General features: G+C 43.5%; 56 protein-coding genes (1 of these 56 running past the window's edge). 15 read left to right on the top strand and 41 right to left on the bottom strand.

The genetic code is table 11. The features are described from left to right. The 18 genes from E0F88_RS30730 to E0F88_RS30645 form a co-directional block, all read right to left on the bottom strand. Positions 1–311, bottom strand: partial view of a hypothetical protein gene (locus E0F88_RS30730; RefSeq protein ID WP_082218010.1) — the 5' portion only. It extends 151 nt beyond the left edge of the window; only the first 311 of its 462 coding nucleotides appear in the window; its start codon is at positions 309–311; its stop codon lies off the left edge, out of view. A 174-nt stretch (positions 312–485) separates the two neighbouring features. After that, the gene (locus E0F88_RS35050) at positions 486–830 is read right to left on the bottom strand and encodes a four-helix bundle copper-binding protein (RefSeq protein ID WP_082218009.1); all 345 of its coding nucleotides are present in this window, start codon (positions 828–830) and stop codon (positions 486–488) included. A gap of 30 nt (positions 831–860) precedes the next feature. Continuing rightward, complete coding sequence (locus E0F88_RS30720; protein ID WP_131962165.1) at positions 861–1,484, bottom strand: DUF305 domain-containing protein; 624 nt, start codon at positions 1,482–1,484, stop codon at positions 861–863. A gap of 99 nt (positions 1,485–1,583) precedes the next feature. Then, entirely contained in the window at positions 1,584–1,793 is a 210-nt protein-coding gene (locus E0F88_RS30715; protein WP_131962164.1) for a heavy-metal-associated domain-containing protein, read from the bottom strand. 55 nt (positions 1,794–1,848) lie between these two features. Further along, positions 1,849–4,113, bottom strand: a complete 2,265-nt coding sequence (locus E0F88_RS30710) for a heavy metal translocating P-type ATPase (protein WP_131962163.1) — start codon at positions 4,111–4,113, stop codon at positions 1,849–1,851. A 143-nt stretch (positions 4,114–4,256) separates the two neighbouring features. Beyond that, a complete protein-coding gene (locus tag E0F88_RS33855) occupies positions 4,257–4,427 on the bottom strand; it encodes a hypothetical protein (protein WP_165940195.1) in 171 nt (56 codons plus the stop codon). An 11-nt stretch (positions 4,428–4,438) separates the two neighbouring features. Beyond that, positions 4,439–6,505: a copper-translocating P-type ATPase gene (locus E0F88_RS30705; protein ID WP_131962162.1), complete on the bottom strand. Its 2,067-nt coding sequence runs from the start codon at positions 6,503–6,505 to the stop codon at positions 4,439–4,441. A gap of 150 nt (positions 6,506–6,655) precedes the next feature. After that, a complete protein-coding gene (locus E0F88_RS30700; RefSeq protein ID WP_131962161.1) occupies positions 6,656–9,487 on the bottom strand; it encodes a multicopper oxidase domain-containing protein in 2,832 nt (943 codons plus the stop codon). A 64-nt stretch (positions 9,488–9,551) separates the two neighbouring features. Then, positions 9,552–10,115 (bottom strand): DUF3347 domain-containing protein, encoded by a 564-nt coding sequence (locus E0F88_RS30695; protein WP_165940194.1) that lies wholly within the window; start codon positions 10,113–10,115, stop codon positions 9,552–9,554. A gap of 28 nt (positions 10,116–10,143) precedes the next feature. Then, positions 10,144–11,361: an efflux RND transporter periplasmic adaptor subunit gene (locus E0F88_RS30690; RefSeq protein WP_131962159.1), complete on the bottom strand. Its 1,218-nt coding sequence runs from the start codon at positions 11,359–11,361 to the stop codon at positions 10,144–10,146. Between the two features lie 3 nt (positions 11,362–11,364). Next, positions 11,365–12,687 (bottom strand): heavy metal-binding domain-containing protein, encoded by a 1,323-nt coding sequence (locus E0F88_RS30685; protein WP_131962158.1) that lies wholly within the window; start codon positions 12,685–12,687, stop codon positions 11,365–11,367. Continuing rightward, positions 12,665–13,951: a TolC family protein gene (locus tag E0F88_RS30680; RefSeq protein WP_131962157.1), complete on the bottom strand. Its 1,287-nt coding sequence runs from the start codon at positions 13,949–13,951 to the stop codon at positions 12,665–12,667. Before E0F88_RS30680 ends, E0F88_RS30685 begins: the two co-directional genes overlap by 23 nt. Further along, entirely contained in the window at positions 13,902–15,836 is a 1,935-nt protein-coding gene (locus E0F88_RS34605; RefSeq protein ID WP_131962156.1) for an efflux RND transporter permease subunit, read from the bottom strand. The genes E0F88_RS30680 and E0F88_RS34605 overlap by 50 nt, the downstream gene beginning before the upstream one ends. Continuing rightward, positions 15,833–17,128, bottom strand: coding sequence for an efflux RND transporter permease subunit (locus E0F88_RS34600; protein ID WP_082218070.1), 1,296 nt, complete (start codon positions 17,126–17,128; stop codon positions 15,833–15,835). Before E0F88_RS34600 ends, E0F88_RS34605 begins: the two co-directional genes overlap by 4 nt. Before the next feature lie 41 nt (positions 17,129–17,169). Beyond that, complete coding sequence (locus tag E0F88_RS30665; RefSeq protein WP_131962155.1) at positions 17,170–17,835, bottom strand: DUF2231 domain-containing protein; 666 nt, start codon at positions 17,833–17,835, stop codon at positions 17,170–17,172. A 31-nt stretch (positions 17,836–17,866) separates the two neighbouring features. Continuing rightward, positions 17,867–18,412, bottom strand: coding sequence for a heavy metal-binding domain-containing protein (locus E0F88_RS30655; protein WP_220466403.1), 546 nt, complete (start codon positions 18,410–18,412; stop codon positions 17,867–17,869). 37 nt (positions 18,413–18,449) lie between these two features. Then, positions 18,450–19,517 carry a YncE family protein gene (locus tag E0F88_RS30650; protein ID WP_082218072.1) on the bottom strand — a complete coding sequence of 356 codons (1,068 nt, stop codon included), beginning with the start codon at positions 19,515–19,517 and terminating at the stop codon, positions 18,450–18,452. A 107-nt stretch (positions 19,518–19,624) separates the two neighbouring features. Next, positions 19,625–20,026 (bottom strand): HYC_CC_PP family protein, encoded by a 402-nt coding sequence (locus tag E0F88_RS30645; RefSeq protein WP_082218073.1) that lies wholly within the window; start codon positions 20,024–20,026, stop codon positions 19,625–19,627. 205 nt (positions 20,027–20,231) lie between these two features. Here E0F88_RS30645 and E0F88_RS30640 point away from each other — a divergent pair, with 205 nt between their 5' ends. Together E0F88_RS30640 and E0F88_RS30635 are read left to right on the top strand one after the other, a co-directional pair. Beyond that, positions 20,232–21,323 carry a sialidase family protein gene (locus E0F88_RS30640; protein ID WP_165940193.1) on the top strand — a complete coding sequence of 364 codons (1,092 nt, stop codon included), beginning with the start codon at positions 20,232–20,234 and terminating at the stop codon, positions 21,321–21,323. 71 nt (positions 21,324–21,394) lie between these two features. Then, complete coding sequence (locus E0F88_RS30635) at positions 21,395–21,742, top strand: DUF6799 domain-containing protein (protein ID WP_131962153.1); 348 nt, start codon at positions 21,395–21,397, stop codon at positions 21,740–21,742. A 33-nt stretch (positions 21,743–21,775) separates the two neighbouring features. Here the strand turns inward: E0F88_RS30635 and E0F88_RS30630 are convergent, their stop codons facing one another. From E0F88_RS30630 to istA, 6 genes are all read right to left on the bottom strand, one after another. Continuing rightward, complete coding sequence (locus tag E0F88_RS30630; protein WP_131962152.1) at positions 21,776–23,029, bottom strand: type II restriction enzyme NmeDI-related protein; 1,254 nt, start codon at positions 23,027–23,029, stop codon at positions 21,776–21,778. Positions 23,030–23,241: 212 nt separating this feature from the next. Beyond that, positions 23,242–23,886 (bottom strand): DUF305 domain-containing protein, encoded by a 645-nt coding sequence (locus tag E0F88_RS30625; protein ID WP_131962151.1) that lies wholly within the window; start codon positions 23,884–23,886, stop codon positions 23,242–23,244. Between the two features lie 7 nt (positions 23,887–23,893). After that, positions 23,894–24,517 (bottom strand): DUF305 domain-containing protein, encoded by a 624-nt coding sequence (locus E0F88_RS30620; RefSeq protein ID WP_131962150.1) that lies wholly within the window; start codon positions 24,515–24,517, stop codon positions 23,894–23,896. 361 nt (positions 24,518–24,878) lie between these two features. Continuing rightward, entirely contained in the window at positions 24,879–26,384 is a 1,506-nt protein-coding gene (locus E0F88_RS30615) for a Fic family protein (protein WP_131962149.1), read from the bottom strand. A gap of 143 nt (positions 26,385–26,527) precedes the next feature. After that, entirely contained in the window at positions 26,528–27,274 is a 747-nt protein-coding gene (gene istB / locus E0F88_RS30610; RefSeq protein WP_131962148.1) for an IS21-like element helper ATPase IstB, read from the bottom strand. Between the two features lie 68 nt (positions 27,275–27,342). After that, positions 27,343–28,896, bottom strand: a complete 1,554-nt coding sequence (istA, locus tag E0F88_RS30605) for an IS21 family transposase (protein WP_229213963.1) — start codon at positions 28,894–28,896, stop codon at positions 27,343–27,345. 362 nt (positions 28,897–29,258) lie between these two features. On the opposite strand from istA, the gene E0F88_RS30600 reads away from it, so the two are divergent. Next, positions 29,259–29,945: a recombinase family protein gene (locus E0F88_RS30600; protein ID WP_131962146.1), complete on the top strand. Its 687-nt coding sequence runs from the start codon at positions 29,259–29,261 to the stop codon at positions 29,943–29,945. 653 nt (positions 29,946–30,598) lie between these two features. Here E0F88_RS30600 and E0F88_RS30595 read toward each other — a convergent pair. Further along, positions 30,599–31,255 carry an AbiU2 domain-containing protein gene (locus E0F88_RS30595; protein WP_131962145.1) on the bottom strand — a complete coding sequence of 219 codons (657 nt, stop codon included), beginning with the start codon at positions 31,253–31,255 and terminating at the stop codon, positions 30,599–30,601. Between the two features lie 506 nt (positions 31,256–31,761). Between E0F88_RS30595 and E0F88_RS30590 the strand changes: the two genes are divergently transcribed. The 3 genes from E0F88_RS30590 (at position 31,762) to E0F88_RS30580 (ending at position 33,867) form a co-directional block, all read left to right on the top strand. Further along, complete coding sequence (locus E0F88_RS30590) at positions 31,762–32,424, top strand: AAA family ATPase (protein ID WP_131962144.1); 663 nt, start codon at positions 31,762–31,764, stop codon at positions 32,422–32,424. After that, the gene (locus tag E0F88_RS30585; RefSeq protein ID WP_131962143.1) at positions 32,396–32,671 is read left to right on the top strand and encodes a hypothetical protein; all 276 of its coding nucleotides are present in this window, start codon (positions 32,396–32,398) and stop codon (positions 32,669–32,671) included. The genes E0F88_RS30590 and E0F88_RS30585 overlap by 29 nt, the downstream gene beginning before the upstream one ends. A 65-nt stretch (positions 32,672–32,736) precedes the next feature. Next, a complete protein-coding gene (locus E0F88_RS30580) occupies positions 32,737–33,867 on the top strand; it encodes a hypothetical protein (protein WP_131962142.1) in 1,131 nt (376 codons plus the stop codon). 165 nt (positions 33,868–34,032) lie between these two features. Here the strand turns inward: E0F88_RS30580 and E0F88_RS30575 are convergent, their stop codons facing one another. The 4 genes from E0F88_RS30575 to E0F88_RS30560 all read right to left on the bottom strand — a co-directional run bounded on the left by E0F88_RS30575 (position 34,033) and on the right by E0F88_RS30560 (position 36,935). After that, positions 34,033–34,245 (bottom strand): hypothetical protein, encoded by a 213-nt coding sequence (locus tag E0F88_RS30575; protein ID WP_131962141.1) that lies wholly within the window; start codon positions 34,243–34,245, stop codon positions 34,033–34,035. A gap of 1,079 nt (positions 34,246–35,324) precedes the next feature. Next, positions 35,325–35,807, bottom strand: coding sequence for a hypothetical protein (locus E0F88_RS30570; protein WP_131962140.1), 483 nt, complete (start codon positions 35,805–35,807; stop codon positions 35,325–35,327). Continuing rightward, on the bottom strand, positions 35,807–36,514 hold the full coding sequence (locus E0F88_RS30565) for a P-loop NTPase family protein (protein ID WP_131962139.1): 708 nt from the start codon (positions 36,512–36,514) through the stop codon (positions 35,807–35,809). Before E0F88_RS30565 ends, E0F88_RS30570 begins: the two co-directional genes overlap by 1 nt. A 34-nt stretch (positions 36,515–36,548) precedes the next feature. Further along, positions 36,549–36,935, bottom strand: a complete 387-nt coding sequence (locus E0F88_RS30560; protein WP_131962138.1) for a hypothetical protein — start codon at positions 36,933–36,935, stop codon at positions 36,549–36,551. Positions 36,936–37,200: 265 nt separating this feature from the next. Between E0F88_RS30560 and E0F88_RS30555 the strand changes: the two genes are divergently transcribed. From E0F88_RS30555 to E0F88_RS33850, 4 genes are all read left to right on the top strand, one after another. Then, the gene (locus E0F88_RS30555; RefSeq protein ID WP_131962137.1) at positions 37,201–37,539 is read left to right on the top strand and encodes a plasmid mobilization protein; all 339 of its coding nucleotides are present in this window, start codon (positions 37,201–37,203) and stop codon (positions 37,537–37,539) included. Then, positions 37,536–38,360 carry a relaxase/mobilization nuclease domain-containing protein gene (locus E0F88_RS30550; RefSeq protein WP_131962136.1) on the top strand — a complete coding sequence of 275 codons (825 nt, stop codon included), beginning with the start codon at positions 37,536–37,538 and terminating at the stop codon, positions 38,358–38,360. Before E0F88_RS30555 ends, E0F88_RS30550 begins: the two co-directional genes overlap by 4 nt. Before the next feature lie 120 nt (positions 38,361–38,480). Continuing rightward, positions 38,481–40,187, top strand: coding sequence for a type IV secretory system conjugative DNA transfer family protein (locus E0F88_RS30545; RefSeq protein WP_131962135.1), 1,707 nt, complete (start codon positions 38,481–38,483; stop codon positions 40,185–40,187). 505 nt (positions 40,188–40,692) lie between these two features. Next, positions 40,693–40,845 (top strand): hypothetical protein, encoded by a 153-nt coding sequence (locus tag E0F88_RS33850; RefSeq protein WP_165940192.1) that lies wholly within the window; start codon positions 40,693–40,695, stop codon positions 40,843–40,845. Positions 40,846–41,111: 266 nt separating this feature from the next. Here the strand turns inward: E0F88_RS33850 and E0F88_RS30540 are convergent, their stop codons facing one another. Next, positions 41,112–44,198, bottom strand: a complete 3,087-nt coding sequence (locus E0F88_RS30540; protein ID WP_131962134.1) for a Tn3 family transposase — start codon at positions 44,196–44,198, stop codon at positions 41,112–41,114. Between the two features lie 200 nt (positions 44,199–44,398). Between E0F88_RS30540 and E0F88_RS30535 the strand changes: the two genes are divergently transcribed. Then, positions 44,399–45,007, top strand: a complete 609-nt coding sequence (locus tag E0F88_RS30535) for a recombinase family protein (RefSeq protein WP_131962133.1) — start codon at positions 44,399–44,401, stop codon at positions 45,005–45,007. Between the two features lie 290 nt (positions 45,008–45,297). Here E0F88_RS30535 and E0F88_RS30530 read toward each other — a convergent pair whose 3' ends face one another. The 10 genes from E0F88_RS30530 to E0F88_RS30485 are packed head-to-tail and all read right to left on the bottom strand — an operon-like array spanning position 45,298 to position 51,606. Next, a complete protein-coding gene (locus tag E0F88_RS30530; RefSeq protein ID WP_131962132.1) occupies positions 45,298–45,639 on the bottom strand; it encodes a hypothetical protein in 342 nt (113 codons plus the stop codon). A gap of 19 nt (positions 45,640–45,658) precedes the next feature. Continuing rightward, positions 45,659–46,036 (bottom strand): glycine cleavage system protein GcvH, encoded by a 378-nt coding sequence (gene gcvH / locus E0F88_RS30525; RefSeq protein WP_131962131.1) that lies wholly within the window; start codon positions 46,034–46,036, stop codon positions 45,659–45,661. Between the two features lie 11 nt (positions 46,037–46,047). Beyond that, entirely contained in the window at positions 46,048–46,797 is a 750-nt protein-coding gene (locus E0F88_RS30520; RefSeq protein ID WP_131962130.1) for a metallophosphoesterase family protein, read from the bottom strand. Continuing rightward, a complete protein-coding gene (locus E0F88_RS30515) occupies positions 46,794–47,570 on the bottom strand; it encodes a metallophosphoesterase family protein (protein ID WP_131962129.1) in 777 nt (258 codons plus the stop codon). The genes E0F88_RS30520 and E0F88_RS30515 overlap by 4 nt, the downstream gene beginning before the upstream one ends. Then, complete coding sequence (locus E0F88_RS30510; RefSeq protein ID WP_131962128.1) at positions 47,567–48,625, bottom strand: ArsO family NAD(P)H-dependent flavin-containing monooxygenase; 1,059 nt, start codon at positions 48,623–48,625, stop codon at positions 47,567–47,569. Before E0F88_RS30510 ends, E0F88_RS30515 begins: the two co-directional genes overlap by 4 nt. A 7-nt stretch (positions 48,626–48,632) precedes the next feature. Continuing rightward, positions 48,633–49,706 carry an ACR3 family arsenite efflux transporter gene (arsB, locus tag E0F88_RS30505; RefSeq protein ID WP_131962127.1) on the bottom strand — a complete coding sequence of 358 codons (1,074 nt, stop codon included), beginning with the start codon at positions 49,704–49,706 and terminating at the stop codon, positions 48,633–48,635. A 2-nt stretch (positions 49,707–49,708) separates the two neighbouring features. Further along, positions 49,709–50,128 carry an arsenate reductase ArsC gene (locus tag E0F88_RS30500; protein WP_131962126.1) on the bottom strand — a complete coding sequence of 140 codons (420 nt, stop codon included), beginning with the start codon at positions 50,126–50,128 and terminating at the stop codon, positions 49,709–49,711. Between the two features lie 5 nt (positions 50,129–50,133). Then, positions 50,134–50,631, bottom strand: a complete 498-nt coding sequence (locus tag E0F88_RS30495; protein WP_131962125.1) for a GNAT family N-acetyltransferase — start codon at positions 50,629–50,631, stop codon at positions 50,134–50,136. 18 nt (positions 50,632–50,649) lie between these two features. Further along, positions 50,650–51,228: a DUF6428 family protein gene (locus E0F88_RS30490; RefSeq protein WP_131962124.1), complete on the bottom strand. Its 579-nt coding sequence runs from the start codon at positions 51,226–51,228 to the stop codon at positions 50,650–50,652. 48 nt (positions 51,229–51,276) lie between these two features. Further along, entirely contained in the window at positions 51,277–51,606 is a 330-nt protein-coding gene (locus E0F88_RS30485) for an ArsR/SmtB family transcription factor (RefSeq protein WP_131962123.1), read from the bottom strand. Between the two features lie 119 nt (positions 51,607–51,725). On the opposite strand from E0F88_RS30485, the gene E0F88_RS30480 reads away from it, so the two are divergent. Next, on the top strand, positions 51,726–52,436 hold the full coding sequence (locus E0F88_RS30480; RefSeq protein ID WP_131962122.1) for an arsenate-mycothiol transferase ArsC: 711 nt from the start codon (positions 51,726–51,728) through the stop codon (positions 52,434–52,436). 142 nt (positions 52,437–52,578) lie between these two features. Here the strand turns inward: E0F88_RS30480 and E0F88_RS30475 are convergent, their stop codons facing one another. Then, positions 52,579–54,021: an MBL fold metallo-hydrolase gene (locus E0F88_RS30475; protein WP_131962121.1), complete on the bottom strand. Its 1,443-nt coding sequence runs from the start codon at positions 54,019–54,021 to the stop codon at positions 52,579–52,581. A 147-nt stretch (positions 54,022–54,168) separates the two neighbouring features. On the opposite strand from E0F88_RS30475, the gene E0F88_RS30470 reads away from it, so the two are divergent. From E0F88_RS30470 to E0F88_RS30460, 3 genes are read left to right on the top strand one after another with little or no spacing between them, the layout of a single operon-like run. Further along, entirely contained in the window at positions 54,169–54,834 is a 666-nt protein-coding gene (locus tag E0F88_RS30470) for an ArsR/SmtB family transcription factor (protein ID WP_131962120.1), read from the top strand. A gap of 10 nt (positions 54,835–54,844) precedes the next feature. Further along, positions 54,845–55,963: an MBL fold metallo-hydrolase gene (locus tag E0F88_RS30465; protein WP_131962119.1), complete on the top strand. Its 1,119-nt coding sequence runs from the start codon at positions 54,845–54,847 to the stop codon at positions 55,961–55,963. An 11-nt stretch (positions 55,964–55,974) separates the two neighbouring features. Then, on the top strand, positions 55,975–57,243 hold the full coding sequence (locus E0F88_RS30460) for an MFS transporter (RefSeq protein WP_131962118.1): 1,269 nt from the start codon (positions 55,975–55,977) through the stop codon (positions 57,241–57,243). Positions 57,244–57,671: the final 428 nt, after the last annotated feature.

The raw sequence follows: 57,671 nt of genomic DNA, 5'->3' as shown, positions 1-57,671 counted from the left end.
GTTAAGCTGTCAATGGCCCCGCTTTTTACATGATAAAGGTAAGTGCCGTTTTTTGCGGCTTTGCCCGAGGTTTTTCCTGTTATGGCATCGATTGCATTCCCGGCATCGTCGATGTGGGCGATTTTTACTCCTGCTGCATCTTTGATTATCCCATCACTGGTAACCCAGCCAATGTGTTTTCCTTTTGCATCAGTAATCTTTCCAGTTGCATCAATAGAAGGTACTGGCATTTTGTAATTTTGTGCATAAGAGCCATTTCCAGCTAAAAAAAGAAGAAATGCTAAAAAAAGAATAAATTGTTGCGTTTTCATTTGATTATCAGATATTTACGATTTCAACAAATCTACCTCAAAATACAGTATATAAACATGACAAGGATCAGTTTTTAATATGATCGGAATCCAACCAAATTGCCGTATCATCCAAAATAAAAACGGATAACCATTACTGATTATCCGTTATACTTTTTCGATAAAATATCTTCCTTACACCGGTGTGGCCATCTCCTCACACGCTTCAGCGCACCGTCGGCAAGCTTCTGCACATTGCCGGCAGTGATCCATACCCATTTCAGCGTGCTTTTCGCATTCTTCGGCACATGCTTTACAAACGTCTGCACAAACCCTGCATAGGTGTGCACTGAAACTACTTCCCAAACTCATTACTTCTGCCGCGCTGCGGCAAATAGCAGCACATTCCAGATCAAGCTGGATACATTTGGCCATATGGGCTACATGTTCTTCTTTTAAGCACTCTGTTGCACAGTGGCTGCAAGCTACTGCACATGCCACACAGGCATCAATACAGTCTTTGAATTGTTGATGTGCCATAAGGTATTTTTTTTATTTTTATATGAAAAATTATTTACTTCTGTTCGCTAGTAAAAATGCCTGGAACGCTGCAATTTCCTTGTTTTGTTCCTCAATAATCATCGTTGATAAGGTTTTCAGCTGAGCACTTTTACCCATTAATAATTGCATTTGAGCCATTTCCGTGGCACTTTGATGATGCCCAATCATTAATGTGGCAAAATCCTGGTCTATGCTGCCATTGATGATCTGAAGATCTGACTGTTTTTCCATACGCTCCATTCCTTCCATCATTTTCATATGGAACTCCATATTCATTGTTGTAGGCGTAGCGCTGGCAAGAAATGAGTCTAGGGTAGCAATCTCCTTTTGCTGAGCATCAATTATGGCTTGCGCCATAGCTTTCATTTCACTGTTGCTTCCAGATTTTAACTCTAATTCAGCCATCTCTATTGCACCCATATGATGCATTTTCATCATAGTAGCATAGTCAATGTCGGGATCCTGGGTTACTTTCATCGTTTCCATTTCGGCCATCATATCATGCATCACCGTCATCATCTGGTTTTGATCGTGCGCCTGAATTGTGATTTTATCATCGTCATTATCGTCAGAACATGCTGTGGCCAAAGCCATTACTACCGCAAGTCCTAACATTTTGAAGATTGTCTTCATGGGTTGTCGTTTAATAAAAGAATAATTTGCCTGATAATCAGACAAATTATCTTAAAAAACTATGCCATTAGCACAATGATGGCACCCTAAAAAAGAACCCTAATTAACCTTCTCGATGGCAAAGCCCGCCCCTTTTACTGCGGAGATGATATTGTCCTCATTTCCGTCGACAGTTACCGTTAAAATCTTTTCTGGATTATTAATATCCACTTCCCAGTTACCCGTCCCTGCGCTTTCGTTTAAGCCAGGTGTAACTTGTGCCACACATCCACCGCATTTAATATTGGTTTTAAATTTTAGAGTTTCCATTGATTTGTTTATTTAAAATTATGTGTAATTCTACGCTCAAACTTGTTTATTGATACTAAATCTTTGCTGTTTTTAACCTCAAACTATTGCTTACAACCGAAACAGAGCTCAGCGCCATTGCTGCTCCTGCAATCATTGGGTCTAGTAAAAACCCGTTAACGGGGTATAACAGCCCTGCTGCAAGAGGTATACCGATCAGGTTGTAGATAAAAGCCCAGAAAAGGTTTTGCTTTATAGTTTTGACTGTTTTAGCAGAAAGCTTTAATGCTTTGGGTACCATGTTCAAATCAGAAGTGATTAACGTCATTTTTGCTACGTCCATAGCAATCTCTGATCCTTTACCCATCGCAATGCTAACATCTGCCTGCGCCAAGGCATGACTATCATTGATCCCGTCGCCAACCATAGCTACAATTTTTCCTTCTGCTTGCAGCTGTTTTACGAATTCTGCTTTCTGCGAAGGCATCACATCTGCTTTATAGTGTTTCAAACCTACTTGCTCTGCTACCGCAGCTGCGGTTTGTTTATTGTCACCGGTGAGCATATAAACCTGGATACCCCGGTTTTTTAGCGTTTCAATGGCCTGGCGGGAAGTAAGTTTGATTTTATCGGCTATGGCAATGATTGCCATAACGTGTCGGGAGTCTGCGAAGAAAATCACTGTTTTGGCCTGCTGCTGCCATCCTTCTGCTTCAAGGGAAAGCTGATTGTTTATGCTGATATTATTCAGCTCCATCAGTTTGTGGTTGCCGATAAAGTATTGGTTTCCCTGATAAGATGAGCTTACTCCCAAACCGGTTATACTTTCAAATTTATCCAGACGCAGAGCCTTGGCATTTTCATCTTTGAGACTTGCTACCACCGCTTCTGCCAACGGGTGCTCAGATTGAGCTTCCATAGCATGCAGGATTTGCTTGTATAAACTTGGATCACCACTGTTTGCAGTCCAGGAAATGTCCGTTACAACGGGTTTACCCTCAGTAATCGTACCTGTTTTATCCAGGATAACCGCATTTACTTTATGGCCTAATTCAAGGCTTTCAGCATCTTTAATCAGGATGTTATTTTCTGCGCCTTTCCCAATACCTACCATGATTGCGGTAGGGGTGGCAAGCCCGAGTGCGCAAGGGCAAGCGATGACCAGCACCGTTACAGAAGTGAGTAGTGCGTGTGTAAAAGCGTTTTCTGATCCAACCAGCATCCAGATCAAAAATGTCAGCGCAGCGATACCGATCACGACTGGCACGAAAATACCGGCAATCTTGTCCACAAGCTTTTGAACAGGCGCTTTACTTCCCTGGGCTTCTTGCACCATCTTGATGATCTGGGCAAGGATCGTATCACCTCCTACTTTTTGGGCTTTAAATTGAAAGCTACCCTTCTGATTGATTGTCCCGGCAAAGACTTGTTCTCCCTGACTTTTTTCTATAGGCACAGGCTCCCCGCTAATCATGCTCTCATCCACAAATGATCTTCCATCTGTTACAAGGCCATCAACCGGGATTTTTTCACCAGGTCTGACTAATAAGATATCATTGACTTTTACTGCCGATATCGGTATTTCCTGCTCTATACCATTGACGATAGCCCTAACAGTTTTAGGCTGCAGGCCGATTAACTTTTTGATTGCAGATGAAGTATTGGACTTGGCTTTTTCTTCCAACAATTTTCCCAAAGAAATAAATGCAATGACCACAGCTGCCGCCTCATAGTATACGTGAGCATGCAAACCTCTGTTATGCCAGAACTCAGGATAGATGGTGTTAAATGCACTAAACACAAATGCAATCCCGGTACTTAAAGCAACGAGCGTATCCATGTTCGCTTTACCATATTTAGCCTGTTTAAAGGCATTAATAAAAAAGCTGCGTCCTAGGTAAAATACAATGGGCGCTGACAATGCCATCATGATCCAATTCCCGTAAGGCATTGTGTCCATGAAAAACATTCCAATTATGACAATTGGGAAAGAAAGGAGGGCAGCCCAGAATGTACGTTTTTTTAACTCCTTATAGTGCCTGAGCTGAGCATCTTGCTGCTCTTGCTGCGGATCCTCGGAATCAACAATCAAATCATAGCCCACAGAACGGATTAGGCTTTGCAAGTCAACGGGTTTAACCGTTTCACCGTCATACTCAGCCCAAGCTGTCTGATTTGCATAGTTCACGCCTGCGTCCTGGACTCCCTTGGCAGATTTAAGCATGCTTTCCACACTTACCGCGCATGCTGCGCAGGTCATTCCCAGAACTGGAAAGGTTTTCTTTATATATTTATTTGAAGCTTTTTTAATGCTTGATTTATCGAAAATAAGTGCCTCCATTGTCTTAATTTATTTATACAAAATTAAGCTGGAGCACATAAGATTTTATTACACAATTAGCTATGAGATGTACATAGTTTTGTGAATTCAACTTCATCAGAAGACGTTTAGTGCAGCCAACTTACTGAGAAATGCTGCTGATCTTACCTTGACCGCTTTGCTTTAGTGCGACCGGCTGTGTAGGATGACCTTGGCATTTTATTTCGATGTCTTTCCAGCCGCTCATTTAAATCAAGCCAGTCCCTGTGCAGGTAAACAGGCCGGAAAGATTCCAGCCTGTTCTTAACAAACTCATCAAATTGTTGATTTGTCATAACCATAGCATTTAATTTACCCTAAGTAGCTTTGCATTAATGGCAACCACGATCGTGGATGCACTCATCAGGACTGCTCCCATCGCAGGGCTTAACATAAAAGAGGGATATAGCACACCGGCAGCCAACGGGATTGCTATGACGTTATAACCGATTGCCCAAGCCAGGTTTTGTACCATTTTTCTGTAAGTAGCCCTGCCGAAGGTGATCATTTGTACTACATCCATCGGGTCGCTGTTTACCAGGATAATATCGGCGGTTTCAGCTGCCACATCCGTCCCTGAACCAACAGCAATGCCAACATCTGCCTGCGCGAGTGCAGGAGCATCATTAACCCCATCACCGGTCATGGCAACAATCTCACCTTTATTTTGAAACTCTTTTACCTTGTCTTGCTTTTCATGGGGCAGCACATTTGCCAGGTATCCATCCATATTCAGCTTCGCGCTGACTGCTTCCGCAATTTTCTCATTGTCCCCTGTAAGAAGAAAGGTTTTAATGTTCATCTTTTTCAGTTCAGCGATAGCCTGGGCTGCATTTTCGCGGATGCTATCGGCGAAGGTGATCAAGCCAACCAGTTTGCCATCAACAAGTATGAAGTTCACCGTGTCGGTCGCCTGATCAACCTGGTCGGGAATAGTGGGCACCGGCTTGTTTTCCTGCTTGAAATAATTAGGTCCGGCTGCTACCACTTTCTTGCCATCTACGGTACCGTTCACACCAATGCCTTGCATATAATTGAAATCGGTTGATACCCAGAGCTGCAAGCCTTTTTCGTTTAGCTTGCGCATGACCCCATGAGCAATATGATGTTCGGAGTTTTGCTGAATTGCCGCCGCATACTGCAAAATCTGATCTGTTGATAACTGCTCGTCAATTGGTATGATCTGTTGTATTTCATGGGAGCCTTTGGTCAATGTGCCTGTTTTATCGAAAATGATCGTGGTAAGGTTACGGGCATTTTCAAAAGCGGTACGGTTGCGTATCAAAAGACCATGCGTTGCAGATAGGGTAGTCGAAATGGCTATAACCAATGGGATGGCAACCCCTAACGCATGCGGGCAGGATGTGACCATGACCGTAACCATTCTTTCCAAGGCAAATGCTAAACTCTGCCCACTTGTATACCAGACAATAAAAGTGACTACGCCAACGGTAATGGAAACGAGCGTTAACCACCCGGCCACTTTATCAGCCAGGTTCTGTGTATTTGATTTTGCGCCCTGAGCGGTCTTGACCATGTTGATCACCTTTTGCAGATAAGTCTCATTGCCTGCACCGGTAACATGGACTTTCAAAACACCATCGCCGTTGATTGCTCCGCCAATTACTTTATCGTCTTTCTGCTTTTGGACGGGCACGCTCTCCCCGGTGAGCATGCTTTCGTTCACATAAGAACTACCTTCCAGGATCAATCCATCGGCCGGAACCTTTTCGCCGGGTTTGACAAGTAATATATCACCGCTGCGAAGATCTTTTAATGGGATGTCAGTTACCTGATGATTTTTTTCAACATGGACCATTGAAGGAAGCAAAGCAACCAGCGATTCTAAGGCCTGCGAAGCTGCCATCTGCGATTTCATTTCCAGCCAATGCCCGATCAGCATGATATCAATCAGAGTAGCGAGCTCCCAAAAAAAGTCCATCCCTTCCAGTCCAAAAACCACGGCTACACTATACACATACGCAGTAGTAATCGCAACCGCCACCAGGGTCATCATACCCAGGGTTTTGCTTTTTAGCTCCCTGACAAGGCCCGTAAGAAACGGCCAGCCCCCGTAAAAGTATATAATCGTACTTAGTGCTAAAAGCACATATTGATCACCTGCAAACGTCCAGCTAAATCCTGCCCACTGCTGGATCATATGCGATAGCAAAAGGATCGGCACTGTGATGGCCAGACAAATCCAGAAGCGCTTTAAAAAATCTTCGGTGTGATGTCCTGCATGCTTGTCATGGTCACTATGCTCATCAGCTTGCGCAGTGGGTGCGTGGTGCTCATGGGAAGATCCAGTCATAGAAGGCATGGTTTCCGCTGCCTTTTTGGGATGATGCTCGTGGTGGTGGTGATTTTCCATTGATTTGATTTTGTTTAAAAACTGGAACCTTGAACGGATTTAGAGCGGGCAGCCGCAGTAACATCTCTGGTCTGCCCGTTAACCTTGTTATCGCTGCCAGGATTCCAACGTAAAGGAAAATCCGGGCACATTGTTAAGAAAATCACCGTATTAGAACCTTACTAATAAACCCCCACCCAGTTTGTACCTGGAATCATAGCCCCCTGATAAGGAAATGTATTTACCAAGCATATATTCCAGGTCCAGATGGTATTCTTTATCTGTGTTAATACGCCAGTTAAAAAAAAGTTTGGGCAGTAGCCATTCTTCTCCTTCCAGTGCAAACCTTACACGGCCTTTTGAGTTTACACGCAGATCAGCATCGATGAAAAATGGGAGGGTATACCGGACTCCGATCACAGGCAAGTCAAAATCCTGCTCAAACGTTTTCTCCCCGTTGAATATATTGTAGTACCGCTGTTTCACAGCACCAAAGCCAATATAGGGGCGCAGCCAGTCTCCGATGTACCTCTCATAACTGATATTGGCCTCATATTGCGACCCATAGTTATAATTCCCTTCAAAGCGGATAGCACTACTTCTATTAATAAAATTAGCCTTGGCTTCGGCCATATGTGATTTGGCTGCAATGCTGCCGTAAAAAAACCACATCTTGTCCTCCTTCAATAAATTTTTAAGAGGGTATCTAGACAGGGAAGTATCACGGCTACTTCCTTCATATGTTACGACGCGGGCCATTCCACTCATCATATGATAAAGTATGTGGCAATGAAAAAACCAATCTTTTTCTTCCGTTGCATCGAACTCTATCGTAATGCTTGTCATTGGAGGAACATCCAGGGTATGTTTTAAGGGAGAGAAATCACCATTCTTATTGAGTACCCTAAAATAATGACCGTGCAAGTGCATAGGGTGGTTCATCATCGTGGTATTTTCGAGCTCAAACCTGACGACTTCTCCTTTTTTAATACTAATCTTATCCGCTTGGGAAAGTACTTGGTTATTTATAGACCACACATAACGGAACATACTCCCAGTCAGCTTTAAATGCACAGTCCTAACAGGCTTTGAGCTGTCAAAGGTTGTTTTCTGTTTCGCGCTCAATAAATCATAATTGAATGTAGTCAGCGAGTCGGTTTTACCCATCTGCATCCCATCCATCTGCATCCCATCCATGTTCATTTTGCTATGGTCCATTTTGTCCATGTCCATACTTTCGTGCCCTTTTTCAGGTTTTTCGGCAGGCTGCTTCTTTTGGGATGGTTCCATGTTCATTTTGTCCATGTCCATACTTTCGTGCCCTTTTTCAGGTTTGTCAGCAGGCTGCTTTTTTTGGGATGGTTCCATGTTCATTTTGCTATGGTCCATTTTGCTCATGTCCATGCCTTCATGCCCTTTTTCAGGTTTGGCGGTGGGCTGCTGTTTCTCGTCGGGCTCCATTTTCATTTTGCTATGGTCCATTTTGTCCATGTCCATACCTTCATGTCCTTTTTCAGGTTTGGCAGCGGGCTGCTTTTTCTCGGCAGGCTCCATTTTCATTTTGCTATGGTCCATTTTGTCCATGTCCATACCTTCATGCCCTTTTTTAGGTTTGGCAGCGGGCTGCTGTTTCTCGGCGGGCTCCATTTTCATTTTGCTATGGTCCATTTTGTCCATGTCCATACCTTCATGTCCTTTTTCAGGTTTGGCAGCAGGCTGCTTTTTCTCGGCGGGCTCCATTTTCATTTTGCTATGGTCCATTTTGTCCATGTCCATACCTTCGTGTCCTTTTTCAGGTTTGGCAGCGGGCTGCTTTTTATCGGCAGGCTCCATTTTCATTTTGCTATGATCCATTTCACCCATTCCCGAATGGTTCATTCTATTAGGAAAGTTAACAGCCATACTCATCATCATCTCATCCATATTCCAAACGTTAGGCCTGGGAATGGGTGCGGCAGATAGTGTATCCCCTTTCCCAAGATATAAAGAAGCAAATCCGGAGACATCCTGAGCTGTTGCCCTAAACTCCATGGTTTTATTTTTTGGTACAGTTAACAGAAAATCATAAGTTTCAGCAATTCCCATCAGCAACCGATCTATTTTAATTGGTTTTACGTCGATCCCATCAGATGAAATCAATTCCAGCTTCCCCGCCCCGCCATGCAGATAAAAATAGGTTGAAGCTGAACCGTTAATGACACGTAACCGGACTTTATCGCCCGGTTTTAAATCCGGAATACTTTCTTTGCGTTTTCCATTTGCCAGAAATGCTGCGTAATAAACATCAGACAGGTCCATGGGCGGCATACGTTTCCAGCCATTCTTGAGCCTGTTGCCCAATCCTTTGTGCTGTATTAACTTATCAAGGCTCTGGGCATACCCTTTTTTAATAGAATACCACTCACTAGCCGGATCATTCCTTTTCAACGCATTCAGCACACGCCTGGGGTTCTCATCTGTCCAGTCTGATAACAAAAGCACAAACTCCTTGTCTACTTCATAAACCTTCTTTTTAGGCTGGATCACGATTGAACCATACAATCCGCTTTGCTCCTGGAGCATGGTATGGGAATGATACCAAAAGGTCCCGCTTTGAATAAGCGGGAAGGTAAATGTGTACTGTCCGCCTGGCTCGACGGGAGCTGTTGTCAAATAAGGTACACCATCCTCCTTGTTGGGCAAAAGAAGGCCATGCCAATGGATTGAAGTTTCATGGCGCATCAGATTATGGACATGGATGACGGCGGTGTCACCCTCTGTAAAATTTAAGGTCGGTGCAGGGATCTGACCATTCATAGCAAGTGCCGAGACCTTTCTTTTACCACTGATGTTGGCTAATGTGTCATTTACATATAGGTGGTATTCGACCTTGCCCCCTTTTGAGTTTTCTAAAAACGGTTTTTTAGCAGGTGTTGGTACGGTTGATACACCGCCGTGTTGGTGCTGCGCGAAAACTTCTCCAACGGGCAGAAATAATAGTAGTAGTATAGTGGCTAGTTTCATCAGAAGTGTTTTAAATGTTGTTGAAATTGGTTCAGGGCATGCCCTGAACCAGTACGTATCACTGTTAATTTATTGTCTCCTTTACCTCTCCGCAGGAAATCATTTTATCCCCCATGTATGGATTTTTAATCTCTTTTTGGGCAGACAGCCAATATCCACCCTTATCCTTGTTTGCCATTGGACAAAAATCAACATACAGTTCGCCGCTGTTCAACCCGGCTTTTTTAACAAGGGGTATAAACTCATCACTTAGTTCAGAATATAATGTCCGCTGGGATTCAATGTCTTTGGCCTCTATAATTCGAGAAGCCGTTTTAGCAGCCTGAGATCCTTGTGGAACCTGACCTAGACCGGCTTCTATGGCACTGGCGGCAATTTTTGCTTCTGCTGTATCTGAATTGATTAAGGCCGTGGTCAAATGGATATAATGCTGGTAAACTGCATTAAGCTTATCATCTTTTAATACGACCTTACCTGTTTCTTTGCCGCCCATATCCATGCCTTCATGGTGCTCATGGGCCGTTGAATCCTGATGGGAACTGGTGTTGTCTTCTTCATTTTTGCTGCCGCAGGCCGAAAGAAATACTATCATTGCCACCGGCAGGGCCCATTTGGTTACTTTTTTCATCTTACTAAAATTTATGGTTAAAAATTGGTTATTCATGTTGATGCAGCGCCATGGGATCAGACCCCTTTTTTAATACATATTCACTATATAAAAGATAAGCACCTGTGACAACCACTTTCTCGTCTTTGGCAATGCCCTCCTTGATTTCGACCAGGTCAGCATTTTGGATTCCGGTAGAGACCATTCGCGCCAGAAATGTACCAGGCTTCGTTTCAATCCATACATGCGCGCCTTTTGCGTCACGGATCACTGCATCGACAGGTAAAGTCATAGCATTAATCGTTCCGGTAACCGGTAATATCAAATTAGCTTGTAATCCTGGCTGCCACCGGCTGCCTGGATTTGGAACCGTTCCGCGGACCTGCATCAGCTGGCTGCCACTCTGAATTGCCGGAACAATGAAGTCGATGCGCATTGGCTGGGGTTTATCTTCCCAGCCTGTAACTTGCACCTGTACCTTTTGCCCTGTTCGGATGCTGGCCGCTTCTGCCGGATAAATATCGGCTTCAACCCATAAAGAAGAGTAGTCTTCAAGGCGTAGTATCGCGCTCCCCTCGTTTACATATTGACCTTCTGTTACCGAAAGCTCAGATACTGTGCCGCTGATCGGTGCCCGGTAAGTAATGTATGGCTCCTGCTTCTGGCTTACTGTTAAGCTTTGTATATCTTCTTCACTTTGATCATATAAACGTAGTTTTTGACGGGCGGCCTTTTCGATGGCTTCAAATCGGGTGTCAGAAGGAAACTGTTTTATCTGGGCATATGCTAACAAATATTCCTGCTGCAATGCGGAAAGCTGTTCAGAGTATATTTTATAAAGCGCCTGTCCTTTCCTTACTGGTACACCGGTTTCTTTGATATATAACACCTGAATACGCCCTGCCACACGGCTGGATACAACAGCAGTTTGGTCAGGGTTCACAGCAAGCCGGCCATTGAGCCTTTTGGAATTCGACAAAAGGCCGCTGCCCATTGCCATGGTAGTAATGTTGGCCAATGCTATTTGACTTTCACCTAGTGTGATAGAGGCATCCTTACTACTTTTATCAAAGATGACCAAGTCCATACCACATATAGGACAACTACCCGGTTTGTCCTGAACTATTTGTGGATGCATAGGACAGGTATAAGTCTTCTGCCCGGCTTCTGCGGCCTTTTTCTTTTTATCATCTTGACAAGCAATCAGAAGCATCCCAGGCGTAAAAGATGCCAAAGTGGCGAGCCTCAAAAACGTGATTCTTTTCATATTTTAATTTTCAACAAGACTGTTATCCTTAATAAAGCTCTCACTGTCTATCAAATACGACGCATTGGATGCTACTTTCCAATCCTGGATATCAGATAGTATTTGCACCATCCCATCTACAACCGCCCCGGCTTTAACTTTCATGGGTACCAGCACTTTACCCTGCCGCTTAAATACAATAGATTTGCTGCCGGTCTGCCAGACCGCCTTTTTATCCAGCCATAGCCCATTTTGAAAAACAATGGGAATGTTCGCTGTCAGCAGTTGGCCTGGCGTCAGGTTTTTTCCCGGAAGATAAACCCTGGCCAAGGTGAAACTCTCGCCGCTTCGAAGGACTGGTTGGATCAGGCCAATCTGGCCACTGGCCATAGTTTCTTTGTCATTGCCCGCATAAAAGAGCAGCTTTTGTCCTGATTTGATGCGGGAAGATATAGCTGATGATAACGCGAATTCAGCAATCAGGCCTTGGGAGGTATAAATAGTAAACAGGGTTTGTCCGGCTGTAACATATTGCCCGGCACGCAAAAGGACGGGCGAAACCGCTGCCGATGGCCTAGTAGGAGCTGCTGATGCAGCGGAACTGCCAGCCATCCCATCCATTGCCGCGCCATCACTGCCGGAAGGTGCCGGCATAGGCGCGCTTGCCGCAGGCAAGCTGGCAGATTGTTCCAGGATGTATCCATTGGCAGGACTATATACGGGTACCTTATAGAGGATATTTCCTGACTTGATGATGTCTTCAATTTGGCCCGGCGCTACTCCCAGCAGTAGCAGGCGCTGTTTTGCTTTCGATAGTAAATCCCGGCTGCCTTCATCGTTACTAAGCATTAAAAGTTCCCTTTGAGCTGATGCCAAATCTGGTGAATAAACCTCCATCACCAACTGTCCTTTCCTGACAGGCTGGTAGTTATATTTGATCAGCAGCTTTTCAATACGGCCACCCACTCTGGATGAAAGTGAGACCTGGCTTCGGCTGTCATAAGTTACAACCCCTTGTGCCTGCGCTGAAAAAATCCGCATGCCGCTTTCGGCATTGGTCAGTGGGATGTCGGCAATCACCTGGGCATTCACCGGCTTTAACAATGCATTGAAGCTGGTATCAACGATCAGCTCATTATTTGCTTCTTTTGCTACCAGGTCCATGCCACAGATTGGGCACTTGCCTGGTTTGCTGCTAATTACCTGCGGATGCATCGGGCAGGTATACTGCTCTGATTGCCCATGAGCAGTATGCCCATCTTTTGGGGTTTTACTGTCACAGGCACTTAAAAAAACGGTAGCCAGTAACAGCACTATTAGCTGGCTAACGATATAGTTCTTTTTCATAATCCACAATCATTTCATAGAGTTTCAATTTCTCGTCCAGCACATTCATTTGCATCATCGTCAAAGCTTCCCAGGCATCTATTACAACAGGCAGCTGGGCTTTGTTCTCCTGATAATTGGCAAAGTAAGCGTCCATTGCTTTTTGCAGGGCCGGGATTATTTTTTCCTGCATGGTGCTGACCCTGGTCTGCATGGACTCGATCTCTGACTGCATCCCATAGAGCATGCCCTGGGTTTCCACCAGCATCGCAGAACGTTCCTTTTGCATTCCCTGGATGTTCAGCTGCATGCCCTTGATATCGGATTTGTACATTTTAGATGACCAAGGGGCAATAGGGATGCTAAGCATCCCCATCACGCTGTAAGCATTAGGCATCATTGCGTCGAGTGGGTACATATGGTCAAAGCGGATTTTAAAATCCGGTTTTTTCTGCTGTTTCATGCTTTCGATATTGAGCTGCATGGAGCGGATACTTTCATTCATTTTAAAAACATCCATTCGTACGTCAGCCAGCGTAGCGGTATCGTAGTACATGGCTGGCTGAAAGGAAGGGATGTATGTAGTGTCAATTTCAAAGTCCTGGTTACCCACTACATTCATCAGGCTATTAAGCCATCCCTTCGCCTTCCCGATAGCGCCTTCCTGCATACGGATCATATTCTGGTTTTCCAGGATTTTCGATTCAGCCCGGTAAACCCCTCCAAGTTGTGACTGGTTATAGGGATACCTGACTTCTTCGATCTTCTTCATCATAACCATGATTTTCTCATTCTCTTCAAGCACGCTTATACGCTGGCGGGCAATGAGCCAGTTGAAATAAAGTCGTTTCGCCTGTGCTTTATAGGTATTAAGGGTAATATCACGGTTGGCCCTTTCCACATTGCCCTGGGAAGCAATGTATTTTCTTTTCGCACTGAGCTTTGCCAGATTAGGTATATCCTGCTCGATCTGCAGCATCAGGTTGCCTTTGTCGCGGGATTCCATAATCATTTGATTGGGGTAAGGGGTCATGAAAGTTCCCAAACCTACCATAGGCGGCATCCAGGCCGTAGCTGCATCACCACTATGTTTGTAACTGTCCGCTTTAAGCCCATAGGACTGCAGCATCAGGTTGTTGTTATCTATTCGTTGTAAAATAGTATCCAGTGTAAACACCGGCTTCTGTGCCCAACTTGTGAGCGGCAGCAAAAACAGCACCAACCATTTTACATGTTTAATGCTGTGTATCATGGATTTGTAGTTTTCCGTATTTACGTAGCTCATACTCCTTTGTCATTAAAAAAATTAGTGGTGTTACCAACAGGATATGCGTAGATGATGTAAGCACGCCTCCGATCATCGGTAGTACAATAGGCTGCATCACATCCGTTCCTACGCCATTGGCCCAAAGTACAGGCACCAACCCAAACAGCGAAACGCACACGGTCATTAGCTTGGGCCGCAAACGTTTTACCGCCCCATGGATTACGTACTCGCGCAGGTCATCTCCGGTAATTGATTCAGCAGAATTCCCCTTTTTAGTGACCAGCTGCTGCATGGCATCATTCAGATAGATGACCATGACGATACCGGTTTCTACGGCAATACCAAACAAAGCAATAAAACCCACAGCCACTGCGACCGAGAGGTTAACACCCCAGAAATAGATCATATACGCCCCACCGATTAAAGCAAAGGGTACAGTAATCAGGCTTAAAAATGCTTCGCGCAGGGAATGAAAAGCGAAATACAGTGAAAAGAAAATAATCAGCAGCACGACCGGAGCAATCCACAAAAGCGTCTGCTTACCGCGTATCAGGTTTTCATACTGTCCGCTCCATTCCAGGTAATAACCCGGTGGAAGCACGCCATTTGATTTACTGATCTTTTCGATGGCTTCCTGGACGGTTCCGCCCAGATCACGGCCGCGAACATTGAACAATACTGCGCCACGCAGCATGGCGTTTTCGGAGGCTATCATCGGAGGACCGTTTTCAAATACCACATCAGCCACCGCTGATAGGGGTACTTCACCCATAGATGCAGACATCAATGGTAACCTCTTGATGGTTTCTACGCTGTTTCGGTAATTCTGGGCAAGCCTGACGCTGATTGAAAACCGCTTTCTGCCCTCAATGGTGTTTCCTATCGGTGCCCCCCCCAATGCAAATTCTACGGCTTGGTTTACATCATCGACATTAAGCCCATAACGGCTTAAATCTTCTCTTCTTGGGTTGATAGACAAATACTTTCCACCTGTCACGGGTTCTACATACAGGTCACTTATACCTGCCGTGCCTTCGAGCGTTTTTTTAACCCTTTCAGACACATTGGCGATGGTATCCAGATTCTGGCCATACACTTTAACACCTACATCAGTACGGATCCCGGTCGAAAGCATGTTGATCCGGTTGACGATCGGCTGGGTCCAGCCGTTGATTACGCCCGGAATCTGAAGTTTAGCATCAAGCTCGGTAATAATATCCTTCTTTGTAACCCCTTCGCGCCACTCGGACTTTGGTTTCAATTTGATGATCGTCTCAATCATGCTGATCGGAGAGTTGTCGGTAGCAGTACTTGCCCTTCCAGCTTTTCCCAATACCTTATCAACCTCAGGAACTGATTTAATAATTTTGTCCTGTACCTGCAGGATCCGTTTTGCTTCTGAATTCGATATGTCCGGCAGCGTTACAGGCATGAAAAGGATGCTTTGCTCATCCAGTGGTGGCATGAACTCAGACCCAAGACTGGTCAGTAATGGTATAGTGACCAAAAGCGCAATAATGTTGACGGCCAATGTAGTCTTGCGCCATTTTAAAACCCCCCTGATGACGGGCTCATAAACACGTTCGAGAACTCTGTTAACTGGATTGGCGTGATCGGGCCGGAACTTACCTTTCATGATAAAGGATATCAACACCGGGGCCAGCGTAATGACAAGCAACGCGTCCACGATCAAAATGAAAGTTTTCGTATAGGCCAAAGGGTGAAACAGCTTACCTTCCTGTCCCGTGAGCATAAATACAGGAAGAAAAGATGTAATAATAATGACTGTCGCAAAGAACACCCCCCGGGATACCTGTTTGCTTGATTTTTCAATAATGGCCAGGCGTTCGGATTCTGTAATCCAATCGGGCTGCTTATCTTTTCTTTTCTTAAACCATTTCATAATGATGTCGTTTTCTGCTGTTCCTGCCACTCTTCATACCGCTGAGAAAGATGCTTATAGGCATTTTCACTCATAATAATGCCGTTGTCGACGATTACGCCGATAGCAAGGGCGATACCGGTTAAGGACATAATGTTGGATGAGATACTAAAGGCATTCAGTAAAATGAAGCTAGCGGCAAGGGTAATGGGAATCTGGATGATAATACTTAATGCACTGCGCCAGTGAAAAAGAAAGATGATCACTACCAGTGAGACCACGATCATTTCTTCAATTAATGTGTGCTTGATAGAATCAACGGACTCCTGGATCAGCTCCCCCCGGTCGTAGACGATATCGAATTTAACGCCCTTGGGAAACCCCTTGGCAGCTTCGCTCATTTTTGCCTTTACTTTTTCAATAACAGCAGCCGCATTTTCACCATAGCGCATGACCACAATACCGCCAACCCGTTCACCTTCCCCATCCTGATCAAAAATACCAAGCCGGGTTTCGCCTGTCATCTGCACGGAAGCTATATCTGAAACTCTGATGGGGATACTGGCCTGGTTTTTGACCGGTATATTCTCAATTTCTTCAATGGATTGAAGATAGCCCGACGTCTTGATAATATAGCCAATGTCACTTAACTCGAATTTTCTTCCGCCTGATTCATTATTATTCAAACGGATTGCACTCATTACTTCTGGTACCGATAAGCGGTAGTAAAGCAGCTTATTTGGATCTACGGTAATTTGATACTGTTTTTGAAAACCACCAAAAGAGGCGATTTCACTGACCCCTTCAACATTCTGCAAAGCAAACTTGATATACCAGTCCTGCAAAGCCCTTTGTTCCCCCAAGTCCATTTCGGGTGCATCCAGTGTATACCAGAGTATATGTCCGACCCCTGTTCCGTCAGGGCCAAGTTGTGGGCTGACGCCGGTGGGCAATGAGCGGGATACAGTACTTAATCTTTCAAGAACCCGCTCACGCGCCCAATATACGTCCACGTCATCATTAAAAATAACGTAAATGAAACTCATCCCAAACATGGAAGTGCCCCGTACATATTTGATTTTGGGAAGCCCCTGAAGATTGGTAACCAAAGGGTAAGTAATCTGGTCTTCAATTAACTGGGGGCCCCGGCCCATCCACTCGGTAAAAACAATTACCTGGTTTTCGGATAAATCCGGAATGGCATCAATAGGGTTCTTCTTAATGGCAAACGCGCCCCATACGAGCAGTGCTGCCGATAAGACCAGTACAATGAACCGGTTCTGTAATGACCATTCTATAATACGATGTACCATACTTAATTCTGTAACCTCCCCTTAGCAGGTCTTAATATTTATTAATGATGATGTTGTTCCAGTAAATAACCTTTTGCCCCAACGCCATGCTTATGGATCAGTTCAGCACCATGATGCCCTGTATAGGCAACAAAGAATGCAGCCGCACTCATGACGATAGCCATGGAAGCGTTAATCCAAACATTTCTTTTCAGGAAAAACAGATTGACTGACTGTACCAGCAGGGCTAGCCCTGACAGCCACTGTGTATAAGATGCATACTTCTCATGCTCTTCGAGTATAGCTTGAATAGCTGGTGCCAGCTGCGCGGTATGCGCATGAAACCAGGTCGATGACGCGTAAGCGCCAATAAAACCAAACAGTAAAAGTGCCCAGGCCACCGTTGTAATCTCTTTTTTATAAAAGAACAGACCTACCCATTGGAGAAGGGCTGCAATGATTAATAGGACAATTGGAAAGTGTACGACCAGGGGGTGTAGTGTGGGGAACTCACTAAGACCATGCTGATGATCGCCATCAGGGCTCATAGCCGCTTGCATGGCTGTACTATCATGCCCGCCATGCTGGTGCTGGCTAGCAGGCGCAACCGCCTGGGCCGAGTCCATCTTAGCTTTACCGTGCTTTTTCCCGTTATGGGCAAATAGAGATGAACCTGTCAGCAGTAACATGCATGTCAGCAAAAAGAATACCTTGCTTATTGATTTCATTGGGATAATCTGTTAAAGTGAATTATTTGACCTATTTTTTGACCAGTTTCATATGACATTTTGAGCAGCTATCCCCTTCTTTTCCGGTGATCTCCGGGTGCATCGGGCATACATAGGCAGCTGCCGAGACAGGTTTCTTTTGCATGTTGGCATCCAGGCCATTTTCAAAACAATGCAGCCCGCAGGCCATACCCTTGTAACTGGAATGGACATCCCCGATCTTCTTACCAGATGCGTCGTAAATTTCACAGGTTTCACCTTTGTCTTTCACAGTCAGGTATATTTCACCATTTGCATTGTAATAGGTCTTACCATCTTTACCCATCCGCCCCATTTTCTTATTGGTATGGGCATCAATCAGGCTGCCCTCTCCATCGACGAATGCTATTTTGTGGCCTTTGTGGTCCTTCACAATATTTTCCTTCGTAACCGAGCCAATGGTAGTCCCTGCTGCATCAGTGATCATGCCATCTTTGGCAATGTTGAAGGGCTGTTTATAATTGGCTTGTGCGAATAGGACCGTAGGGATCATCAATATGATCAAGAGCAATATGTTCTTAACGTGAATGGTTTTCATGATTCAGGTAAATATTAAGGGTAAATAAATGTTACAGTCATTGTTTGAGTACGATGCCGTTTGGCTTCTTACCGACGAGAATGTCTTTGATTTTAGTGTGATTAGAGGTATTAATAACCGATACACTTTGCGCCATTTGATTGGTTACATAGGCAGTACTGCCATCTGTTGTGAAGCCAACTGCGTGTGCGCCCGCTGCCGCTTCGAAGACATTCCCATGCATCCAGTCTTGCATGGCATCATCCCAGGTCCAATAGTGTACTTTACCGTTTTCCGGATCAGTTACCCACAACTCTTTTTTGGTAGGGTTGTGTGCAACGCTGCCAGGCATAAATCCAAGTGCGATGGTCTGGACTACTTTATCAGAGGCAACATTGATAACACTTACTGACTTACCATCTTCATTGTCCACGTACATCTTTCCATCGTATCCTACCCAGGCGGCAACTGGATTGTCGCCAACATCAATGGTTTTAATGATGGCCTTTGTTGCCGGGTTTATGACCGAGACGTTGTCATCGCCACCATTAGCAACGTAAACCTTAGAGCCATCTGCGGAAAATGTTACTTCGGCGGGCTCCATACCCACAGCGATTGTATTTTTCAAGGTGTAGGTAGCTGCATCATAGACAAGCACTTTACCTGCCATATCCATTTGAGAAGTCCATATCTCTTTGCCATCAGGAGAATAAACTGCGTTGTGATTCATGACAGGCACTTCCAAATCTTTTAAAACTGTACCCTTTACAGCATCCAAGACAAGAACTTTTCCTTTCATTCCGGCCATTGCTCCCGCATGCCCTTCACTTAAATCCATTCCCGGAACTGCAACAGTTAACCTATGCTCTCCCAAACTCTGGAGATGGTAGATGTGATGTGGCCACATAATCATCTCTGCTGAACCAGTCATCAGATCCAAAGTCTCTGATACTGTTTGATCTGATAACCGGATCACAGAAACCGTTGCATCTTCTCCATTAACCACATAAGCAGCAGGATAGTCGATATTTTTTTCCATGGGCATATCTTCCATGACATGTTTACGGCAAGCGGAAAATGAAGTAATGGCAAGCAGCAGAAATGCGCCATAGCTAATGCGTAGCATAGACTTTGTATTTTAATAATTGAAAGAAAGATTGATCAGTGCTGATAGGAGTATAGCACAAATAGCCCGACAAATACATTTGCCTGGCATAGAAGGGATACGAAATTTTAAATCAGGTAACTACAGTGCAGAATATAAACCGGGACTGGTTTACTTCGGGGAGGAGCATTACTTTGATTGCTCGTCTCTAAAATATTCGGATAAGAGGGTGCTGAGAAATCATATGTTACCCCTTCATTTAACACTGCCACAGAAAGCAGTGGATTACTGAAAGTATTTTCTGTCAGTTTGCGGGAATCGTCTGTCTTTACTTTCTTGAACTCGTCTTTACAACACCCGTTTTTTGTGGATTTGTTTTTATCCATCCCACAATTTTCACAGTGGCCCTGGTCTGCCTTTGTAACTTCCCAGTTGACCACTTCCCCCATACAGTAGTGCAGGTGTAAGGTAACACCGGTTGCAGTACCCAGGTAAAGAAAGGTCAGGAAAAGTACAGTAAGCTTTTTCATGATGGACTTAAAACGCAAATATCAGAAAAAAATACCTTACCTACTTATACAATTATGGATCAGACTTACATAATTTTTGGATTGATGAGCAATGGGCATTGTTACGGCAAACAACCATATTAAGTTAGTAAAAATTAAGGTAATGCATCTTACTATTTATATTACAAATGTTGTAAAAAACGGCTCCATTTTCAAATTATCAACCATGAACATATTTTTGGCAAAACTTGGCCTATTGATTGCCCTTCCCATCTTTCTGGCTTTTCAAGCAGATCTGCCCCGGCCTGCGGATGCTGAATATAATTTAGGTACGGGTAGCCAACCTGAGATCGCTATTGATGAAAATGGAACGGTCCGGATTGTATATGGGGTCAAAAATGGTGATCACAAGGACTTGTATTTTGTATCCTCAAATGATGGGGGAAAATCCTTTTCCAAACCTGACCTGCTAGGCAACTTCTCGAAAATGGGCCTGGGTATGGGCCGCGGGCCGCAAATTGTTACAACAGCAGAATATACAGTTGTTACAGTTGGTGACCACAATGGTGATTTGTTTTCGATGCGGCTTACCAATGCAGATAATCAATGGTCTGCCCCTGTGAAGGTTACTGATACGGATTCAACTGCCAAAGAAGCACTCTCTGGCCTAAGTGCAGGTAAAGGTAACGATGTGTATACCGTGTGGCTGGATTCACGGCTGGGAAACAATAATCTATATGGATCGCTTTCCAGAGATGGTGGATTAACTTGGGAGAAAAATCAATTGATCTATCAGGGAGAGCAAAAAGGTATTTGTGACTGCTGTAAGCCTACTGTTTCTTTTGATCAAAGTGGCAGTATGCATGTTATGTTCCGGAATAAGCTCGATGGAGCCCGGAACATGTACCTGATCAGCTCCAAGGATAATGGCAAGCATTTTAGCACAGCCCAGAAACTTGGAACAGGGGACTTTATGATTGATGGCTGTCCTATGGATGGCGGCGACCTGGCGGCTGATGAAAATGGGAAAGTTACCACAGTCTGGAGACGCCAACTGGAAGTCTATATAGCCGAGCCAGAAAAGCCGGAGATAAAATTAGGAGCGGGCCGTACCCCTGTAATTTTGCAAACCGGCAAAGGACCTGCAATTGCGTGGCAAAAGGATGGGGCTATTCAATTTCGCAGCCCTAATGGGCAGAAGACCGTTTCCATAGGGAATGGGCAATATCCCAAGCTTGCCCTGATGGCTGATAAAAAGACCTCACTTTGTGTTTTCGAACGTGATGGACAGATCCTGGTAAAACCCATTGTATTGTAAATTTCACTGTCCAGAATTCAGTGGCATACTTATTGAGCAATATTAATTATAAATTTTAACCACCGAGAACAATGAAAAAGTTACTAGCTTTAATAGCAGCAGTTCTTTTTTCCTTTAGTGTATATGCACAGGATAAAGAAAAGAAAATGGACAAAATGCATGGTTCCATGAAAGATTGTATCATGATGCATGATGGGAAGTTGATGGTCATGAAAGGTGGCGAAATGACTGCTATGACCGAGGATATGACGTTGAAAAACGGAACGATGGTTATGAAAGATGGGACGGTAATGATGAAAGATGGTACCAAAAAGCCGATTAAAGAAGGCGAAGGAATTTATATGGATGGAAAAATGGGCAAGATGGACATGGACATGGACATGAAAAAACACAAGCCCAAAAAATCGGGTACTAGATAAAAACCTGTTTTTTAGTGACTCCCCGTCATATACTTATCCAATAGTATGTGACGGGGCTTTTTTTGCAATCTTGCTCATGATCTGGTGATTGTCACCGAATTTACAAATAGAATCGCAGTGTTTTCTTAGATCAGAAAACAAAATGTATTTAATCAAAACGTTATTGCTTTTGACAGAAGGGCGTGATAATTGAAGGCATACATCTTTTTCACGGTGGTCTGGTACGATTAGAAAAAATGTTTCATTACCATTGGCTATGCTATAAGACAAATCTGTTAACCTTAGGATACCCGAGTAAATAGAAGTGCTTTTTTCAACTTCAAATGCCGCTAGTACATTGCCTGTTCCCTTTGCAAACCAGAGCACATCAATTAGTTTAATAGTATTTCGCGTTTCTGGATCACATTTTATTGTGGGAAAGTTAGCCTGACATAAAAATGAGAATTTATGGCCATCAAAGCTCCTTGATTGATCATTAGTAGCCGGGAAAGCATCGTAACCCAAAGCTTGCCCAATTTTAAGAAGGTGGTACTGCATTTCCGTATGTAAGTTCTCATCCTGGCGTTCTTCCCGAAGCTGAGATTGCCGTTTTTCTATCAGTTTTTCAAGTCTTTGACGTTCTTCGACGGATAAATACCCATCCATACCCAAGATCATTTTCTGGGTACCAATCTCAAATAATAATCCTGAAAATGCTCCTAAGTCTGTTGACAATTCATGACAGTACTCCTTATTTGTGTTAAGTATAACCTGGCGGATTTTGAGGTATTCAGACCACGATCCCAGCTTCTTTTTATCTTTATACAAGTAATTAAACCCGTTAAGGATAGCAGTATTAAAGGGAGGTATCAGTGTAGGATGTAGAAAATACAAAATATTAGCAACAGAAGGGCCTAACCCCTTTATTTTCAATTCGTCTAACTGGATAATCTCTCTAATCAATTGTTCTTCTTTACTTGCATTCAGGCAGTTTTCAAGAAACTGACCAAAAGCCTTTTTATGGGCTTGATTTTCATAAATATCAGGTATCCTTAATTTAGGCTTCCAATAAAAAGGATGCGCAGCGCCTTCAAAAACTTGCTTTTGCTCGGTAATACAGTTCAGTATAAATTCAAGTGAGGATCCTCGAAAATCATTTGGAAATTTGCCTTGTTTGATGTCTGCTACAATTTGTTGTACACCTCGCCGGATGGAACGGAACGCCTTCAAACGCTCTTCATTATTGATAAACCAGGTGAGATATACTGATTCCGGATCAGATTTGTATTGATTAATAATATTGATCATGTTTTAGATCTTTGCTTTCAGCATTGAGGCATATACACATTAAAGGTGCAGCAATAGTAATATAAATGAATAACTTTTCAAGGTAGGCTGCCGACAATGGGCACATTAGAAAATAGAGATCAAACTGTAATCCTATAACAACAAGCCCCTGTCTGCGTCGAAGACAAGGGCTGAAAGTACTAGAATATAGCTCACTGATTGAAGTCAGTAAGTTAGTTATTGTGACCATTCATCCATTTCTGTAATTCACTGATCTCTTTTTGGGAATCTGACATAATTTTTGTGGCTAATGACTTTACTTCGGTAACTTTTCCGTATTTAGTTTCAGCTTTAGCCATATCAATTGCAGCTTTATGATGATCAATCATCATGCTTGCAAAGTCATGATCAACATTGGCAGTCATATTCATGTTTGTCATTTTTAAATCCATTTGATTCAAAATGTTTTTCATCTCATCCGTAAATTGATTGCCCTTCGAAGTCGGGGCGCTTGTAGGATTATTGCCATGGGCAGCATGTTTAGACCCCTTTTCTGCGTTAGTTTTATGTTCGGCAGATATATGCAAACGCAGATTTTGTTGATCTTTAGGCTGCTCTGCAACTATTTTTTTTGCTATTGCATTAATCTTCGGGTCTTTTCCAGATTTTAAGACCACATTAGCAGCATTTATAGCTCCTTGGTGATGCTCTATCATCATGTTTGCAAAATCCTTGTCAACATCAGCAGTCATTTTCATTGACTTCATTTTCTGCATCATCTTACTCATTGATTGATGCAAGTCATCCGCTACAAAAGCAAAAACGTGGTATAATGCTAATGCCACAAATATTGACGTAAAAATGATCTTTGGTTTCATAACATTATTATTGATTTGAAGGACCGTTCTCTTTTAGCCAAGCTGCTAAGTCAGTTATTTCTTTGTTTTGGTCCTTAATCATCATACTGGCCATTTCTTTGATATCTGCGTGATGACCGTGATGTAGAATCGAGGATGCATTGTCTGTTGCAGTCTGGTGGTGCACGATCATTAGTTCTGAAAAGTCAGCATCTGCATCTCCTGTAAGCACCTGTATATCTTTCCAGTTTTTCATTTTTGCCATCACCTCTATCATTTCTGCATCAAAAGCCTGGCCTTCTGCATTTGATTGGGGAGTATGGCTTTTTAACCACTCTGTAAGATCCGTCTTCTCGGCCGTTTGCTTATCTATGATTTGTTGAGCCATTGCTTTAATGTTAGCGTCGTTTCCAATCTCAATTTCCTTGTTTGCCATATCGATTGCCCCTTGGTGATGCATTACCATCATACTTGCAAAATCGTGATCAGCGTCACCTGTCATTTTCATTGCATCCATTTGAGCATTCATACTGTGCATGATTGTCATAAAAGCGTTTGTATCATGATCCTGGACAATGATTCCTTCTGCATCATCCTTACATGAGTAAATAGACAGTGCCGCTAATAGTGCGAAGATTTTTAAAGTTTTCATACAGATTAATTTAGTTTCTCATTTTCAAACAATTTTCATGCCATTGTAGCTTTCACTTAAATCTGAGTCAGACAAACTAAGAAAGCCTTAGTCCTAGTAGGCATCACTTGTAATTTTCTAAGATTGCACCTAGCGGTAGGGTGGGATGTCCACGGGATAATTTAATTTTCTTACACGGTATTGAATACCTGCACGTGAAAACGGGGGGGGGTTCTGCTAGTCCGGTTTTCATTCCCTTGTAGGTTATTTTTCGCTAATTCGGGCTTTTCAGATTACAGGTTAGCGGTTCATGATGACTAATTACAGATATATTGTGACATAGCACGATAAACTGTAAAATGTTCGCGTAGAGATTAAAATCTTAGTGTGGTATGATTATTAATTTTGCGACTTCTGGTTCCTCAAAAGCATTAGATCTGATCAAATGATTTTCTATAATTGTTTGGTCTTCTCCATAGATGTTTGAGCTGAATTCGAAGGTTCTCAAAAGCATGCGAATATAGGCAGTCGGATCATGTTGCCTGGTAAGTTTTCGCAGTGCGCCCATATAGTCCTCACGATAGACGGTAGGAATAATTATCTTCGAAAGCCCTTTCGAAGAAAGTTCAGCATTCATCATTACCCTAGCAATTCTGCCATTTCCGTCAAGAAATGGATGAACTTCGCTAATCATAAACATCATGTAAGCTGCTTTGGCAAAAGGCTCGTCCAGTAGTGAATACCAATCGAACCCTTTTTTTAAGGTACCGGCCACCAATTGCCAGTCTACGAACTCCGTATTACCAGCCCGATTATTTTTGTCCTTAAACTGTCCGGGCTTTTTAGAAAGGCGCGCTCGTAACAATGTGGCGTGCCTGCTTCGCAACAGTTGCAAAAGTTCACTGGGTGAACTGGGAGTTATCGCCATTTCGTGCCGATCTGATACGATTTGATAAGTGCCCAGTATATCATGAGAGTCTTCAGCGCGTTCAGGCAACGGCGTTTCAGTCTGGATAATCTGTTGTGCCTCATTAACAGCAAACTCTGTCCCTTCAATATAGTTTGAGAAATAGCTCTCAAAAAAGGCAAAATTTCTATATGCTTTTAATGAAAGGTTTTTATCAGCATAAGCAGGGAAGGTCCGGCCACTCAAAGCTGCGTACAGTATTTCGAATAAGGTAATTCTTTCAGGGTCAAAGGGATCTCCTAATGACCGTGCTATGGCGATGGGGGAATGAAGACTTTTAGAATCACCTGTAGTCAAAAGCGTCCCTATCAAATGGTTAAGTTTGATAAATTCTTTTTCCATCCCCAAGGCTGGTGCCAAGTCCCTGGCGTTATCTCGAATAACATTGACAGCACCTTCCCCCCTGGATCTAATAATTAAATCAAGCCTTTCTTCAATTTCCGAGATTGAAAGGGTTTTTGAAAGATCATTTCTAGTTCGGGTTTCCTGCATATTTTCTAGAAATGCCCGTGCTTCCTGCGAAGCATATAAATTTTCAAAAAATACGTTATCACTTTCTTGCCGGGGAGGGCCTTGCTGAAAATGGATTGTAAGACCAGGTAATCGATTCTTACGTGTGTAAGTGTATGTAACAAATATATGCTCACCATCAGCCGGAACAAATTCCAATGCGCTACGATGACTTAGAATTCCACCTGGAAATTGATTGGATAGTATTCTGAACCAATTTCTTTTTATAATAACTTCGGGCTGCTCTTCTAGATTTGACGTATAAATGCGAGGAGCTATTTTACGGATAACTCCCTTCTTCTCCAAAGCGCTGATCTTAGCAGATTCTGTCTTGTTTGAAGATCCGAACAGTATTTCTTGTAATCTTATCATTTTGGAATTCTTTCCATTAACAAGTGCAATATAGAGCATTGACAGGAAATTTTTCTATTAATTTGACTTATTGGCAGAAAATTTTCCATTAGTTGAGTATGGCGTTGAAAGTGAGCCACCTTCGGAGCTTCAAACTGAGCCACTTTGTAGAGATATAATTAGTAGCGTTACAAAATTAAAAACTAAACTTGGTTTTGTTGCATAGTCATTCGAACTCTCATGGACTGCCCCTTCAATTCTATACGATTGGCATGCTGTAAGATTCGATCCATTATGGCATCACCCAGCGTTGATTCCGCCAAGTAATCATACCATTTGTTGATCGGTAACTGCGAAGTAATAATAGTCGCAGATTTAGCGTGCCTGTCTTCTATGATCTGCATGATGGCCATTTTGGCATGGTTATCCAAAGGTTGTAATCCCCAGTCGTCAAGAATCAATAAATGCATTCTTTCAAGCCTGGCTAATTCCTTCGCATAAGAACCATCGGCTTTGGCAAGATGAAGTTTCTGCAATAGTTTGGGTAAAGAATAATAGGCCACCCGTAAACCCATTTGACAGGCCTGGTACCCTAAAGCCGTGGCGATAAAACTTTTTCCACAGCCCGTAGCGCCCGTTATCAGGACATTTTCACTTCGGGTAATAAAACTTGTATCAGCCAGGCGGAGCATTAGATTCTTATCCAGATTTCTTTCGGGTTGGTATTCAATCTCTTCCACGGCAGATTGGTACCTGAACTTGGCTTGCTTGATGGCGGTTTGCATCTTTCGATGTTGTCTGTGCTCCTGTTCGGCATGGATTAGATGCGCGACCAATTGATCACTGGTGAGCTGTTTGTCGGCCGGTAAGCTGATGATCGTTTCAAAAGCCTGAGCCATCCCTGAAAGGGATAATTGACGCATCTGGTCAAGGGTTGCCTGGTTGTTCATTTTTTTTATTTGTTTGATTATTAATTATTTACACGGATTAATGTTGAGTAATCGTTTTTTTTGTCCGTTTACTGGTAAGATTCAGCCCCTCTGATATTATCATGAAGCGGAATAATGGGACGCGGAGCGCCATCCGGATCAGTAACAGTGATTTCTTCATCTATTAACTGAATGCGATCCAGTTCACGATCCAGAATGGATTTGATCAGCGTAACCGAGATATGTTTATAGTACAGAGCTCTTTCGCAAGCATCTTCCAAACGCTGAGCGGAGTAACGTTTAGCAAGGCCTAACACGCCAACACAGGAACGATAAGCCTGTTCCGGATAAATTCTGAGCCGTAGGATCTCATCAATAGCCAGCCGGGTATTAGGTCCAATTTTATTAGCCTGCTCTTCAAAAAAAATGGGTGACCAACTATTGATCCATTGATGACTGGGGTGCAAATGCTCCTTTAAAGTGGTATAACGGCCTTTGGTAATCAGTCTTTCGTGACATGCAACCCGCTGATGGTTGTGGTAGATCTCGACTGATTCATTCGTATAAATCAATTTTACCTGTTTGCCGGTCAACCGGTATGGGACAGAATAATAGTGTTTATCTTCCTTCAGCGTCGCGTGCCCGTTGGGGTGGACTTTGGATAAAGAGAACTTTTTTAGTTGATAATGCTGTGAAGGTAGCGGCATTAAAGCACTCTGTTCAAGTTCAATAAAACGCTCACGGCGCGAACTTTCTTTTCCCTTTTGTTGAGCATCATTATGAATCTCCAACAAATCCCGAACAGCAGCATTGATTTCTTCCAGGGAATGGAAAATACGGTTACGTAACGGTGCATAAATACGTCCATAGAGGATATTGACTGCGTTCTCCGCCAAGGCTTTATCTTTTGGTTTTCGGCTGCGGGCAGGAAAAATGCACGTACCATAATGAGAGGCAAAATCGGCAAGAGTCTGGTTAATCTCAGGTTCGTAACGATCTGCTTTGGTAACGGCCGCTTTTAGATTATCCGGGACAATAGCCTGGGGAACACCACCGTAATACGCAAGTGCATTACTCAGAGCTAGGATAAAATCCTCTTTTCTTTGACTCATTACACACTGAGCGTAAGTAAGTTGAGAGCAAGGCAGTATGGCCACAAAAAATTCCACTGGTATCAGCTGGCCTGTTTCGATGTCAGTCAGATAAAGTTTATCACCTGCAAAATCCACAAAGAGTTTATCGCCCGCCTTGTGTTCAAGATGCATCGTAACTTTTTGAGAAGCTTGCCACAGGCGAAAATGATAGCAGAAGTGACGATACCCAAGCCCCGCCGGATGCTTTAAACAATATTCTGTCCACAATGTCATCCGGCTTACACCTACCCGGGCAAGTTCCTTGGGGTAGTCAGGAAACAGAGCATAAAGTTCACGGTGGGATGCCGGAACTTCTATTGATGGCGGATTAAGCAACTGATTCAGTTGCTCTTCTGTCCAGGATGAAAAGCTCGACAGGTCCGGATTGTGGCTCGATAACTGTTTCAGGTAGCTATCAAGTGTATTGCGAGAGATCCCCAGGATCCTGGCAATAAAGCGGTTGCTCTTTTTAGAAGCCCGCAGTTCAATGATACGTTTGACTTGGAACATTTGGATTCGCTGGTTGGCCATCGTTTATCTGGCAACGACCGCTATGTTTCAGGTCAGTACCACACAAACTTCAGCAATTACAGCTACCCAATTACACCTCTCAAAAGTGGCTCAGTTTGCTCCTCCGGGAGTGGCTCAGTTTACTCCTCCGAGGGGGGCTCAAGTTGCGCCTCTTTTCTCAATTAGTTGCTTATTTATGTTTGTGAGGTTATTACACCTCTCCCCTACTAGGCTAACCCCCGCTTGTCTTTCTGATTATTACTAAGCAAGATTTGCATTTCGTGTTTATAATTAACTTTGTCCACATACATACGTCCGTATGCATGTGGACAAAATGCTAATAAACTCTTACTTTTAACCACATGAAAAGAGCCGTTGCCTATTTTCGAGTATCAACAGATCGCCAAGGAAAGAGCGGCTTAGGCCTGGAAGCGCAACATGAAGCAGTGCACCTGTTCGCACAACATCAGGGTTACCAAGTCACAGCAGAATTTACTGAAATCGAGAGCGGGAAGAAAAATGAGCGGCCAGAGCTAATGGCTGCCTTATTGTTGTGCAAAAAAGAGAAAGCAATGCTGATCATAGCGAAGCTGGACCGGCTAGGCCGGAATGTGGCCTTCATTGCAAACTTAATGGAGAGCAAGGTTGAGTTTCTGGCAGTTGATAACCCACATGCAAATCCCCTGATGGTGCATTTGCTAGCCGCTTTTGCTGAGCACGAGCGGAAGCAGATTAGCACTCGGACGAAAGAGGCATTGCAGGCTGCAAAACGCCGCGGTGTGCTGTTGGGTAAACACGGCCGGGAAATCGAGAGCAAAAAGAATTCGAAGGCTGCTGATCAGTTTGCGGAAACGATGCAGCCGATCATTAATGAGCTGAAAGCAGATGGCTTTATAACTGTTCGAGGAATCTCCGACGAGCTGAACCGGCGAGGTGTTAAGACGTTTCGGAACGATGGTGAGCAATGGCACCGAACCACAGTACATCGCTTGCTTAAACGTCTTTATCTTGGAAATATTAGTCGTATCCAAAGTCAGCCAACGGCGTAAATGGGAGACGTTGATTTGTGAGATGACAATTTGAGAAATTAGAATTTTTTAAAGTGCAAAATGCTCTTCACAAAATAAGGTTCCCCTACCCCATTATGGTTTAGATCCGTCGCTCCGACCCGAGGTTTTGAGACTATTTTTGAAATGTTACTTCAATTGTAAGGTCACCGGAAATTGGTTTGTTATATGGTTGATATTTATGAATAAGGAATCTCCTGAAAGACCCGATATGTACGTTAACGGAGAATTTGTTATTGGAAGCAAAAAAAGAGACCCATGTTTTGAGAATGCCGTATCTGACGAAATCCTGACTAGTGCTGTATCTGACAAAGTTTCGCTAAAAGCTATGCTAGCCGTAGTAGCTGACTTTCCGTTAGGAATTACAACCATTGTATCGCTATTAACATTAATGACTTTCACATACTGCGTAATAACAGGTTCTGCTGGTCGATGACTATCACAAGAAAGTAATAGAAAAGCAGGTGCAGTAAGCACTGACGCCCTGAGGCAACTCCGATGTAGCTTGGATAGGTTAATATCAAGTAAATTAGGCATAATATGCAATATTTAGAGTTTGTAACCGGCAATATAAAAACGTAGATCGATCACCAAAATTTCATCCTCGAAAAGCATAGGATTTGCGACATAGAATACTATTGATTGGGCGGTATTTTCCCTCTAATAAGGTAGATTATGTCGCGTAAAAGTCCATCATGTGGTTTTGCGAATTCTGGCCTTAGTCTTGCCCACACACTACTATATCGGGCTAGATGCCTCAATTCGGACGGTTCGCGATCCATTAGTGTTTCGAACAATAATGTCTTTCCGAATGCATGATGATTAATAATGTTATAAATTTCTTGTAATTCTGCCAGCACTCCCCATGCGTCAGTATAAGTTAATGTTGCCTGTTCTAATTCTCGATCAACATCTCTATGCGCGATGAACTTGTCGCGCAACCCTTTGAGTGTAGGTACAATTCTGTCTTCAATAGCTTGAAGCGAAAATAGAATATTTGTTACTTGCGATTTGGAGTTAACATTATGCCAGTTTGTATTTGGATCATTCAACAAATCAGTGGCTAATGTTCTTAAATGGTGGTGTTCTTTTTTATGTAGAACCATACAAAGTTGAAGAACATAAAGCTGGAAGAAATACACGTTGGTTCTACCCAAGAGCTCTGTCGTAAATACTTCCCTGTAAATTTGAACATTCTTGCCCGAATAACTCAGAATATCAGTTTTTAGCTGCTCACAGCGACAAAGAATCTGAGCAATTTCTTCAAATCGTTTGATTTTAGTATCAGTCATAAAAAATTTGAGCTGACTTATCGAATGGCGTGCCAATTCATTATACACGTAAAAATAGCAAAAGCCAGTTAATTTCATGTAACAAGTTCTTCCTGGCGGTTTTCATAAAGATTTTGAGATCAGTAGAAGCTGCTGTCCCCTCCCCTGCTTAGTTCAAATCCTTGTATACTTGAATATGCAATCCTGTGCTGTTTTACATGTTATAAATTGCACTTGAAACAGCACTTGAAACAGCACTTGAAACAGCACTAGAAAAAGCACTTAAAATTTGTCATGATGTGATTAATATCATCGCTTTTGGGCTAAGCTATGATTTGGAAATGTTAAATAACATGGTAATGTTGATTACGCTTGTTACATTCTGATACTTTGAGCAAAGTCTAATCGATTGAATTGTACATACATTAACAGTGTTGAAAACAGCACCAAAAGTAACACCGAATATAGTATTTGTTTTTGTGTAAGAGTTTGTATTAATTGCAGCATCATTTTTAACACAAGAACTAGTGGTAATATCATTCAACTCAATTAAGGGTGGGGTAGGCAAGAGTACCCTGGCTACGACGATGGCTGGATGGCTGGCTAGCCAAGGGAAGGATGTGCTGCTTGTAGATGGCGACGATCAGGAAACGTCTTCAGATTTTACCGCATGGCGAGAGCAGACACTTGGCAATACAGGATACACGCTTGTCAATATGACCGGTGCAAATCTCCGGAAACAAGTTGAAGCCATGAAGCCAAAATATGATCATATCATAATTGACACGGGTGGAAGAGACACCACTAGTCAAAGGGCAGCACTATCTGTGGCTGACGTATCAATGATACCGTTTGTACCGCGCAGTTTTGATCTATGGACAATTACTAAGGTAACGGATCTTATAGACGAAATTCAATCGATTCGGGCTGAGCCATTGATCGCTTACACGTTCCTGAGCCGTGCTGATATTCGTAGTGCTGATAACCGAGATGTTGCAGAAGCGCTCTCTCAGATTTCTCAACTCACTTATTTGCCTTATCCGATCAGCAACCGTAAAGCGATCAGCAACGCCGCTGGATTGGGGCTTACACCGTTTGAGGGTGAAAACATCGACCCTAAAGCAACCAAAGAAATAGAGGATTTATTTAACCGTGTATTAAATGGCAACCACGTTACCGCCACCGCGTAAACCAAAAGTGACCGAAGCCGACATTGAGGCAGTCATTAACAAAGGAGGGAGTACTATTAAAGAAACTGATCCTGCTGATCCGGAAAAGGCAAAGCACATCAATGTGCGCCTTACTGGCCAAATCATTAGTGAGATCGATAGTCGCCGATTGAAGCGTCCCCGTAGGCCTGGGTCGCCTAAGCCAGGGATCAGTATCCATGATTGGATTGTTGAGGCCGTTTTGGAAAAGCTAAATAGTGAGAAGTAGCACTAAAAACAGTGCTGCTTTTAGTATTTCAAATAGTGCTGTAAGTAGTGCCTTAAACTTTGTATATGGAGGAAAAAGAAACCCAAGCTAATGTCAGCAGTGATATTAGTTCAAAAAACGACTTCTTTCTAAGTCGAATCGACAGAAGTGTTGCTGATAATCTTCATGACATAAGAAAATCGTTTGGTGAGGACGCTGGAATAGTAAAGGATTTTATCGTATTCATTAGCAAAAACTTGAAGAAGGATCTTTTTGGGTACACTAAATTTACGCTGAAAGATTTCTGTAAAGAGTCTGGCCGAAACAGACAGGACTTAGCCAGGAAACATCCGTACTTTATTGCCAATCCCAAGGCAGTTATTCCAGAGTATTTTGGGCATGAATTTGTTTCTGTCTTTGACTATGCGCTTTTTAACATGCTTCAAAAGAATATAATTTTTGCGAAGTCATACGCGGTCAATACAAAAAATGAGGTAATCCAGCTTAAGAATTTTCCGATCCTTAAGGATATCAAGCTGAATCTGAACCGGCAATCAAACACCATAAAAATTTATGAGATCAGAATCTCTGATGAATGGCTAGATGGCTTTATTAGCCGATACTATACCATTGAAACAAATGGTTATCCCAAAATTGGTAAGGGTAGGGGAGGAGATGGCCGGAAAAGCTTGTATCTAATCCTTCAGAGGACTAGGCATCAACTACTAAGCCAAAAAGAGACCACAGCTCGATTTTCAGTGGATTATCTAGCTGATTTGGCAGAGTTAGAGGTAGAGCAAAACAGATTCAGGAAAAAGTCATTAAAGAGAATACTAGATTTTTTTCAAGAAAAGGGAGACTTTCCTTTTTCCTACAGGTTCGTAAAAGGTGATCCATCTAAACCTTACCAAGAAGAATACTGGGTTGAACTAGACTTTTCAAGTTCAGTAAACATTCCATCTTTGACAGAACGGCGAGGGGATCATCTATTCTTCAATTCCTTGATCATAGAACTAAGAAATATTTTTAATTCCAAGCATTCAAAAGTAGCAATAAAGGACGAAACGGATGTCTTTCAGCGCTGGTTAACTAACGCTGACGCGGATACGGACATTAAAATAGACATACTGATCTCTGCATATTATAAAGCTTATAATCAGCAACTTACCAAAGTACAGGCTAAACAATACATTAGAGATGGCTTTCTTAGTAGGTAGTGCTGTCGAGTATTGCCTCAATTCAAGTGGATTAATATCAACCTTGTTCCAGAATTTAAAACTGCTTTCTGTCGAGTATTGCCTCACATCATCCTACAAGCTGTTTGAGTTTGACCCTTGTAGACCCTTAAATTATTTACCAGGGGGTTGAGAGCTAGAAATTCATTAGACATTGTTAATGCTGTCGAGTATTGGCTCAGAAGCCTGCATGAAGGTAAATATGACACCTTGAGAAGCCACTTCGCTGTCGAGTATTGCCACAAATCTGTCGAGTGTTGTCACATCGCTGTCGAATATCGCCACATTGCTGTCAAGTATCGTCTCATTGCTGTCGAATATTGCCTCATAAATAAGCATTGCTGTCGTTCCTTGCCTCATTGCTGTCGGGTATTGCCACGTGTGCCTCCTTGCTGTCAAGCTTTGCCACGGTAAAAACGGCGTCTATAAGTACCAAACATCGATTGCTGTCGAACTTTGCCACTATATATATAGCTTTATTATAAAGACTTATAAATAGGAAAAAATTAAAAATCGGTATTCGTTCCTTCGTCACTCATCTCATATTTTATTTCCAAACGCACAAATTCGGCCTGCGTCGCTACGCGCACGCTAAAAAGGTCTTTTGGGGTGTTGTATTTGGTTACAGTCCTTTTGTTGTTTTTAGGCAAAACAAAAATTGCGAAATGACTTGAAATAATAATCTTCTAAAAGAGCGGGGGTAAACTAAGTTTTTAGTTATATTGTTTTTTATTTTAGTGTGCCTTTATGTCAGTCTTTTTAAAACTTAGTAAATAGGTGTTCCACGACAAGTATTAAGTCAATAACTAATTCTGGACGTTAATATTCCGATGCGTGCAGACAACAATTGAATAACTCACTTGCTGACAGTACTGTGATATCATCAGAATCAGCCTGAACTTCTCCGTTAGTTGATAATAAATAAATGTACTTAGCAATCCCTCGAAGGCGTTCACCAAGCCTCATATTCCCTTGTTTTACTTGGGCAACATCTGTTTTGTGATGTTATTCAATGTTTATAATGAATTAATATCCTATGGTTTGCTGGTTTGCATGAACTGGAATTATGCAATACCCCTTAATCTTGGGTTAAATTAAAGTTAGAACGAAAAGTACCGCGGGTTTCGCGTAGCTAAATTGCCGGGCTTATATCAGCTGTATTCAAATCTCAGCGCCATGTTTAAAGATGTTATAAATATTCTGCCGTTAAAGTGCTAGATAGGCCTACAAGATGTTTTTTGCCAAAAGTTAAATCTTGTAAAAAGTGACATTCAAGCATCCTAATAGGGGCCACGGTACTTTATGTATAAAATCTTTTGATCTAATCCTTAGTACTATGTAGGACATGATAGACTGCATTTGCGAGGCTAAGAATTAGATCGGACATCATAATTTTACAGGCCAGTACATAACATTCTCAATCAGCCTTTAAAGTAGTATTAGAACTCCTTGTCAGTAAGCCTAATGCCTTTTTTATCTGGTGTAACCTGGTATTTTTCTTTTGGAATATAGAAATTTCCATTTTCACCACGGACAAACTGCCTATTAATATAATTCCACCTTTTTTCGGCCAGCTCTATCTTCTCCTGATCAGTCATGGCATCTTTTATCATAAAGGCGGCCAGGCAGCACAAAAGAAAAGCGGAAAAGATCAGGCTTACGGCCACGATGTTCTGACCGATGCCGGTAGACAGATTCCCCCACCATATGGTCCAGGCAGAAGCGTTATGCCCATAGTGGTTGTTATAGGTAACCGGCTTGATGGTTTCATTTACCTTCGCAGCGGCCTGTTCAATCTTGTCGACGGATTTCTCGACAGCCAGCATCAGTGGTACGATCTCGGGCTCGATTGCTGATTCCGAAAGGTTGAAGCGAAGCGCCAACCTGTGGCGTTCCGCAGCGAGGTTTGTATGTTTTTCCATCAGCTAATAATTTCCTGTATTTCCTGCTGTTTTTTACGGTACATGATCCTGGACATCATACCCAGGGATGCCGGGTCCGGATCAGGCTGGCTGATCAGGTCTATTATTTCCTTAACAGCACCACCACTACCCAGGTCACCAAATTGTTTGCAATCTATCCCAAGCTCTTTAAGTTTTTCAACCGCCTTTTCAGCTGTTTCTTTACCGCCAAAAGTGCCCATATTGACCACCATTGTTATAGGGAATTGCCCGGCAATTCCAGCAGACACCGCGTTGTAATAATTTACGCAGGAAGCCAGGGCATCACGTCCCGCAATGATGACAAATAAACGCAGTGTAGTATCCATATCTGCCAGTTCCCTGCGCAGTTCATCAGCCAGGTCATCTTCTTGCAACAAGCGTAAGAATTCAGCCGATTCAGGTGCGCCGAAATCAATGTAGTAATTTTCAGATTTCCCTTTGGCCAGCTTTTCGAGCAGATCCATAATCACATCCCGTTCCATTTTCTTGTACTCATTGAGTATCGAGAAACTCCGGACACGATCTTTGCCGACTACCGCGCCCAGGCGCCCGATGGATGTGCCGGTAGACTCGTCCAGGTCAATAAAATTTGTTTTCTGTTCTTTCTGGTTTTGTGCTACAAACCATATAAACAGGGATTTGCCTACGCCACCTTTTGACTGTAATACCAGATTAATTTGCTTCATGCTAATAGTTATTGATTATTAATAAAGTACAATATTAGAAATCAGTAAAATCCATTCCTGGATCTTTCTTCCCTTTTGGTTCTTTTGTGGCTTTTTCAACGATTGTACCCAAATCGTGTTCAGGCAGGGCAGGAGGGAAGGCCGCTGGGTCCGATGGTTGGGTGACTGGCGGGCCTGGTGCAACTACCAGCGGGGCAAGCTGGGCGGCCTGTCTGGTTTTACGTCTTCTTTTCAGGTTATAGATGGCATCTTCTGTAATGTCAATACCGAGCTCATCTTTGACCTGGCGGATCATGATTTGAGCCGGGATGTCAAAGAGATAATCGCCATAATATCTGGCCAACAGATCAAAGCGACCTTTCAGTTTCATTTCAAATGCCTGCAACACATATTTCTTATCCATAGGACAACAAAAGGACATTTTTTAAACGCTTATAAAACGAAAATAGAACAGAAATATCTAATATTCAATAAATGACAGAGAAAAAAGTAAAAAAGAGTTACTAGCGCTTATATTCGTGCGTTTGTTGTTTGTGTGAGAGTAAAGCAAGCCATGTGTTTGTATATACAAATTCTCCGCTCCGCTTCAAATCTGCATCTCCAAACACATCGGTCGTGCCTCCCTTGACTTGCCGGGGCGCTGCCCCAAACCCCGGGTGTCACGGACACCTTTTTGAAATTATGCTATGGAAGACAATGAGAAGAACCTGCATTATGAAGCCCGCAAGGCTGGTGCCGCCAGGCGGGAAAACAGAGGTAAAATGATCCCTGTCCGGGTGACTGACCAGGAGCATGCACAGATCAAGGCCAACGCGGTCCTGGCCGGCCTGAGCGTATCAGAATACCTGCGCCGGCTGAGCACCGGTCACCAGGTGCAAGCCCGGTTCGAGAAAGAAGAAAAGCGTAACCTGCAAGGTATTGGTACCAACTTGAACCAGCTGGCCGCGTATGCCAACAAAGGGTTCTTTTATGAAAAGCCTTTGCTTGAAGTTTTGGAGCAACTTAAAAAAATACTAAAAGCATGATTGCCAAAACTTCGATCGGATCGAGTTTTTCAGGCGCAATACATTACGGCGCTGGCTATACAGTTGAAGGCAAGGAGATCATGGGTAAAGCGGATCTGCTGATCACGCACAACGTGGTTTCGCGTGATCCGGAGGGCATCGCTGCCGAGATGCAGCAGGAGGCGTCTTACAGCCGTTGCAAGACACCGGTGTGGCATTCATCCATCAGCTGGAAGCCGGAAGAGAAACCCACTCGTGAGCAGATGATTGAGACGGCCAACCGGTATTGTCAAAAGATGGGGGCTGACCCGAAAGACCATCAGATTGCCGTTTACGAGCACCACGACAAGCCGCACCAGCATATCCATGTTTACATCAACCGCGTACCGACGGATGGGAGCAAGGCGCTGGAAACATCTCACAACTATGCGCGCAATGTGCGAATATGTAAAGAGATCACACAGGAGCTTGGTTTTTCCAAGCTCGAAAAGCTTGAAGAAGGAAAACTACGCCATGTGGCGGTCAACCAGGAGGAAGCACAAAAAGTCGTTAACATAGCAATAAAGGCTGCTTTGAAAGAAGAATCCGACACGCCGGAAGACATGGAGCGGCGGTTGAAAGAAAAAGGGATCGAGTGCAAATACAAGATTGAAGAAGGCAGGCTCAAATATTCCAGTTACAGCTATCAGGGCGTACCGATCAAGGGACAGGACGTTGGCTTTACCGCCAAACAATTGCAGGCCAAGTTGGACAAGAACCTGGAGGTAAAAAAGGAGCAGTTGCAGCAAGTCAAACCGGAGCCAGAACACAAGCAGAAACGCGGCCGCGGGATGGGCTTTTAAAAATGCGCTTTATATCTTGCCAAACTGTTAAAGCAGGTGTGCAGAACAAATGGGGAGAGATGCTGCACCTGGCGGGCATGCTAACCTGATATTACTATCCATTCACTAAATCAATCTTTAATGGCGAATGTCTTTTTCTTTCTGGTGGTTCCCTTTTTTATGGGGCTTGCACTTCACTGGTTGTTAGTGCTGCTTTATAAAGTCGGTTTAGGCTTTATAACACGGTTCTTTTACCGGGGTGTGTTTATCTCTGATGATACGCTTTTCCGTCAGGATATCCTTTGGAACAAACCTCAGATCCGGTTTATGCTCGCACTGTTGCCTTGCCAGGTGTTGGGTGTTATTTTTGCCACACTGCTGACCGATACGGTCACAGACAGCAGTTTTCTAAAATTGACCATGCAAGGGACTGCCGGGGCCTTTGTGGCGTTTACTTCCTATATTAATTTCAGAGGAAAAAAGAAGGAAGTCACGACTGCACCAGCAGCACGCAGGCCAGGTAACGGTTTTGTGTTGCAAACGTTAGGGGGAAGCACTATTGAAATTGACAACCCGACACGCGGGATTTTTATTTGTGGCGGGGCCGGTTCTGGAAAGAGCAAGAGCATCATTGAACCCATTATCCAGCAATCCGGAGAGAACGGGTTTACCGGCCTGGTCTATGATTTCAAGTTCCCGGTCCTGGCTTCCGAAGTAAACGGTGCTTACCAGGGCAGCCGGGTCAAGACCTGGTTTGTCAATTTTACAGACCTGGCTTACAGCCATCAGATCAACCCGGTCAGTCCAAAGGTGATCACTAATGCCAGCTACGCGCGGGAAGCAGCCAAAACAATTCTTTCCAACATCGATTTTAAAGCTTCGCAGAAGCGGGATTTCTGGATCCAATCCAGTGAGGCTATCCTGACATCAGCAATCTGGTATTTACGCAATAACCATCCACAGTACTGCACCTTACCGCATGTTATTGCACTTGTGTTAAAGCACGAGCCGAAAGAGCTGATCAGGCTTTTTCAGCAAGATCAGCAAGTCAAAGCGATCATTGCCAGTGTGGCTAGTGGCTCGGAAAGCGAGAACCAGCTGGCAGGTGTCTTTGCGTCTATACAGAACTACCTTTCGACTTTGGCGACCCCGGAAATATTTTGGGTGCTGTCCGGGGATGAAGTACCGCTCGACCTGAACAACCCGGAAAACCCGGGTATTTTAACAGTCGGGAATGACCCTACGTTATCTGCTACATTAAGCCCTGTAATTTCATTGATTGTCAGCATGGCTGCTAAACAAATGAACCAGCAAGGGAAAGAAAAATCCATCATCCTTCTGGACGAAGCGCCGACCTTGTTTATTCCCAACTTTCAGCAAATCCCCAGCACGGCCCGCAGTAACAAGATTGCCACCATTTACAGTGTCCAGGACATTGCTCAGATGCAGGGCATGATCGGGCGGGAAGAAACTGAAATGATCATATCCAACCTGGGAACCCATTTTTACGGACGTAGCACCAACATAGCAACAGCCGAGCGGATCAGTAAACTGTTTGGTAAAATGGACGTTGAATACACTGGCAGTAACAAGAGCCGGTCAGAAGACCGCAACAGCTACGGGCAAAGCACTACAATCCAACAGCGTGAGCGGCTAACCCCTTCCCAGGTGCTGGGTTTCCGGGCCGGTGAATTCTGCGGAATTGTTGCCGAAGGGAATGTTTACGAATTCCAGGATATACTGAGGGAGCAGGAAAGCTTAGGCCTGTCATTACAGAAAATCAGGACAGCACCTGATATTAACGCAACCTATGCCAGAATTAACAAGGAATTAGAAACGCTTGTATAATGCTTGCTCTTCATAGAGGAAATATCATCTAACGTTTTTTTAGTATATTACTGCGTATTGCTTTATTCAATCAGGAACATATAATTTTATACATTCGTCATGGAAATCGAAGCTATTAAACCTGGCCCAAAACCAAAAAAAGAGGATGGATCCTTAGATAGGAGGAGAAGAGTCGCACCCGACAATCAACCAAAATATAATCCGCCTTTAAAGCCCCATAAGCATAAGCCAAATGATTGAGAAAGCTTAAATGTTGCTGAGTATAAATCATTTTGATGTTGCCAGACACAGTCGAAAGTCATTAGTCTTAGCACAGGTACCCTACTTTTGATATCACCTATTAGCATAGTGATTGATCTATCCGTTATGTATTTTGCTAATGAGAACATACGCAGATGGTCTTAAATCTACCAATCTGTTTCTGACTACCTGCTGCATGTATTGTTGAGCTATTTTTGCAGTGTTATGAGATTAGCTCTTTACATACATATTAGCTTTTTACACGGTGATACTTTCCTGCATTCCCTGCCAGGATAAAGTATTGCGTGTCTCATGTTCGGCCAATGCGCCTACCATTAATGCCAATGCCAATCACCGGATCAGGGCATTGTTGACCTTTGTTCCTCGTTTTGTATTTGTGCATGCTGCGCTGGCATAACACTTCAGGAGCCTGTTGCCTTATTGCCGGAAGCCATTTCCACACCATTTTTTAACGACGATGTATTCGTCTATTACTGCGGACAGTAAAGGCGGCGGTCGGGCATCTATCTGGCAACCTCCCAGGATTTAGTGTAACCCATTCATTTATAGTTTGACTTATTGCTGTGGCTTTTTCAAGTCATGGGGTAAACTAAAGAAAGGGAGAAAAACCGTCACGACTTTCGTGTAGGATTTTTATTTATTACAAGTCCGGAATATTAAATTCTAAGGCGTTAGGTTTAGATCCATAATAGAGCCCAAATCAAACATTTTGTAGTCCTTACCATCTGAGAAGTCATATTCTCCCACCAGGTTAATATGTGCCCAACTGTGGGTAGAAGTTGCAAGAATTTTTTTCAAAAGGATTTTCCTGTTCTCTTCGGACTCAGCTGCTACCAATTTTTCGGATAACAACAACAGATTATAAGTGTTCACTGCATTTGCTATCAGCCTTTTACAACCTTCTGCTGTTAATTGTTCTTTCCTGGTGGCCCAGATTAATTCCTGGTTATTGCCTACGGTGATAGCCTTGGAAAAGTTATTGCTGCTTTCGATTTTAGAAAGCGATCCTGACACTGACTTACGGATTAACTCATCATCCATATATTGGTAGACGTATGCGGTTTTGTAGAGCCTTCCCAAATCTTTAAGCGCCTTGTAAAGCGGGTGTTGTTTCGAATATGAATTAAGACGCCTAAACAAAGTTGATGCTTTGGCATAACCCAACTTAATCGTGCAAACAAGTCTTAAAATTTCGTCCCAATGATTTTCGAGATGGACCAAATTGATTTTGAGACCAGGAACAATCTTATAATTCAACTCACGATAAGTCCGCGCTTCGTCAATGGAATAAAGCTGCTGATGATGAAACCTTGCAAACCTGGGACGGAATTCAATTCCCAAAAGGCCGGTTACGGCAAATACAGGTTCACTAAAACCATGTGTGTCTGTTGAATGCGCATTGGAAATAATCACTTCATTGTGGGTAAGGCCATCCAAAACGTAGTGTGATTCGGGTTCTGCTGCGCTGAATACTGTCGAATAAAATAACTGCCCAGCTTCATCCAGAAAGGAATACATGGTAACGCCCCTTCCATTTCCAAAGTACTTAAAAGAAGGAGAAGCGACCAGAGATGCCACGGAAACATCGAACTTTTGGCCATCACTGGAAGTATGAACAAAGTCAGCCCCTTTTCTATAATGCTGGGTAAGTGGTAAGGCATTGCTAAACGCAAGCACCTTATCATTTGCCTGTATTACAGTCTCTGGTGAAAAATATTGGAGTGCAGTTGTTTCCAGTGAACTGGTCCGGATGCCTTTGGACATGAACGAGAATTTACGGATACCAATATTGCACCCAAACCCAAGAATGGCTGCAAAGAACAAATTCTCTTCCGGGCGTTTGGGGATATGATCAATTCCACCATGAATAAACGAGGAAATAAAGCCGGTTGCATTTTGGACGGTTGAGAGAACTTCAATTAGTGGAATGACATATTCCTGGGGATATAGCGATTCCAAATCTGTGATTTCTTCTAAACGTTTATCTTTCATTAGGTGCCAGTCACCGGTGGGGTCGAAGTACACCTGTTTGTTACTGCCTGCTTCTATATGCTCATTGGTTAATTTAATCTGGGCATTTAACCTTTCATTTAATTTCAGCAGGGTTTTCCGAGAATCGGCAAAAGCTGTTAAACCGGCTTGTTCAATCAGCTTTTCCTTTTCTTTGTTCCAAAGCGCCGGTGGTATCTCATACTCGTCAAAACTGCGGTAATCATAGGATGAATCAATCGGGAGTGCCCCTGACTTGATATTATCCCGGATTTCCTGAAACAGGAAAACTTTATATAAACCTGTCCGTAATTTGCCTTCCGAGGTCAACACCCGCTGCTGCTGCTCCATTCCTAAGAAATTAGTTGGTACCGACGCCCGCGTAAGAATAGCACCATTCTTTTCCTGGTAGTACCGGACCGCTGCAAGGATGTCCTTCCCGGAGGAAGAAGCACTTGGGATCAGTACTTTTACAATATCGCTAACCTTACCATTTAGCTTTGATGCATTTTTTTCCAGCATCTGATAAAAATCTTCCCGGTCATTTATCTTTTGATTGGTTTCCTTTAAATCTTTAAGGCGTTTTTGGTCTTCTTGTAAGAGCTTTTGAGATAACCGTTTGTTTTTAAAAAGCTGTTCAATCAAGGTCACTTTGGCCAAAGGTTCCATTGTAGTATCAGCAATGATTTTTTCAATGGTTCCCAAAACATCAATGTGGGTATTACTTCGATTGGCAACACTGCTGACCAGCTGCGCAGTCTGCATCCTGTTTTGATAAAGCTCTTGTTTTACTAAGTTCTCACATCCATTGACATAATTAGTGACCGCGCTATTCAAGGTCAGGATAAGTGCATCCCCCAGCATATAGTATTGGTGGATGATAAAGGATATCAAAAGCAGATAACGGTTGGTGCTGCGTGTAGCTATCTGCGGTACCTGGTTATTGATAACATATTCGGCATAAAATTGAATTGTTGGATCTGAAAGCTTTAAGCGCTTTGCAACCGGTAACAGCTGCAAATACATGGTCTTTAAACTTCGAAAGTTGGTCACCCGCTCATGGATCTGTTTTGTCTCCATGGATTGAGAGACCCGTTTAAAAAAGGTAATCTCATAACGTTTCACCTTTAAATGTCGTCTGCTATCTTCCTGGTAAGAACTGTGTTCGACTAGAAGCTGGTCTAAAAGTAAAACATCAGCCGCTGTTAAATATTTACTTAAAATCGACTCTAGATTCTGCTCGAAACTGGCAAGGGCTTTATCCAAAATTGTTTTCAGGCTTTGGTAGGTAGGGATTTCAATATGGTGTGCCTGAAGAAAGCCAACCATACCTTCAAATATCAGGTATGGCCTGGTCTGTACATGGGCCAGTCTCTGTGTTTCTTCGGTCAACGCTTCAATTGAAGATTTTTCAAAGGCGGCAAAACCAAAATATAAAAGAATGTCCTCCCGGTGCCTGAGCGAAGTCCGTCCTTCGTAACTAGTCATCTGCACTGCGTTGACATCAACCGAAATTCTTTCTGCTACATAATCCACATCACTTTGATGAAAACGGTTCGATCCAAAAAACCGGCTGACAATCCGGAAGTATCCAACCTGCAAAAGAAAGCCAACTTTATTGGAAGGTGTCTGCAAAGTCTTGACATATTCAGCAGCCCATTGTGGGACCTCCAGGAAAATCGGCCTTTGATCAGCATTCAGGATTGGAGGGTTGTCAAACCTTGTCCGTTCTTCCGAAGTCAGATATTCTTTTCTGGGCATATGAAATTGAGTTTTGGAGTTATTGCAATGTCATCGAACTGTTACAGAAAAATGAAGGGTTTTATAAAATCTTAAGTATTGCTTCAAACCAGTCAGTTTTTCCCGTTTTAACATCTGTCAAGTATTTCATATTCCCGTTTGTGAAATCTAATTTTATTTTACGTAATTAGTGTCAGGTTTTATGAAATTAAAAACATTTTATGAGGATCGGATATGTTAGGGTTTCCAAGGAGGAGCAGAACCAGCAGTTGCAATTGGACGCGCTTAATAACTATGGTTGTGATAAAATTTACCAGGAGAAGGTATCCGGGACCTCAAAAATCCGTCCGGAGTTTGAGCGTGTAAAAGATATACTTAGAAAAGGGGATGAATTGGTCGTCTGGGATATTGACAGGCTAGGTAGAACAACCCTGGAGCTGATCATGTTTGTCGATGAATTAAACCATAAGGGGATTTTATTCAAAAGTCTGTCGCAATCGCTGATTGATACCACTACCGAAACGGGAGAGTTTGTTTTCAAGCTGTTTGCTCTTTTGGCTGAACATGAAAGAAAGCGGTTGATCCGTAGAACCAGGGCGGGACAAGAAGCAGCCCGTGCAAGAGGCCGCAATGGTGGCCGGCCAAAAGGGCTGTCGCCCCATTACAAGGAAATTGCTCCCATGGTTATTGGTGCTTACAAGCAAGAACGTAGTATCCGGGATATTATGAAAGCGTTCAAAATTCCTTCCACCGCAACGGTCTATAAAATTCTATCTGAAAACGATATCCAATTCCAGGATTACAAAAAAATCAAAACCACTCCTAAATAAACTAAGATATTAGTTAGAAACCGTAAATTTTCGCACGGTTGTAATGAGAACCTCTTAGTGCTTACAAGTAAGAACGTAGTATCCGGGATATTATGAAAGCGTTCAAAATTCCTTCGACCGCTACCGTCTATAAAATTCTATCCGAAAACGATATCCAATTCCAGGATTACAAAAAAATCATCAAATGAGGTTTCGTTACAAATAGGCCGCAGTCGCGGACGATGAAAGGATACGCCAAGCAACTATATCTAGTTACTTGGCGTAATGTCAAAGATTTTAATTACAGAAATTTAAAGATTCTGATCTTTGGGAAAATGCAGCCTAACGGTATATTCTTGAAAAGAATATTTTGCACTAAGGTTTAATTTCCTGCCTGTTAGCTGCCGGATCAGGTCAAAGCGAAGATCTTCATTTTCACACAGCACTTTTACTCTCGCTATTGTATTGCCTTCATTAAGATAAAATTGTATGACAACAACCCTGTCTTTGTCCCTGTAAAGACTTATAGGATAGGAAAGCACGGATGACAATTGCTTGCTGATTTGATACGAAGAATCTTCCTTTATAGTTGATACTGATCGGGTCCAAACACTTTGGAAAAGCATAATGACAGAGAAGAGTAATATTTTCATAACATATAAAATCAACTGGTTATCCGACCTGGCTTTGATACTGATCAGCGGAAAGAAGTGCTTCAAATTCACTGACAGAAAACCCTTTGATCTGCATAATCCATCCTTCACCATAGGGATCTTCGTTTAAAAGCTCAGGCTCAGAAGCCAGTGAAGGATTGATCTGGATTACCTGGCCGGACAAGGGCATAAATAGATCCGATACAGTCTTAACCGCTTCCACATTTCCAAAAACTTCACCCGTTTTAAAAGCCTGTCCACTGTCAGGTAATTCTAAAAATACGATGTCACCCAGTTCACTTTGAGCAAATTCGGTAATCCCGATTGTAGCAATATCATCTTTAATACTTACCCACTCGTGGTCAGTGGAATAACGTAATTCTTTTGGAAAATCCATAACCCAATTGTTTAGTAAGCTTTTCTAAGATTATCTGCAAATGCATCAGGCAGCAAGCTATTCTCGATCGCCTTTGCTGCTTTTTCAACATCATAATTCACCCGGATAAATTCAACCTGAATACCGCTAGGACTTGTTACAGTTGCTTGCGGATCAATGGTAAGCATGACATAACAAGCCCTTGCATCGCCGTCTTTTGGCTTTCCGACTGAGCCGGTATTGATCAGGTGATGGTAATGATCCATACCATTCTCCCCAGAATTGACGATGCGGTGATAAGGCTTATGCGAATGGCCAAAGCATAGGATATCGGCTTTGAACTCTTTGAGTATTTCCAATATATACTGCTCCGGAAGTTCTTTTAAAAGATATTCATTGATACTTCGGGGACTGCCGTGTACCAAAAGCATATTTAAATGATCGTCATTGAGCTGAAATTCAAGTTTCAAATGCCTGGGAAGTGTCAAAAGATATTCCCGCTCCTTAGAGCCAACAAGCTTATAAGCATAATCACTGCTTTGCTCTTTGCTGCATTCACCTTCTGATGGAAGTATTTTAGAGACTTTCAGATCATGGTTTCCTGCAATGGTGGCAATTCCATGTTTGCGGATCAAACCAATTATCTGGTTTGGCCAGACGTTATAGCCGACCAGATCACCCAGGCAGTAAACCGCATCCGGTTTTTGTTTTTCCAGATCTTCAAGGACTGCTTCAAAAGCAGGAAGATTGGCATGGATATCAGATAGTAATGCTATTCTCATTTGCCGGTTCGTAAGGATTCTGCGTAAGCATCAGGAAGAATACTGTCTTCTACGGCTTTGGCTGCTTTTTCAACATCATAATCAAAACGTATAAATTCTACCGCAATGCTGTCCTTATTTGATATGGATGCATCCTGCCCAATATTCAGGATTACATAACCACCCCTAGAATCGCCATCCTTGGGTTTGCCAACAGATCCGATATTGATCGCATGACGGAAATGATCACTGCCGTCTGTCTGAACTGAATCCAAAATTCTATGATACGGTTTGTGTGTATGGCCAAAGAGCATCACATCTGCATTTGCCTGCTCCATGATCCGGATCATGCTTTGCTCCTGCCGGTCTTCAAACAAATACTCATTGATCCGGCGCGGGCTGCCGTGAACCAAAAGCACTTGCAAAAGCTTTTCATTCAATTGAAATTCCAGCCGGATATGAGCTGGCAAAGTACGCAGGTATGCCCTTTGCTCATCCTTTACAATCTGATTTGTATAAGCAATAGATACTTTTCCATTCTCTTTTTCATCATCGGTTTTGTAGGCACATCCACAATCGTCGCTGCTCCTTCCAATGCCGAAGTCATAATTACCGGCTATGGTGGGGATACCCCGTTTTCTGATTTCATCAACTACTTCATTGGGCCAAATATTATAGCCTACCAGATCACCCAGGCAATAAATGGCATCTGTATCACGTGTTTCAACGTCTTTAAAAAACGCCTCTAAGGCAGGCAGGTTCGCATGGATATCTGAAAAAAGGGCAATTTTCATGGTTGTAAATTTAAGTATTCAATAATTTCAGAAACTGTCTGCCGGGCAGACCGGCCTACACCTATCAGCGTAGCAGAAGCGTATCCGGTAAAACTCCCGTAGCCTACCATCCATAAGCCGGTTACTTCCTTCGATCTTGTGCCTTCACAGTCTGCTTTCCCTTTTTCTTTTAAAATTCCAAGATTTGTAAGATGATCAGTTGCAAAGCCAAAGCCCGTGCACCAAATCACGACATCAAAGGCTTCATGGCTGCCGTGCGGCCATGTAACACCATTCCCGTACATGGTTTTAAAAGTAGGCCGTGTTTTCAGCACACCACGTGAGCGTGCCTCTTTTACTGCCGGGACCATCACGATATTACCTACATTGTACTGAGCTGCATTGAATTCTTTGCCTTCCTTCATCGCGTGGTATTTGGCAGAAGCCACATCAAAAAGTACCCTGCCGTCTACATCATCGGGCAAAAATTCCGGCTCCTTTTCCGCTGCCCAAACAGTGTTTGCTACTTTTGAGACTTCCGCCAGTATCTGTGCTCCGGAATTACCGGCACCTACAATCAGTACTTTTTTATTGATAAAAGGATCTGCATTTACATACTGTGAAGAATGCTGCTGCTGACCCTTAAACTGATCTTTACCTGGCACATTTGGTACAAATGGCTTTTGAAAAGTACCGGTGGCCGATATCACCGTTTTACTATGATACTTCCCCTGATCCGAAAAAACAGTGAAAATCTTACCTTCTTTTTGAACATCCTGCACTTTTATGCCATGCTGTATATTTAAATCATAGCGTTTTTGATAAGCGTCCAAATAGTCCAGTACTTCCTTCTTAGAAGGAAATTCATGTTCTGATTTTGGCATCATCCATCCTGGCAACGAGCTATGCTGTGCCGGTGAAAATAAAGTCAAAGTATCCCAGACGTGCTGCCACGCTCCACCGCCTTGCATCTGGTCATCCAAAATAATGTATTTCAGATTCGCCCGGCGAAGAAAGTACCCGCAAGCCAGAGCACTCTGCCCGCCACCAATAATAATCAGGTCATATAACTCCATGCAGGGCTCAGACAATTTCAGTTTTGTAATATTTATCCCGCAGCCAGAAAGCCACATTCACCAGGGCAATCAAAGCCGGTACTTCTACTAGCGGACCGATTACACCAACAAATGCCTGACCGGAGTTAATCCCGAATACTCCTATAGCTACTGCAATAGCAAGTTCAAAATTGTTACCTGCCGCCGTGAAGGCAATGGAAGCATTTTGTGAGTAATCCGCACCCAGGGATTTTGCCATAAAGAAGCTGACCAAAAACATGATCGCAAAGTAAATGACCAGTGGAATAGCAATTAAAAGCACATCCCCAGGAAGCTGAACAATAAGCTCGCCTTTCAAGCTGAACATGAGCATGATCGTAGCTAAAAGCGCAACCAAAGTAACAGGTGATATCATAGGGATAAATTTTTTCTCATACCAGTCTTCCCCTTTCAAAGCAGTCAGCCCAAAACGGCTGATCATTCCGGCAGCAAAAGGAATACCCAGGTAAATACCTACACTTTTAGCAATTTCAGCGATCGTAATATTTACATTCAGTCCTTTTAATCCCACCAATGGGGGTAAAACCGTAATAAAGAAATAAGCATAAAAGCTGTAAAGCAGTACCTGAAACACACTGTTTAATGCTACCAGCCCGGCAGCATATTCCCGGCTTCCTTCTGCCAGCTCGTTCCAGACCAAAACCATGGCAATACACCGCGCCAGACCGATCAGAATTAACCCGATCATATAATCCGGATGATTCGGAAGAAAGATAATGGCGAGTATAAACATAAGTACCGGCCCGATAATCCAGTTCAGTACCAGCGAAGCTGTCATTACTTTGGTATTTCTGAATACTTCACCCATTTTGTTGTATTTCACCTTGGCCAGTGGCGGGTACATCATCAGGATCAGGCCAATAGCAAGCGGAATATTGGTTGTACCACTTGAAAAATTGTTGATGTAATCCGGCAATGAGGGAACAAAATTGCCAAGGCCTACGCCAATGGCCATGGCCAGAAAAATCCATAACGTTAAGTAACGGTCCAGGAAGCCCAGCTTTTTACGGTTAGCGGCCGGGGCACAATTAGTAGCAGACATAATTATTTTTGAAGGTTCTCATTGACAAAATTTTCTGAGTATGTTTTGACCATTTCGCGTACAGTACGAAACTGCTCCGTTATTTGCTCTTCACTTCCGGTTGCTTTTCCAGGATCCGGAAAGTTATGATGGAATTTTTTCGCATTAGTCGGGAAATATGGACACCGTTCTTTTGCATTATCACAGACCGTGATCACAAAATCAAAGTCAATGTCTTGGTATCCATCAATGTTGTTAGAAGTATGTCCAGAGATATCAATTCCGTCTTCTGCCATGATGGAAATAGCTTTGGGGTTCACTCCATGGGTCTCAACCCCTGCACTATATACGGTGGCTTTCTCACCTGCAAATTTTCTGAGGTAGCCTTCGGCTATCTGGCTCCGGCAGCTGTTACCGGTGCAAAGCACTAATACTTTTTTCATTTTGCTTAATCTATTCCTGTTACTTTGCTTCTTCTTTCCAAAAGGTTGACGCTCTGCCAGATCCCCTTCATCTTTCCAATATTTTCACGATATCCGATCAGACGGAAACCATTTTTCTCGTGCAGTTTGATACTTGGGACATTTTCGGCAAATATACCGGCCTGAAGTGTCCAGTAGGCCCCTTTTTCACTTTCCAGGATCAGGTGCTTTAAAAGTGTATCACCTATTTTTTGTCCCCGGAAGCGGCTACCGACATAAACGCTCACTTCGGCTACTCCGGCGTAGACACATCTTCCGGACACCGGTGTCAACGCTGCCCAGCCTGCAATTTCACCGCTTTCTGAAAGTGCGACAAAACGGTGCTGGGCTACATGGGACTGGTCCCAGACCGGCCACTCGGGCGCACTGGTTTCAAGGGTGGCATCGCCGGTAGCTATACCTTGTTCATAAATCTCACGTACGGCTGGCCAATCACCTGGTTCTAAATTTCGAATTGTGATCATATTAATGGATTAAAATCATTAACAGCATCCCCCGCCCGGCGTACAACTTTGATTTTCGGCACCAGCCATTTCAAGTACCTGAACTTGTTTCACGTTAGCTACTGTCGCGCTTGAAGGTGTGCAGCATTCTTCACCGGATGGTGTCGTGCCACAGCTTTGTCCCCTGGTTATTGCCTTGCACTGGGTAAAATCAGCGGCCAGGTTAACAGTAAAGGAATCACCTTCAGCTATAAATTCAGAAGGGTACATCTGGCGGGTATCAAACTTTGAATTACCAAATTCTATTTTGACCACGCCTAGCGGATTAAGTGGAAGCGATTTTTCTACCAGGTTGATGATGGAAAGCGCTTTGCTTACTTTCATGGCACGTTCAGTCTCTGCTACAGACGGCTCCCAAAGCTGCACAATGATTTCCGTCCAGCTGTTCATCACCCCACCACAATCGACAGATACAATCGGGGCCTGTTTGATCTCGGTAATATGATATGATGCATCTACATACTCACCTTCTGCAAATTGGAATTGGAGGATTTTATCCGGATTTTCCAAAAGTGTCTTTTTAAAGGCTTGCCAGTTCATTGGATTTAAGTTGTTCATTGCTATGTTACGATTAAATAAAAATAAATAAATTATTTGTCCACATACTTAATTGCAGCAAGCTACTTCAACATCTGATTCAAAGATTTCTCCAAATATAGCTTTTGCTTCCTGCCATACTGTTTCATTGATGCAATAGCAAACACGGGGCGGATTGATTTCTCCATGCAGGATACCAATCTGTTTCAATTCTTTCAAATGCTGTGAAACCGTTGCCTGTGCAAGTGGCAACACTTCTACCAGATCACCGCAAACGCATGATTTCTCTTTTAAAAGATGCTGAATAATAGCAACCCGTGCCGGATGTGCCAGCGCCTTGGCCAGATCTGCAATACGGTTTTGTTTGTCCGTGAATACTTGTGTCTTTGTAACTCCCATGTGCCAAAGATATAAACTATTTTATTCATTGCAATAATACGATAAATATTTTTTATGAAAATTCTCATCGTATATTTACGATTGAATCGATGCATTTTTAAGTTTAAATTAAAATCAATATGAAGCTCTTAAATCTGGTTGTGTGTTTGTTGTTGTTACCGTGTGCCAGTATTCTCGCTGATGAGCCAAGTAAAAAGGTAGCTATCAATCCAACCCTGTTAACTTATATAAACAAAGTCAAATCGGATTTTTCAAGAATTCCTAAGGACAGAAAAGAAGAGTTAGACAAAATTGCCCTTTTTATACAGAATAAAGTTAATTCAGCTGAGCCGGTGCAACTCGCATATATTTGTACACATAATTCCCGACGTAGCCATTTCGGTCAGATTTGGGCTGCGACAGCTGCTGCTTACTATGATATTCCAAAGGTTAAAACATTCTCGGGGGGAACTGAGTCCAGTGCCTTCAACGAAAGAGCTGTTGCTGCATGCACCCGGGCTGGATTTGAAATCACCAAAACATCCGAAGACAAAAATCCTCTTTATGAAGTGAGATACGCGGCAGATGCAGAATCATTAAAGGCATTTTCAAAAAAATATGATGATCCTAGCAACCCTCAAAATGATTTTTGCGCAATCATGACCTGCTCTCAGGCAGACAAGGCTTGCCCTGTCGTTAAAGGAGCTTCTTCGCGGGTGGCTGTTCCCTACGACGACCCAAAGGAATTTGATGGAAAAGCACAGGAAACCGCTAAATACGATGAACGCTGCAGGCAAATTGCAACGGAAACGTTATATGTTTTTTCGAAAGTAAAGGTAAAGGTTCAATAGTGTATATGATCGCCATGTAGCATTTCGGACAGCCAGATTCTCTTGATTAACGTACAGAGATCAGCCGCTTAGAATTGAGTGTACCGAATTATGCCGGGAGAAAAAACCTACGCAAAAGTCGTGACGGTTTTTCTCCCTTTCTTTAGTTTACCCCAAACTTTGTAACTGCTACGCCCATATCATATATTTCGGCAGATGGCAGTTCTTTTTTCAGCAGGCTCGCAGCAGTTGCCGAACGGTACCCCGAGCCGCAATGAATCAGGATGGGTTTTGACGTCGGTATCTCTGACATCCTTTTGTCCAGGTCCTGCAAGGGAATATTTATACTATTCTTGAAAACAGGCTGATTTTTTGCTTCCTTTTCAGTCCTTACATCCAGATAGGTGTATTTATTATCATCGGCAACAAAGGTATTCTGATCAAAGGAGGCCAATTGGTTTCCGCTGGATGCATCATACAAAATTGTACCAAGTATATTACCCTCATAGCCAATGGAAGCTGCTTTACTTAGGGCAGTCTGTAAACTCTTGTCATCGGCAGCGATCACATAAAACTTGGATTGGGGAGCTATCAGGCTACCTAGCCAGGTCTCCATCGGACCAGTTGCTGGGATGTTCACTGCCCCCTTTATATAAGATGCCTGAAAAAGTTGGGAAGGGCGGGTATCAATAAGTAACGCTCCGTTTTCAGGCTGAACATTTTTAGGGAAACTTTTGATGTTGGCCAAGCTGGGCTTAAATGCCGGTGCGCCCTGGTTATTTAAACGTACGTCGTGGGAAAAATACTTGGGGATGAAAGGCTGGTCACTTAATAGCACGGTAACAAATTCAGCTCTTGTGCGTTTTTCAAATGCGTAATTGTTTTGCTTCTCGTAACCAATCGTTGAACTGGCAGCCTTCCGGATCGATTTACCGCAGAGTGAACCAGCCCCGTGGGAAGGATAAACAATGACATCATCGTCAAGTTTGGCAAACTTCTGATGGACGGTATCATACATCATTTCAGCAAGGTTTTTTCTTTGTTTTTCACTCTCTCTGGAATAGTCCAGCAAATCGGGACGTCCCACGTCCCCAAGAAACAATGAATCGCCGCTGAAAACTATTTTATCCTTTTTTTCCTCGTACAAAACAGCGGCAATGTGATCCGGTGCATGTCCTGGCGTATACATGGATCTCAACCCTACCTTATCAGTCAGTTTGATAATCCCTCCTTCATCAAAAGCAGTCAATGGATATTGGGATTTGGTCAAGCTGCTGGCATAAATTGGAACATTCAGGCTGCGGTGTATTTCCAGGTGAGAACTCACAAAGTCAGCATGGGGGTGTGTTTCAATAATGCCAACTATTGATGCATCATGCTTTTTAGCAAAATCATAATATACCTGCGGGTTCCTTTGTGGATCAATAACTATAACCTTTTTTCCAGCCATTATTGCATAGGAGTAATGGGCTAGCCCCTTGTCTTCAAATTGCTCAACAGTATAATTATCTGTGCTTTGAAGCGTTTGTCCCACTACTTTAAAGTTGGCGGCTATCGAGTAAAAACCAAGCCCAGCAAGATTTAAAACAAAATTTCGTCTTTCCATTTGTCCAAGTATTAAGTCTTATAAAACATTGTTAAACCAGGTATATCCACGATGGCACGACAAAATTAATGAAGATTTTCAATTATTCAATAAATCTATTGAATAATTGAATTTGCTATTTATCTTTGCATACCAAATTATAGTGCTATGCAGAAACAAGAATTTAAAGACAGGATCTATTCCGAGCTTGCGACCCTTACAAAAGCAATGGCAAACCCGTACAGGTTGCAGATCATTGAGCTTCTGGCCCAAGGAAGCCGGACAGTGGAAGAAATCGCTGGACAATTGACACTAAGCATTGCCAATGCCTCCCAGCATTTGCAAGTACTTAAAGGTGCAAATATGGTCAGCCTTCAGAAAGAAGGTCATTACGCCCATTATCGTCTTGCAAACGAGGATATATATGCCGTTTGGCAGTCACTACGCGATTTGGGCATTAACCGCATGGCCGAAATTGATCGGACGCTGCGCGAGTTCCGGGAAGAAAAAAGCTCGTTTCAGGCCATTTCGATTGACGAGTTGCTACAAAAAATCGATCAGGATAACGTCTTGATCCTGGACGTGCGCCCTGAAAAGGAATATAAGGCAGGACATATCCCGCAAGCGCTGTCGGTGCCCATCGACCAGCTGGCGCAACGGATCGTGGACTGCCCTGCTGGCCAGGAGGTAATTGTGTACTGTCGGGGCCCATTTTGTGTATTTGCCGACGAAGCCGTTGAACTGCTCCGAGAACGCGGCATAACAGCAAGCCGGCTGGATGAAGGATTTCCTGACTGGAAAAGAAGGCAGCTACCTATTTCTGTACCACTTTAACTTTTCTGTTATGAACCCGTCGCCCATTCCCACCGTCGATGTTGCTACCCTTAGAAACTGGCTGGACATTGGTAAACCGCTTAGCGTTGTCGATGTCCGTTCGTTGGACCAGCGCCAGGAGTGGTCTATTCCTGAAAGTATTCATGCCGATGTGTATGAGCAGCTAAAAGCCGGAGATATTCACGCGTTATCCAATCTTGAATTACCTGTTGATAAACCCGTTGTGACTGTCTGCGGGGCCGGGATCATGAGCATGCGGGCAGCCGAGCAGCTTCAAGCGCAGGGTTATACCGTATATTCGCTGGAAGGCGGTATGCAAGCGTGGAGCGCAGCCTGGAACACGGCTTACATTCCAACGAACAATCCTGATTTGACCATCCTGCAAATCCGCCGCACAGGTAAAGGGTGCCTGTCCTATCTGGTGGCTTCTCAGGGGGAAGCCTTGGTTATAGATGCATCATTGGATGAACGCGTGTACATAGGCTTGGCAATCAAGCACGGGTGGCAAATCCGTTATGTACTCGATACACATCTGCATGCAGACCACTTGTCCCGTTCCCAAGGGCTGGCCAGGCAGACCAATTCCCAACTGTTGCTTCCAGAGTCCGAAAAATTCCAGTTTCCATACAAGGCCATAGATGAGCATACCACGTTTACGCTGGGGGCAACTACATTACAGGTAATCCCGACACCCGGGCATACGCTGGAAAGCGTGTGTTACCATATCGACAATGAGCATCTGTTCACCGGCGATACCTTATTTATAGACAGTGTTGGCCGTCCTGATTTAAAAGCGTCTGCAAGTGAATTGATGCTGAAAGCATCGCGGTTATACCATTCCATCCACAAACTGCTTGCCCTGCCAGCTCTGACACAAGTAATGCCAGGGCATACCTCCCGGCCTGTTGCTTTCGATCAAAAGCCACTCTTGACAACCATTGGCGAATTGAGCCAAAGTGTTCCGTTACTGTCTCTTGAAGAAACCGACTTTATCGATTACCTTCTTGACCGCATCCCTCCGACACCGCCTAATTACTTAGTGATCAGCGAAATCAATAGTAGCGGTGATTTTACTTCGGTTGATCCGGCCGAAGTCGAAGCAGGGGCTAACCGTTGCGCAATCCGCTAACCCCTGGACTCATGCAGATCAATACATCAGTCCCATTAGCACTGGGACTTCGCCAGAATTGGCAGCAATTCATCTTATTAGTTATTGTTAATGCCTGCGTAGGTGGCATGGTCGGCTTAGAACGTACCTTGGTTCCACTAGTCGGCACCCAGGAATTCGGGATTGGCTCTGATTTGGTTGTGTTTTCATTCATCATCGCCTTTGGTGTAGTGAAAGCGTTCACCAATTTAATCTCTGGGGTACTCGCCGACCGCTATACAAGAAAAAATGTACTGATTCTGGGTTGGGTGATCGGTATTCCGGTCCCCTTTTTGCTAGCGTGGGGGCCAAGCTGGAACTGGATTATTTTGGCCAATTGCCTGCTTGGAATAAGCCAGGGCCTGGCATGGTCGATGACAGTTAACATGAAAATTGATCTGGTAGGGCCCAGTAAACGCGGCTTTGCAATGGGCCTGAACGAAGCGGCCGGTTACGGAGCGGTAGGTCTGACAGCCCTACTGACGGGCTACCTGGCAGTACAGTACGGGTTACGGCCACAACCGTTCTACCTGGGCTTCATTTTCACATCGGCAGGGTTAATGCTCTCAATAATCGCGATTAAAGACACAAAGGGTTTTGCAAAACTGGAAGCCGACCAGTGGTCACCTTTAAAGCTCATAGAGCCGCAACGGCAACCCACTTTATCCTGGGTGTTTGAGCAGACAAGCTGGAAAAACAAAAACCTGTTCGCTGTATCACAAGCCGGACTGATCAATAACCTGAACGATGGTATGTCGTGGGGTGTATTTCCATTACTTTTTACCGCAGCTGGGGTAAACCTGGAAGGCATTGGCTGGATTAAAGCAGTGTACCCGGTTGTTTGGGGCGTTGGACAGCTGGTGACGGGTCCATTAGCAGATCGACTTGGAAGAAAGCCACTTATAGTTTGGGGTATGTTTTTGCAAGCGGTTGCCCACCTGTTTATTGGCCTGGAGGTATTTCCTGCTTTATGGACGGGTCTTATCGGGTCGGCGCTACTAGGTATGGGGACAGCGATGGTTTATCCGGCCTTGCTCGCTGCTGTCAGCGACGCTGCCCCTCCGTTGTGGCGCGCTTCGGCACTTGGCGTATACCGCTTTTGGAGGGACATGGGTTATGCCATTGGTGCGCTTATGGCAGGATTGGTTGCAGCCTGGCTGGGAATGGTCTGGGCGATTCACGTTGCAGGCCTTCTTACCCTATTATCTGGCATCATTGCCTGGATAGGATTGCAGGAAACCTACAAGATGGTTAAGAAATGACGTTAGAGCACCACTACAAGTATGTCGATCCGGTGGCAATAACCGTCAAAAGTTCGATACCATCACCAAGCCAAAAACGGCAACAGAATCATAAAGAAACACTGCAAAATATCGTTGAAATTCACAACTTGAGAAAAGAGGCGCAAACTGAGCCACCTCCGGAAGTGCAAACTGAGCCACTCCCGGAAGTGCAACTTGAGCCACTTTGGAGAGGTATAATTTGGTAGCTGTAATTCCTGAAGTTTGTCCTGGTATTGACCTGAAACATAGCGGTCGCTGCCAGATGAACCATGGCTAACCAGCGAATCCAAATGTTTCAAGTCAAACGCATCATTGAACTGCGGGCCTCAAAGAAGAGTAACCGCTTTATTGCCCGGGTTTTAGGTATATCCCGCAATACGCTCGACAGCTATCTAAAGCAATTGTCC

The organism is Dyadobacter psychrotolerans, assembly GCF_004349265.1.
GTDB classification, from domain to species: domain Bacteria; phylum Bacteroidota; class Bacteroidia; order Cytophagales; family Spirosomataceae; genus Dyadobacter; species Dyadobacter psychrotolerans.
The sequence above is the reverse complement of the archived record's forward strand: the minus strand, read 5'-3'. Positions and strand labels throughout refer to the sequence as shown.

Bases quoted from the DNA above. Each gene is read 5' to 3' on its own strand.
- E0F88_RS35050 (WP_082218009.1), bottom strand. From the start codon at position 830: ATGGCACATCAACAATTCAAAGACTGTATTGATGCCTGTGTGGCATGT.
- E0F88_RS30720 (WP_131962165.1), bottom strand. From the start codon at position 1,484: ATGAAGACAATCTTCAAAATGTTAGGACTTGCGGTAGTAATGGCTTTG.
- E0F88_RS30715 (WP_131962164.1), bottom strand. From the start codon at position 1,793: ATGGAAACTCTAAAATTTAAAACCAATATTAAATGCGGTGGATGTGTG.
- E0F88_RS30710 (WP_131962163.1), bottom strand. From the start codon at position 4,113: ATGGAGGCACTTATTTTCGATAAATCAAGCATTAAAAAAGCTTCAAAT.
- E0F88_RS33855 (WP_165940195.1), bottom strand. From the start codon at position 4,427: ATGACAAATCAACAATTTGATGAGTTTGTTAAGAACAGGCTGGAATCT.
- E0F88_RS30705 (WP_131962162.1), bottom strand. From the start codon at position 6,505: ATGGAAAATCACCACCACCACGAGCATCATCCCAAAAAGGCAGCGGAA.
- E0F88_RS30700 (WP_131962161.1), bottom strand. From the start codon at position 9,487: ATGAAACTAGCCACTATACTACTACTATTATTTCTGCCCGTTGGAGAA.
- E0F88_RS30695 (WP_165940194.1), bottom strand. From the start codon at position 10,115: ATGAAAAAAGTAACCAAATGGGCCCTGCCGGTGGCAATGATAGTATTT.
- E0F88_RS30690 (WP_131962159.1), bottom strand. From the start codon at position 11,361: ATGAAAAGAATCACGTTTTTGAGGCTCGCCACTTTGGCATCTTTTACG.
- E0F88_RS30685 (WP_131962158.1), bottom strand. From the start codon at position 12,687: ATGAAAAAGAACTATATCGTTAGCCAGCTAATAGTGCTGTTACTGGCT.
- E0F88_RS30680 (WP_131962157.1), bottom strand. From the start codon at position 13,951: ATGAGCTACGTAAATACGGAAAACTACAAATCCATGATACACAGCATT.
- E0F88_RS34605 (WP_131962156.1), bottom strand. From the start codon at position 15,836: ATGAAATGGTTTAAGAAAAGAAAAGATAAGCAGCCCGATTGGATTACA.
- E0F88_RS34600 (WP_082218070.1), bottom strand. From the start codon at position 17,128: ATGGTACATCGTATTATAGAATGGTCATTACAGAACCGGTTCATTGTA.
- E0F88_RS30665 (WP_131962155.1), bottom strand. From the start codon at position 17,835: ATGAAATCAATAAGCAAGGTATTCTTTTTGCTGACATGCATGTTACTG.
- E0F88_RS30655 (WP_220466403.1), bottom strand. From the start codon at position 18,412: ATGAAAACCATTCACGTTAAGAACATATTGCTCTTGATCATATTGATG.
- E0F88_RS30650 (WP_082218072.1), bottom strand. From the start codon at position 19,517: ATGCTACGCATTAGCTATGGCGCATTTCTGCTGCTTGCCATTACTTCA.
- E0F88_RS30645 (WP_082218073.1), bottom strand. From the start codon at position 20,026: ATGAAAAAGCTTACTGTACTTTTCCTGACCTTTCTTTACCTGGGTACT.
- E0F88_RS30640 (WP_165940193.1), top strand. From the start codon at position 20,232: ATGAACATATTTTTGGCAAAACTTGGCCTATTGATTGCCCTTCCCATC.
- E0F88_RS30635 (WP_131962153.1), top strand. From the start codon at position 21,395: ATGAAAAAGTTACTAGCTTTAATAGCAGCAGTTCTTTTTTCCTTTAGT.
- E0F88_RS30630 (WP_131962152.1), bottom strand. From the start codon at position 23,029: ATGATCAATATTATTAATCAATACAAATCTGATCCGGAATCAGTATAT.
- E0F88_RS30625 (WP_131962151.1), bottom strand. From the start codon at position 23,886: ATGAAACCAAAGATCATTTTTACGTCAATATTTGTGGCATTAGCATTA.
- E0F88_RS30620 (WP_131962150.1), bottom strand. From the start codon at position 24,517: ATGAAAACTTTAAAAATCTTCGCACTATTAGCGGCACTGTCTATTTAC.
- E0F88_RS30615 (WP_131962149.1), bottom strand. From the start codon at position 26,384: ATGCTCTATATTGCACTTGTTAATGGAAAGAATTCCAAAATGATAAGA.
- istB (WP_131962148.1), bottom strand. From the start codon at position 27,274: ATGAACAACCAGGCAACCCTTGACCAGATGCGTCAATTATCCCTTTCA.
- istA (WP_229213963.1), bottom strand. From the start codon at position 28,896: ATGTTCCAAGTCAAACGTATCATTGAACTGCGGGCTTCTAAAAAGAGC.
- E0F88_RS30600 (WP_131962146.1), top strand. From the start codon at position 29,259: ATGAAAAGAGCCGTTGCCTATTTTCGAGTATCAACAGATCGCCAAGGA.
- E0F88_RS30595 (WP_131962145.1), bottom strand. From the start codon at position 31,255: ATGACTGATACTAAAATCAAACGATTTGAAGAAATTGCTCAGATTCTT.
- E0F88_RS30585 (WP_131962143.1), top strand. From the start codon at position 32,396: ATGGCAACCACGTTACCGCCACCGCGTAAACCAAAAGTGACCGAAGCC.
- E0F88_RS30580 (WP_131962142.1), top strand. From the start codon at position 32,737: ATGGAGGAAAAAGAAACCCAAGCTAATGTCAGCAGTGATATTAGTTCA.
- E0F88_RS30575 (WP_131962141.1), bottom strand. From the start codon at position 34,245: ATGAGGCAAGGAACGACAGCAATGCTTATTTATGAGGCAATATTCGAC.
- E0F88_RS30570 (WP_131962140.1), bottom strand. From the start codon at position 35,807: ATGGAAAAACATACAAACCTCGCTGCGGAACGCCACAGGTTGGCGCTT.
- E0F88_RS30565 (WP_131962139.1), bottom strand. From the start codon at position 36,514: ATGAAGCAAATTAATCTGGTATTACAGTCAAAAGGTGGCGTAGGCAAA.
- E0F88_RS30560 (WP_131962138.1), bottom strand. From the start codon at position 36,935: ATGTCCTTTTGTTGTCCTATGGATAAGAAATATGTGTTGCAGGCATTT.
- E0F88_RS30555 (WP_131962137.1), top strand. From the start codon at position 37,201: ATGGAAGACAATGAGAAGAACCTGCATTATGAAGCCCGCAAGGCTGGT.
- E0F88_RS30550 (WP_131962136.1), top strand. From the start codon at position 37,536: ATGATTGCCAAAACTTCGATCGGATCGAGTTTTTCAGGCGCAATACAT.
- E0F88_RS30545 (WP_131962135.1), top strand. From the start codon at position 38,481: ATGGCGAATGTCTTTTTCTTTCTGGTGGTTCCCTTTTTTATGGGGCTT.
- E0F88_RS30540 (WP_131962134.1), bottom strand. From the start codon at position 44,198: ATGCCCAGAAAAGAATATCTGACTTCGGAAGAACGGACAAGGTTTGAC.
- E0F88_RS30535 (WP_131962133.1), top strand. From the start codon at position 44,399: ATGAGGATCGGATATGTTAGGGTTTCCAAGGAGGAGCAGAACCAGCAG.
- E0F88_RS30530 (WP_131962132.1), bottom strand. From the start codon at position 45,639: ATGAAAATATTACTCTTCTCTGTCATTATGCTTTTCCAAAGTGTTTGG.
- gcvH (WP_131962131.1), bottom strand. From the start codon at position 46,036: ATGGATTTTCCAAAAGAATTACGTTATTCCACTGACCACGAGTGGGTA.
- E0F88_RS30520 (WP_131962130.1), bottom strand. From the start codon at position 46,797: ATGAGAATAGCATTACTATCTGATATCCATGCCAATCTTCCTGCTTTT.
- E0F88_RS30515 (WP_131962129.1), bottom strand. From the start codon at position 47,570: ATGAAAATTGCCCTTTTTTCAGATATCCATGCGAACCTGCCTGCCTTA.
- E0F88_RS30510 (WP_131962128.1), bottom strand. From the start codon at position 48,625: ATGGAGTTATATGACCTGATTATTATTGGTGGCGGGCAGAGTGCTCTG.
- arsB (WP_131962127.1), bottom strand. From the start codon at position 49,706: ATGTCTGCTACTAATTGTGCCCCGGCCGCTAACCGTAAAAAGCTGGGC.
- E0F88_RS30500 (WP_131962126.1), bottom strand. From the start codon at position 50,128: ATGAAAAAAGTATTAGTGCTTTGCACCGGTAACAGCTGCCGGAGCCAG.
- E0F88_RS30495 (WP_131962125.1), bottom strand. From the start codon at position 50,631: ATGATCACAATTCGAAATTTAGAACCAGGTGATTGGCCAGCCGTACGT.
- E0F88_RS30490 (WP_131962124.1), bottom strand. From the start codon at position 51,228: ATGAACAACTTAAATCCAATGAACTGGCAAGCCTTTAAAAAGACACTT.
- E0F88_RS30485 (WP_131962123.1), bottom strand. From the start codon at position 51,606: ATGGGAGTTACAAAGACACAAGTATTCACGGACAAACAAAACCGTATT.
- E0F88_RS30480 (WP_131962122.1), top strand. From the start codon at position 51,726: ATGAAGCTCTTAAATCTGGTTGTGTGTTTGTTGTTGTTACCGTGTGCC.
- E0F88_RS30475 (WP_131962121.1), bottom strand. From the start codon at position 54,021: ATGGAAAGACGAAATTTTGTTTTAAATCTTGCTGGGCTTGGTTTTTAC.
- E0F88_RS30470 (WP_131962120.1), top strand. From the start codon at position 54,169: ATGCAGAAACAAGAATTTAAAGACAGGATCTATTCCGAGCTTGCGACC.
- E0F88_RS30465 (WP_131962119.1), top strand. From the start codon at position 54,845: ATGAACCCGTCGCCCATTCCCACCGTCGATGTTGCTACCCTTAGAAAC.
- E0F88_RS30460 (WP_131962118.1), top strand. From the start codon at position 55,975: ATGCAGATCAATACATCAGTCCCATTAGCACTGGGACTTCGCCAGAAT.